The following is a 56130-nucleotide window of genomic DNA, read 5'->3' on the forward strand; positions in this document are numbered from 1 at the left end:
GAGTTCAAAGAGCGTCCCGGGCCCTCATGGCAGGTCGGTGGATCAAGGCTAAGTCAGATCTTGCGCAGCAGCATCCGACGGATCGAATGTTTGCTGTCCTTGGTGAGCACCAACTGGGCGCGGCCACGGGTGGGAAGGACATTCTCCCGGAGGTTTGGTTCGTTGATCCGGCGCCAGATCCCCAACGCGGTTTCGCGGGCTTCATCGTCGGACAGGCTGGAGTACCGGTGGAAGTACGAGGCAGGATCCGCGAAGGCGCCGCTGCGCAGTTTCATGAACCGCTTGACGTACCAGTTCTCGATCGCCTGGGTCTGGGCGTCAACGTAGACGGAGAAATCGAAAAAGTCGCTGAGCGCCAAACCGGCCGTCCCATCGCTTCTGACCTGGGCTGGGGCCAGCACGTTCAGTCCCTCCACGATGAGCACGTCGGGGCGGTGAACGACGACTTCCTTGCCGGGGACGATGTCGTACGTCAGATGTGAGTACCAGGGGGCACGAACCTCCTCGGCACCGGACTTCACCGCCGAAACGAAACGGAGCAAGGCCCGCCGGTCGTAGGCCTCAGGAAACCCCTTGCGATGCATCAGCCCGCGGCGTTCCAACACTTCGTTGGAGTGCAGGAACCCGTCGGTGGTCACCAACTCGACATTGGGGGTATCCGGCCACCGGCGCAACATCTCCTGGAGTACGCGGGCCGTTGTGGACTTCCCGACGGCCACGGAACCGGCAACGCCGATGACGAAGGGGGTGCGGCGGGTCGATTCGCCCAAAAAGGTGTTCGTGGCTTGATGTAACTGTCCGGCTGCCTGCACATAGAGGTTCAGCAGGCGGGAGAGGGGAAGGTAGACGTCCTTGATCTCCTTGAGATCAAGTTTTTCACCCAACCCACTGAGCCTGATCAGATCCCCCTCGTCGAGCGGTTGGGTGATCTCGTTGGACAGTCGTGCCCAGGTCTGCCGGTCCAGTTCCACAAAAGGGGAGACTCCGGCGTCGTGGTCTCGGGGGGCGCTCACCACTGAATTGTGCCAAGCAGGTCCTCGTATTCCCAAACCGGAGCGCAGCCACCAGCCGTGGCGGCCACTCGTTTCGGGGGCCGGAAATGATCAATATCGGTTCTTCGGCGCGGTATTCTTGTGCGCATGTGTGGAATTGTTGGCTATGTAGGCCGTCCAGAAAAAACGACCGGTAACCATGGGGCCCTTGACGTGGTTCTGGAGGGGCTGCGCCGGTTGGAATACCGTGGCTACGATTCCGCAGGGATCGCGGTGATCGGAGAAGCAGGGCTCGAATCGCGCAAGAAGGCCGGCAAGCTGGCCAATCTGATCGGCGAACTCGAAGCCCGTCCGCTGCCGCCGTCGCTGACCGGCATCGGCCACACCCGGTGGGCCACCCATGGTGGACCCTCCGACGTCAATGCTCACCCGCATCTGGCCGACGGCGGGAAGCTGGCCGTCATCCACAATGGCATCATCGAAAATTTTGCAGATTTGCGCGCCGAACTCCTCGCCGCTGGCCATGTCTTCGACTCGGAAACCGACACCGAGGTTGCCGCCGTGCTGCTGGGCGATATCTACGCTCACGCCGGGGGCGGGGATCTGGCCCGCTCCATGCAGCTGGCCTGCCAGCGACTCGAAGGCGCGTTCACTCTGTTGGCCATCCATGAAAGCCAGCCCGGCGTGGTCGTGGCCGCACGACGGAACTCGCCTCTGGTCCTCGGGCTCGGGGAGGGCGAGAACTTCCTGGGCTCCGACGTCTCCGGCTTCATTGACTTCGCCCGGCGTGCGGTGGAACTGGGGCAGGACCAGGTGGTCACCATCACCCCGGATCATCACGTCATCACCGACTTTGAAGGCAACCCTGCCGAAGGCACCGAATTCCATGTTGATTGGGACGCGGCAGCCGCGGAAAAGGGTGGATTCGATTCCTTTATGGAGAAGGAGATCTTCGACCAGCCGGCCGCCGTCGCCGATACCCTCCTGGGCCGGTACGACGTCGAGGGCCGGATGACCCTCGACGAATTGCGGATCGATTCCGCGGAGCTGGCCGATATTTCCAAGATCATCGTGCTGGCCTGTGGAACCTCCGCCTATGCCGGCTCCGTCGCCAAGTACGCGATCGAACATTGGTGCCGCATCCCCGTGGAGGTCGAACTCAGCCACGAGTTCAGGTATCGGGACCCGATCGTGAACGCCAACACCCTGATCGTCTCCATCTCCCAGTCGGGGGAGACCATGGATACGTTGATGGCCGTGCGCTATGCGCGCGAACAAGGGGCCAAGACGCTGTCGATCTGCAATACCAACGGTTCCACGATCCCGCGCGAGTCAGACGCCGTGCTGTACACGCACGCCGGCCCCGAGATCGCCGTGGCCTCGACCAAGGCCTTCCTGGCGCAGATCACCGCCACCTACGTGCTGGGACTCTATCTGGCCCAGTTGCGCGGCAACCTGTTCACCGGCCAAATCAAGGACATCCTGGCCGACCTGCAGGACATCCCCGCCAAGATCCAGGACATCCTCGACCGGGCGGAGGAGATCAAGACGCTGGCCCGGTCGATGTCCGAGGCCAGCTCGGTGCTGTTCCTGGGACGCCATGTCGGTTACCCGGTAGCCATGGAAGGGGCCTTGAAGCTCAAGGAGATCGCCTACATCCACGCCGAAGGTTTCGCCGCGGGCGAGCTGAAGCACGGGCCCATCGCGCTGATCGATGACGGCCAACCGGTATTCGTCGTCGTGCCCTCCCCGCGGGGACGGCATTCACTGCATTCGAAGGTCGTCTCTAATATCCAGGAGGTCAGGGCGCGAGGAGCCAAGACCTTGGTGATCGCCGAATCCGGGGACGAAGCAGTCAGGGACTACGCCGAATTTGTCTTCTACGTTCCGGAGACTCCGACGTTGTTGATGCCGCTGCTGGCCACCGTGCCGCTGCAGCTCTTTGCCTGTGAACTGGCCAGTTCCAAGGGCTTTGACGTCGACCAGCCCCGCAACCTGGCGAAGTCCGTCACGGTCGAGTAGGCAGATCCGCACCCGCTGAAGGAGCCCGACGTGTTCATGCACCGGGCTCCTTCGCTGATCACCTACCCCAACGCCCGTTCGGCGAGTCCGCGCACATAGGCTGCCTGACCGGCATGCTAGGTGGTGTCGTTGAGAACACTCACCCAACGGGAGGCGGCCGTCACCGGAGGCTCCCACCGCGTATCGACGATCCGTTCGAAGTCCCCGCTACCGAGGGACTCGAGGATCTGCAGGGTGCGGTCGTGGACCGCCTGATGGTAGGCGGAGAGAAGGCCCGAATCGCCGTTGTCGAAGGCCCGGACTTGTTCGGCGTCATGTCCGAACCCGGTGTCCGACTCCGCATAGGGCAGCGCCAGGCGATGCGCCCAGCCATGTTCGAGCCATAATTGCCCCGCTGGGATGTGCTGTGCCGCACCGGGGGAGGGAGCCTCGGCACCGCCGAGCACGGCAGCGAGGTCCGCCATATGGTCGTCCTGCACACGGGTCAGATGCCAGATCAGCCAAGCGGCATGATTCGACTGGGGGTCGGGCTGATACAGCAGAACGCTGGCATCGGTACCGCTGGTGACCGAACGGACGGTCTGCGCCACACGATCGAATCCGTCGCGTAGAAGTTCGCGGGCAATATTCGCGCTCATCGGTGGTCCTTTCGTGGGCTGCTCTTCCGGCACGATGGCGGCCGGCAGGTATGTCAGCGACGCTACGCCTGGAACCGGTTCAGCGATAGCGCGCGTCACCTGCGCATGACCACCATATGAGGACTCCGAAACCGATAGGCTGGGGGAATGATTGTGGGCATTGGAGTGGACGTCGTGCAGGTTTCCCGTTTCACGACGCAATTGGAACGAACCCCGGCGTTATGTGAGCGACTTTTTGTGCCGGCAGAGCGCGCGCTGAACATGCGGTCGTTGGCGGCACGCTTCGCCGCGAAGGAAGCGGTCGCGAAAGCTCTCGGTGCTCCGGCCGGCATGAACTGGCAGCATTGCCAGGTCGTCATGGACGCCGCAGGTGCCCCACAAGTGAAGATCGACGGCACGGTGGCCGAGGTCGCTGAAGCCAAGGGTGTCCGTCATTGGCACTTATCCCTCAGCCACGATGGAGACCTGGCCACGGCCATGGTCATTGCGGAGCGTTAGAACATGATTAATGCCTATACCGGAACCCAGATCCGTGCTGCCGAGGCCGGGCTCCTCCAAGGGCAGGACGGGGCATCCCTGATGCGTCGGGCGGCCCACGGGCTGGCCCACCACATCATGGCCCTGCTGCGTGCCCGCTACGGGGGCGTCTACGGTGCCCATGTCGCCGCCCTGATCGGCACCGGCAACAACGGTGGCGACGGCCTCTACGCGATGGCACGGCTGGCCGGGCGGGGAGTGGCCTGCACCGCCATCCTGTTGGGCGGGCACGCCCACCCTGAGGGCCTGGAGGCCTTCACACGTTCCGGGGGCCGGGTCGTATCCGGCGGGGGGACCCCCGATTCGAGCGCCCGAGCTCAGGCGCGCCGCTTCCGTGAAGCCAGTGAGGCGTTGGCCGACGTGGACCTGGTCATTGACGCTGTTCTGGGCACCGGAGCCCGGGGTGCCATCGCACTGCCGGAGATCCCCGCAGATGTACCTGTGGTCGCCTGCGACCTGCCCTCGGGGGTCGATGCCGATACCGGTGCCGCCTCCGACGGGGTCCTTGCCGCCGACCTGACGGTCACCTTCGGTGCCCTGAAAACCGGGCTCTGCGTCGGGGCAGGTCGACGATTGGCAGGAAACATCGAGGTCGTCGACATCGGTCTTGAAGACCTTCTGGGCCAACCCGACCTGCGGGTTCTCACCTCAACGGACGCCGAGGCCGCCACACCGCGGCCAACATCCCAAGACCATAAGTATTCGCGCGGAGTGCTGGGGCTGATCGCCGGGTCGCCACGCTACCCGGGGGCCGCCGTCCTGGCGGCCACCGCTGCGGTGAACACCTCGGTGGGGATGTTGCGCACGCTGGCCCCCGAACGTGCCGCCGAGCTCATCACCCAGGCGGTGCCCGAAGCCGTGCCGGCAGACGGAGCCGATGTCCGGGTCGATGCCTGGGCCATGGGACCAGGGATCGATGACGACCCAGCCCAGCTCGCCGCCGTCGAGCAGGTGCTCGGGGCGGGACTTCCTGCCATCGTCGACGCGAGCGCCCTCCGGACCTTGCAGCCGGGCCAGGGCCATGCCCGGCTCATCCTCACCCCACACGTCGGGGAACTGGAAGACCTGCTGGTTCGGGTCGGTGTCCGGGTCACCGCGGCAGATATCAGCGAGGATCCTGTCCGGTGGGCCCGCTGGGCGGCTGTCGGCTACTCCTCGGTGGTGTTGCTCAAGGGGCATACGACGATCTGTGTGGCCCCCGACGGCTACACCATCATCAACCTCAACGGGCCGGCGCCATTGGCCACCGCAGGCAGTGGTGACGTCCTCACCGGAATGCTGGGGGCCATGTTGGCCACCTCCCATGCCGGCGGGGGAACCCGGGCACTGGTCGAACTGGCCGCCACGGCCGCCTACCGTCACGGGGACGCGGCTCGGGTGGCCGGCCAGCACGGGGGATTCGGGGCCGGTCAGTTGGCGCGGGTCGCCGGGCAGGGCAGCTTCTAGAGTTGCCCTGCGGGGTCCGGGAACATCCTGCCCAAGGCGGCTACGGTCCAGCCGGCCTCCGTCCACTGCCCATGGTCTAGGACATTGCGTCCGTCGATCAGCCGCATGCCGCGGACCCTGGGGCGAAGATCAGCGGGCGTCAGCTCCTTGAATTCCTTCCATTCGGTGAGCAGAAGGACCAGGTCGGCATCCTGGGTTGCCTCGGCAACGGAGTCCGCGTATCCCAGCCGGGGGAACCGGCGTCGGGCATTTTCATTGCCCTGCGGGTCGTAGACGATGACCTCGGCGCCGTCGTTGAAGAGTCGGCCGGCCACATCCAGCGCGGGGGAGTCCCGGACATCGTCGCTATCGGGTTTGAAGGCCACACCCAAGACGGCAATCCGTCGCCCAACCACCTCATGATCGAGGATCTGATGTGCCAAGGAGACGACTCGATCGCGACGGCGCAGATTGATGTCGTCGACGTTATGCAGGAAATCCATGGTGTGGTTCAGCCCGAGTTCGCTGACCCGGGTCTGGAGGGCGCGGATGTCCTTGGGCAGGCAGCCCCCACCGAAACCGATCCCGGCGTTGAGGAACTTGCGGCCGATGCGCTCGTCGTAGCCCAAGGCGTCGGCCAAGGTGCGGATGTCTCCGCCCACGGTTTCGGTGACCTCGGAGAAGGCGTTGATGAAGGAGATCTTGGTGGCCAGGAACGCGTTGGCAGCGACCTTGACCAGCTCGGCGGTCTCGAAGTCGGTGACGATCAGTGGAGTGTCCTGGCCTAGCGCCTGGGCGTAGACCTCACACAGCTGGTCAGTGGCCTGTGCGGATTCGACGCCGAACACCAGCCGCCCCGGAGCCAACGTATCCTTCACCGCAAAACCCTCACGCAAGAATTCGGGGTTCCACGCCACCTCGAGCTCGACACCTTCGCGGGATTCCCTGGCGAGCAGTTCGGCCAGCCGGCGGGCGGTGCCGACAGGAACGGTGGACTTGCCCACCACGAGCGCGTCTCGGGTGATGTGCTGTGCCAACGACCGGGCGGCGGCATCGACGAAACTGATATCCGCCCCGCCATCGGCGATCCGCTCAGGAGTGCCGACACCGATGAAATGAACATCGGCCCATCCCCCGACCTCGGCATAGTCGGTCGTGAAACGTAAACGCCCCGATTGGACATGTTTGACCAGCAGCTCCGGCAGACCGGGCTCATGGAAGGGCAGATCGCCAACGGAGAGACGCTCGATCTTCTGCGGGTCCACATCCACGCCGATGACGTCGAAACCGAGCTCGGCCATGCACGCGGCATGGGTTGCGCCGAGGTATCCTGTACCGATCACTGAAATCTTGAGCGTCATTTGCGCCTAACTGTTGGGGCCGTACCTTGAGGGGCTTTGACCATGCTAACGACACCTGACGGAAAGCCGTTGAAACGACGTGTTGTGCGAAGGGTGCTGTCGACACGTGACCGTGGCCGACTGGGTGGGTCGAGGACTTAGCGGGGCTCGTCCACGGTGGGGTCCAGATAGCTGCGCAGGGCTGCGAAGTGGTCCCCGGGACTGAAACCGGTGGCCCGGATCCGCATCCAAGCTGGCGGGGACCTTTAGGGGGGATAGGAACTCGCTGTCGCAGCCCGCCGAGCCCAGTGTATCGCGGTGCCCAGCTGCAGAAGCTCGCTGACCTGGAAGGCGCTGCCATCTTCGGGTACCAGGTGGCCGATCCGACCGCCTACGGTGTCGTCGAATTCGATACCACGGGCCGGGCCGTCTCGCTGGAGGAGAAACCCGAGAAACCGCGCAGCAAATATGCGATCCCGGGACTGTATTTTTATGACCACCAGGTCGTGGAGATCGCTCGGGGCTGAAACCATCGCCTCGCGGGGAACTGGAGATCACCGACGTCAACCGACGCTACCTGGAGATGGGCCAGCTGCAGGTTTCCGTGCTGGCCCGCGGTACGGCGTGGCTAGATACCGGGACCTTCGAATCACTGAACGATGCGTCGAACTACATTCGCACGGTGGATGCCCGGCAGGGGCTGAAGATCAGCGCCCCGGAAGAGATCGCATGGCGGCAGGGGTTCATTTCCGATGCCGAGCTCGAAGCGCTGGCCCGCCCGCTTCTCAAGAGCGGATACGGGGCCTACCTGCTGGAATTGCTGCACTGAGACGCCTCGCTGAGCCCGCGGCCGCAGGCCAAGTGCGAGAATGGAACCGTGACTGCGAACCTTGACCCCCTCACCGGGCCCGGCGTTGCCGGAAGTCCCGGGACTGCCCCCGGCTTCGAACGCCGCGCCGAAATCGACCTCTCGGCCATCCGAGACAACGTCAAGCGGGTGATCGAATTGGCGGCGCCGGCCACCGTGATGGCGGTGGTGAAAGCCGATGCCTACGGCCACGGAACGATCCCCGTCGTCCAGGCTGCCCTGCAGGCAGGAGCCGGGTGGATCGGGGCCGCCCACATCAGTGAGGCGCTACCCATCCGCGCTGCCGGCGTGACGGCGCCGCTGTTGGCGTGGCTGCACACCGTCGACTCTCCGTTCGCCGAAGCCATCACCGCCAATATCGACCTGGGAGTTTCCAGCGGCTGGGAACTGGAATACATCGCTGCGGCAGCCCAACAGGCCGAGCTGCCCGCCCGGGTGCATCTGAAAATCGATACCGGTCTGGGCCGCAACGGTTGCCCGCCGGACCGCTGGGATGAACTACTCGGCGCCGCAAATGCCTACCAAGAAGAAGGCTTGCTGCGCGTTGTGGGGGTCTTCACCCACCTGGCCGTTGCCGATGAACCTGACCGCGAAGAGACCGATGAACAACTGGCGGCCTTCCGTGAAGCCGTCAGCCTGGCAGAAGACGCAGGTTTCGACCTCGAGGTCAGGCATGCGGCGAACACCCCGGCCATTCTGTCCCGTCCGGATGCGCACTTCGACCTGGTCCGCCTGGGCTTGGGCATGTACGGGCTGAGCCCCTTCGCTGACCAGAGTTCGGCTGAGTTGGGGTTGCGCCCTGCCATGCGCTTGGTCGCCCGGGTCACGAACGTGAAGAAGGTGCCGAAGGGCCAGGGGGTGTCCTACGGGCTGACCTACCGCACGGGGGAAGCCACGACGCTGGGGCTCATCCCGCTCGGTTACGGTGACGGGGTACCGCGTTCAGCGGTGGAGGCGCCGGTGCTGGTGGGCGGACGAGTCTTACCCAGCCGCGGCAGGATCGCCATGGACCAGTTCGTTGTTGACCTGGGTCCCCTCGAGGACCCTGAATCCCTGGTGGGAACCGAAGCCGTCTTGTTCGGCGGTGACGGGCCAGCAGCCGATGCCTGGGCCACCGCGGCGGGCACCATCAACTACGAGATCGTCACTCGGGTCTCCCAACGCGTCCCGCGGGTCTACGTTGAGGGCTCATGGGGGCCAGCCGATGGCTGAACCGGCAGTGGGGACCCTCCCGGTCTGGACCGTCGAGCTGACCGCCCAGTCGGCGACGGCGACCCAAGAACTGGCAGCCAACGTGGGAGAACAGCTGGAAGCCGGGGACCTGATCCTGCTCAACGGTGAACTCGGTGCCGGGAAAACGACGTTCACCCAAGGACTGGGTGCCGGTTTGGGGGTGCGGTCGGGGATCATTTCGCCGACCTTTGTGCTCTCACGGATCCACCCCTCCACCCGTGGCGGCGCCGATCTGGTCCACGTGGACGCCTACCGCCTCGGAACGGCCGCCGAACTCGACGACTTGGACCTGGACCAGAGCCTGGAATCGGCGGTCACCGTGATCGAATGGGGCGCCGGTAAAGCCGAGCAGCTCAGCGACTCACGCCTGGAGATCGCCCTGCTGCGTGCCACCGGCGAAACCATGGCCGAACCGGGCGGCGAACTCGTGCTGGACTACTCCGAAACAGAGGACGAGGATCCGCGGACCCTGACCATTGCCGCCTTCGGGCCCCGATGGGCGGACCACCGACTGTTCTGAAGCCACCGGATGGGGAGTTCTCCCCATCGCGGGTTCCGGGCCGCCGCCCTAGGGTGGATCGGATGGAAGCCGGACGGAAATGTTGAAGATCAGCGCGCAGCTGCCAGCGGGCTGGCAGCAGATCGAGACCGCGGGATGCCGCTTTCTGGCTTTTCATACCGGAGCCCCGCCGCCAGCGGAACACACCCAACTGTTCGTGGGCAGCGACGCTGTGCCGGTCACCGTCCACGGGCTGGACATCCTGGACTCGATCAGCAGGGAGCTTGATTCCCGACGCCCCGAATCCACGGCACTGCCCAGCACGATCATCGCCGTCGAATACCCCTCCCGGGACCTGCTGGAGGGGATCGAGGGGCTGCACATCATCGAGGAGGCCGCCTCCACCATGGCCGGCCAGCAGGCGTGGAGGATGGATCTCACCCACAGGCATCGTGGGGTGGCCCTGTTCACCCGGCGGTGGGTCATCGACGCCGGGGCGACCACACTGGAAATTGCGGCGACCTGCACGCTGGATCATTTCAGCCACTTCATCGCCGACTTCGATGCATTGGAAGAGCGGATGGTGTGGGCCGCCTGAGAGCCCGGCTGACAGGTGGGGCCGGACCGGCATACGATGGACCGGTGCTCATTCTGGCCATAGATACGTCCGCAGCTGCCTCCGCGGCAGTGCTCTCGCAACCTTCCACCGACCGTCCCTCCGAGGTGCTCGCCTCCTTCGAAACCACGGAAACGAACACCCACTCCGAGGTCCTGGCCCCCGGCATCGACTCCTTGCTGACCGAGGCGGGGATTGCCGGCACCGAACTGGATGGCATCGTCGTCGGTGTCGGCCCCGGGCCCTTCACGGGGTTGCGTGTGGGCATTGCCACCGCCCGCACCCTGGGTTTCGTCTGGGGAATACCCGTCCACGGGGTCATGAGTCTGGACGCGATCGCCTGGGACGTGATGTCCGAAAGGGAACGTGGTGGCCGGGCCGCAGCAGGTGACGGCGAATTCTGTGTCGCCATCGACGCCCGGCGCAAGGAACTGTATTGGGCCCGTTACACAGCAGCTGGGGAACTGGTTGATGGGCCACAGGTCGGAACCGCGGAGACCCTGCCGGCACTGCCGATGCACGGTGCCGGAGCCGGGCTGTATGCGGAACGGTTGGAAGCCGTCGGGGCGAGGGGGGATCCTGGCTTCGCCGAGCGCCGGCCCGCGGCAGCCTCGCTGGGCGCCTGGGCCATCCGGGTCCTGGGCCGGGGCCAGGAGCTGCTGTCCACCACCCCCTTGTACCTGCGCGAATCCGATGCCAAGGTGCCGCGGCAGATGAAGGGGACCCCTGCCTCATGAAGTTCCGCGAGATGACCGAAGCAGATATCCCGGCCGTGTGGGAGATGGAACGAGAGCTCTTCCCCGAGGACGCCTGGCCGTTGCGCATGTTCCACGAGGAGTTGAGGCAGACCGGAACCCGACGCTACTGGGTGGCGGAGGACGAAGGGCGGATTGTGGCCTACTGCGGCATGATGTGCGTGCTGCCCTTGGCCGATGTCCAGACCATTGCCGTCCTTCCCGCCTACGAGGGGCGCGGGATCGGATCCACGCTGCTGCGTGGACTCATCTCCGAGGCCACCGAACGTGGAGCGAAGGATGTCCTGTTGGAGGTGCGTGCCGATAATCCCCGCGCCCAGGGACTTTATGAACATCTAGGGTTCGAGCATATCCACACCCGGCGCGGATACTATCCCGGCGGTGTGGACGCCAGGATCATGAAACTGGGCCTGAGGGGCTGAGCCTGTCCGGCCGTTGATCAGCCGTGGCCTTTTTCGTCGGCGGACATGAGGCTCCGACGCAGCCGGTCGATGTCGGAGATCGTTTCGTTGCCCAACTGATCGAGCTCGTCCAACATGGCCACCACATCCCGCCACGCATCTGGGGTGCTTGCCGAGGAAATCCCCTCATGCAGGCGCGAAGCGAGAGCCCCCAAACTGCTGGCTCCCGCCATGGAGGCGGCGGTGCTCAGTGAAAGCGCCGCATCCAGTCCTGCTTCGGCGTCGTGCTGATTCACCGCCCGGTGCAGGCGGTGGCACCGCTGGGGCCACAGTCCGATGAACCGGTCCATGAAGGCCGCGGCTTCGCCCTCGCCCACCTGATCGGCCAAGGCCCAGAGCACTGACGGGCAGACCCGCCCGCTGGGCCCCGAGCGCTCCGGACGGTGGTTGTCGGTCATGCTCCCATGTTGGGCCTCGCTCCTACCGAAACCGCTCAAGCAATGCTCAAGATCTGCTCAAGATCAGGCACGACACGGCAGCGCTGATCTTGTGTAAAACTTTTGTCAACTCAGGGGCTGTTCTTGATGCACCCCGATGATGCTGGTTCCAACAGCCGGGGAAACAGGTCGCCGGTAGCGGTTATGAGGGAGACACCATGAACAAGATGACCAAGGGTGCACTGGCCACCGGACTCGGCGTTGCACTATTGATCGGTGGAGGTGGATCGCTGGCCGTGTGGAACACCAGCGCCCAGGCAAACGCCGGAACGATCGTCTCCGGGGACATGGGACTGAAGGCCGAAGCGGCCTCCTGGACGAACTCTGCCGGAACCAACGTCACCGCCAAGGTCAAGGACGGAACCTACAAGATCGTTCCGGGGGACTCGCTGAAGTTCACTCAGCCGGTCGAAGTCACTCTGACGGGGGACCTGCTGAAGGCACAGCTCAGCGTCACAGATACCGCGCTGACCGGGGACCGAACCTTCAACGCTGCGAACTACACCGTCGGTGCCGTGGACATCAAGGACTCTTCTAGCAAGAGCGTGATCGGCCAGGAGCTGACCCAGGACGGCCGCTACACCGCCTCGGTGACCTTCGACTTCAAGGCCAGCACCTCCGGCCTGAGCGACACGAACGCGAAGTACGACTTCAGCAAGGTCGGCTACAAGCTGGACCAGATCGCCTCCTCCAGCGACTAGGACCGCGTCGCGGCCCATCACACCGAAGCACGCCACACCACCGAAGGTCCGGGAGGATCACATGAGAACGACGTCGGCGCTGAAGACAGCAGCACTGCTCATTGTCTCCGTCGTTCTTGCCCTCGGCAGCGTGCAGGGAAGCCTTGCCGTGTGGAACACCGCTACCGGGTCGGGGGCTGGGACGGTCCAGGCTGCGGACTTCGCGGTCTTGCTCAAGACCGCCTCGGGGAACGAGCAACGCCTATCCGCCAACGGCGCGCCAGCGACGGTCACCCTTCCGGCAGTCACCAACCTGCAACCAGGGGAGAGCCGCACTCTGCCGGTTGCTGTCACGAATGCGACCAACGCCGGCAGTGGCGCGTTCAGGATTCGGCTCACGGCTTCGCCAGCCGTCGTTTCCGGGGCGAAGACCCCCGGATTGGCGGCAACGGCCGGGATTTCCACGACGGGCAACTGCTCCGGGCAGACCAGTGCCACCGTTGACTTGGCGCAAAATGGCCAAGCCACCCTGTGCGTGAAGGTGACCTTGCAGGACAAAGTCCCGGCAACGTCGGGCGGGCAGACGAACAGTGTCAGCGTCAAGCTCGCAGCCACCCAACTCTGAGCCCCACCCACTCGTTCCCCGTTGGACCCCACAGTGAAGGACACCATGGCACAGCACGCAGCTTCGAAAACCACGAACCACGGCTCCACGACCTCCCTGCTGGGCAGCGCATTGAGTCTCGTCGCGCTGGTTCTTGCTGTCTTCGCTGCGGCGGTACTGATTATCGTGCCGATGGCGACCAGCTCGCAGACCTACTCCGTACTGACCAACTCGATGCGGCCTCATCTTCCCCCAGGGACCTTGCTGATCTCCCGGCCGGCGGCGTTCGGAGACCTCTCGGTGGGGGATGTGATCACCTACCAGCTCGAATCCGGGCAAGCCGACGTGATCACCCACCGCATCGTTTCGACCAGTGCCGACCAGCAGGGAAATACCTTGTTGATCACCCAGGGGGACAACAACTCCCTGCCCGACGAGGAACCTGTTCGTGAGGTCCAGGTCCGCGGGAAACTCTTCTACGCCGTGCCCTACGCAGGGTTTCTGGCGAACTGGCTGGGCAACCAGGACCGCGGTCTGGGCGCACAGATCGCCGCCCTGGCCCTCATCGGCTACGGCGGGTGGAACGTGGTTGGCGGAATCCTGACCCGGCGGCGGAAGTCCAGCAAACCGGCAGAGGCGGCCGGCGAGCAGACCCTGACTGAGAACGAAGCCATGGCGAACCCGGATGTTGCTGCCGACCCCGCTGTTTCACTCGGCCACTCGTGGCCTGAACTCGAAACACCACCGGTGGTCCGTTCAACCCGCACCGTCCATTCAATAGATGGGCCGCGTCCGCGTGGACGCAGCCGCCACGAAAGGGTCTCCCGATGAGCTGCAAGCAGGCCTCCGCGACCGTCACGGAAACCACCCGCAAGTCCTCACGAGTACGTCTGGCAGCCATCGTGTATGCCGTTGTCGTCATCATGGGTATTACCGGGACCGGTGCACATGCCCTGTGGAGCCAAAACGGCACGGCAGTCACCAGCGTGACTACCGGCGTATGGGCACCGCAATTGATGGCAGGCGCATCAGTGAAGTGTTCTCCTGACTTTAATTGGCCGAAGAGCGAAGGCATCCTGAATGTCGCCTTCACCCCTCCCGTGGATGCAGATCTAGTAGAAGTGACCATCATTGATGTGGCGCAGACAGTTCATACCGAAAAGGTGAAAGTCAACAAAGGCGGACAAGCGACCGCCAAGCTCCCCGTGACTAGTGAGTGGTTGAAAACGACCAGCTTCTCCCTTTCCCTGACTCCCTCGTATCTGGGGATCGCCACCGAACCAGTCCAGAAGACAGTCACGGTAGATATGCGATTCTTGGGCAATATCAAGGCTTCTTGTGGTTAGGGACCAAAAATCATCTCGTGACGGCGTTCTAAGTTTGAATATCTAGGTCGGGGAACTGCACCTTGAACGTGCTGCCGATCCCCGGCTCGCTGCTGACGCTGATCGATCCACCGTGTTCCTCCACCAGGTCCTTGGTGATCGCCAGCCCCAGACCCGCCCCCGGGATGGCGGACCTCCGGACCGTATCGGTGCGGTAGAAACGGGTGAAGAGGCGTCCCAGCTCGTCTACGGTCATGCCCTGACCCGTATCCGTGACCTCCAGTATCGGATCGCCGGTCTCGGAGCGATACGTCGAGACGTTGACGGAGCCGCCTGCAGGGGTGTATTTGAGTGCGTTGGAGAGCAGGTTGTCCACGATCTGTCCGAGTCGCCGCTCGTCGCCGAGCAGATCAAGTCGGTTCGTCACCTTGGCGCTCAAACTGACAGCCAGCCGTTCAGCACGCGCGCTATGCGTGGGCAGGCAACCCTCGAGCACTTCCGTGAGATCCACCGGTTTCCTCGAGATCTCCACTTTGCCGGCGGCGGCATCGAGCAAATCCCCCACGAGGGCCAGTAAGCGTTCGGCATTGCGTTCGGCCACTCGCAGATACACCTTCACCGCTGGGTCAAGATCCGCGGACTCGGAGGCCATCTCCAAGTATCCGACGATGGAGGTCAGCGGGGTACGCAGTTCGTGGTTCACCGTGGCCAGGAATTGGTCTTTGGCAGCGAGGGCCTCCAGAAGGTCGGTGACGTCGTGGAAGGCGATCACCGCTCCCTGGTGTTGGCCATCGAGGAGCATCTGGCTGGCGGAGGCGTTGAACGCGCGCATTGCCTCTGGTCGGCCTCCCCAGACCAGTTGGCCCGAGTAGTCCTCTCCGAGGACTGCGCGGCGGACCGGGCGCTGGTCCGCCGGTAGCGGTGTGGTCCGGTCGGCACCGAAGATCAACAGCCCCGCCTCATTCGGATCACTATCGTCCTCGGGGATGAGGGAGTCGTGGATGGTTCGCTGGGTGTCGTTCATCATCAGATCGTGGCCGCCTTCGTCGACCACGACGACGCCGACGTTGGCTGTATTGAGGACCGTGTTGACTAGCACCGCGTGTCTTTCCGCCTTCTCCAGCGCGCGGCGAGCGCTCCTTTGGGCCCGGGCGACGGCCAGGGACATGACGGCAATGGTCATCGTGAAGGCAAAGAGAACGACGGGGACTAGCAGCGGTTTGATGAGGGCTTTTGTTGAAAGCTCCGAACCCGCGAGGATCGTCTGGCCCCAGACCACGCCGAGTGGCAGGAGGAAAGAGACCGCCAGAACGAGGCCGGTCCGATAACGGGACCACGCCAACCAGAACAACGGCAGGGCCATCAGAATCGAAATACCGGTCAAGGTCTTAAAGCCAGCGAGCGACATCACGAAGAAGGCCAGCATGTCCATCAGCGGTACGAGGAGCACGACTGGCTCGGGCCAGCGCGTCCACGGCAGCACGGATGCGGCGACGGTAGCAGCAGCTATGGCGACAAAGCCGATCCACACACCGGGGGCCGAGAGCGCCGCCTGAGTATCGGCCACCAAAAAGAGGACGATGACGATGAGTGCGGCAATCGCCGAGGGGAGCTGGTTCACCGAGGCGAGCCCCCGGGCTCCCATTGCGGGAAGAGGTTCACGGAGGAAGCCGATGCGCAGAACGCGTCGGAGGCGAGCGGCAGGGGAGAGGGGACGGGCTGGTGCATCAACGCGTTCGTTCACCCAATCAGCCTACGGGGTACCGGAGCCCGATCTGTGCCGCAGGGCACAGGCTCCGACGATAGACTGAAGGCTCGCATCGCCGTCGATACTGGGGAGTTCGTTGTGCAGGAACATCGCGTGGCCGTCGTTGTCGAGGATGACGAAGATATCCGGGGACTTTTGGAGGCCGTGCTGTCGCAATCCGGATTCGTTGTTCACGCCACGGCATTGGGAAACGACGGCGTGGAACTGGTGAAACGGCATGCACCCGATCTGGTCACGTTGGACCTGGGCCTGCCCGATATCGACGGTTTCGAAGTGGCTCGCAGGATCCGGTACAGTTCAGATGCCCATATCGTCATGCTGACCGCCCGAACGGATGAGATCGACACGATTTTGGGGCTAGAGACAGGAGCGGATGACTTCCTGACCAAGCCCTTCAGCCCCCGGGAACTGAGGGCCCGGGTCGAAGCCATCATGCGCCGTCGAGAACGTCACCGGGTATACGGTGAAACCTCGGCAACGACGGGCGCACCAGCCGCGCCAGCTGTCGCCGAACCACTATCGGGCCAGCAAGTGGCCGCAAGAGAACCGGAGGCGTCGACAACGTCTGTGGGCCTCAATGGATTGGTGCTGGATTCTGCCTCCTACTGCATTGAAGCGGAGGGCACGGAGATCGCAGTGACCCCTACCGAGTTCGCCTTGCTCCAAGCCATTCTGGTTGGCGGGCGCACGGTACGGACCAAGACTTCACTGGTTAGAAGACTGCGTGATGAGGATGCCGACGCCGGTACGTTCGTCTCCGAAGCAGACGAGCGCAGCGTGGAAGTCCACATCGGGAACCTTCGGCGCAAGCTCGCGGACAACGCGAAGGCGCCCCGCTGGATCGAAACGGTCCGTGGCATCGGCTACCGTGCCGCCCGGCCCCGCCAGTCCGCAGGAGGGGCATGATCCCAGTTCAAGACACTAAACTGGAGCCATGACTTCCGTGGCACCCCTGGTTCTGGGCATTGAATCCTCCTGCGACGAAACCGGTATCGGGATCGTCCGGGGCGCCGAACTACTGGCCAACACGGTCTCCTCCTCCATGGACGAACACGTCCGCTTTGGCGGTGTCATCCCCGAAATCGCCTCCCGGGCCCACCTGGAGGCCTTCGTGCCGACACTGGAGGAAGCCCTCTCCACTGCCGGCGTGCGCCTGGCCGACGTCGACGCGCTCGCCGTCACCTCGGGCCCCGGTCTCTCCGGGGCGCTCATGGTCGGAGTGGCCGCAGCAAAAGCCTTGGCCCTGGCCTCGGGGAAACCGCTGTATGCCATCAACCATTTGGTAGCCCATGTGGGGGTGGGGGTGCTCGACGGCGGGGCTCTACCCGACCGGCTGGGTGCCTTGCTGGTCTCCGGGGGACATACCGAGATCCTGCGGGTGAATTCGCTGGCCTCCGATGTGGAGCTGCTCGGGGCCACCATCGATGATGCTGCCGGAGAAGCGTACGACAAGGTGGCCCGACTCCTGGGGTTGGGCTATCCGGGCGGACCTGTTATCGACACGATCGCCCGTGAGGGCGACCCGAAAGCCATCCGCTTCCCCCGCGGGCTTTCGCTGCCGAAATTCACCGGTACCGCCGAATCCCCGGGAAAACACCGCTACGATTTTTCGTTCTCGGGACTCAAGACCGCGGTGGCCCGTTGCGTGGAGCAGTACCGGGCCCGCGGCGTAGAACTCCCGGTGGCGGACATCGCCGCCTCCTTCCAGGAAGCGGTGGTCGACGTGGTGACCAAAAAAGCCATCATGGCCTGCACCGAACACGGGCTGGACAACCTTCTGCTCGGTGGTGGCGTCGCGGCGAACTCGCGCCTGCGTGCACTACTTGCCGCCCGGTGCACCTCTGCCGGCATCACATTGAGGGTTCCGCGGATCGGGTTATGCACCGACAACGGGGCGATGGTGGCGGCGCTGGCCTCACAACTGGTGATGGAGGGGGTCGAGCCCACCGGCCTAGAATTCTCCGCCGATTCCGGCCAACCGGTGTCGGCCATCAGCCTGTAGCCCGCTGCTCAGGCGATGTGCATTCTGGCGATGTTGTCTTTCACCACGGCGCGCAGGTCCCCTGAGTTGGTGGCAGCGATCTTGCGTTGCCACTGGTAGCCGGCTCCACCCCGGATGATGCGTTCGACGTCGGCGAGTTCATCACTGCACCCCAGTTTGCGGGCCACCGGCTCCAACCGGTTCAGCTCTCGCATCAGGTGGTCGGTGACCAGCATTTCATCACCGGCGGCATTGAGGATGATGATCGCGTCCATGCCATAGCGGGCGGCCCGCCACTTATTTTCCGTGCGATGCCAGGGAGGCATCACGTCGATGCTGCCGCCGTGATCCAAAGTAGTGGACATGTCATCCACCAGGCACTGGGTGAGGGCGGCAATGGCCCCGATGTCCTGCAGCGAGGACAAGCCATCGCAGATCCGCATCTCCACGGTTCCGAACCGGGGGACCGGGCGGACATCCCAGCGGATTTCGGAGATGTCGTCGATGACGCCGGTGTGCAGCATGTCAGCGACGTAGCCTTCGAATTGCGACCAGGTCTCGAAATGGTAGGGCAGTCCCGCGGTGGGCAACTGCTGGAACATCAGGGCCCGGTGGGAAGCGTAGCCGGTGTCTTCCCCGCCCCAGAACGGGCTGGAGGCCGAAAGGGCTTGGAAGTGGGGCTGGTAGTTGATCAGGCCATCGACCACGGGTAGAGCCTTCTCCCGACGATCCAGCCCGACGTGGACGTGCACCCCGTAGATCACCATCTGCTGGCCCCACCACTGGGTGCGGTCGATGAGCTTGGCGTAGCGCTCCTGGTCGGTGACCGGTTGCAGCTTGGGGGAGGCGAACGGGTGGGAGCCGGCGCTATAGAGGTCGATCCCCATGGGGTCGGTGACCTCGCGGATGACCCCGAGGTTCTCGTGGAGCTGGGTCTTGGCCTGGCGGACCGTGTCGCAGACGTCGGTGACGATCTCGACCGTGTTCAACAGCAGCTCCTGCTTCACATGCGGGTGTTCCTCATCGGGAGCCAGCCCGCCGTGGGCAGCATGAACGCCTTCCAAGACCTGCTGGGCCACCGATCGCAGATCCCCGCTGTGGTGGTCCACGAGCGCAACTTCCCACTCGACGCCGAGCGTTGACTGCCGGGAGTCGGCGAAATCGATCTGCATCCGCGTTCCTGACGTCGGTGGGCTATGAGTACCGGCCCAGTCTAGCGGCGGGCGCCGCGCACCGGGCACGGCAACCTCAGAGAGGCTTGACCTCGATGGCCACGCGGCGATCGCCGATCCTCGTGAGGACCAGGGTCGCCCGGCGCCTGGCCTTCTTGCCCACCCCGGCCAACAGCATCTTGCGTAGTTCCTCCGGCGCAACATCGAGCCCGCGCTTCTTGATGTCCAGCACGCCGATCCCTTCGGATTTGGCCCACATGCGCAACGCCTTGACGTTATAAGGATGGACCCGCAGCACTTCGTAGGCCCGGGCAAAGGGGGTCTGTACGTGTTCAGGGGCGCAGAAGTACGCAATATGCGGGTCCACCAGGTGGCCGCCGACCTGCTCAAGCGCCTCGGCCACCAGTCCGGCCCGGATCACCGCTCCATCGGGTTCGTAGAGGTAGCCTTCGATGTCGCCGACGGGAACCTCACCGCGCAATGAAGCCCCGGCGTCGTGGTCCGTGGACGAAGTCAGTTCGTGGGAACCCCCGGGGCCCAGCACCAGGGAGGCCCGGCGGATTCCGGCCCGGGCCAGGGGGCCGAACCAGAGTGTGACCTCGGTGACATCGCCGTTGACCGAGACCCACTGGGCTTCGCAGGTGGCCGGCAGGGATTCGTGGGGGATCCCAGGGCCGAGCTTCACCCCGACGGGCAGCCCGCGGTCGGCCAACGCTTCGACGTGGGACAACGGTGGGCTGAACGCCTCGGGATCAAACAGTCGGGAGGTTCCTGACGTCGAGGTGGTGCGTCGTGCCGGGTCCAGCCAGACGGCGTCGAAGCCCTCCAGATCGAAGCCGGTGGCATCCGTGTTGACCACGCGGGCATTGGGCCAGGGCATGAGGTTCACCGTGGCCGCTGCCGCGGTGGTCTCATCGAGTTCGACGGCGGTGACGTCCAGTTCCAGCGAGGCCATGGCCATCGAGTCGACGCCCAGCCCGCAACCAAGGTCGGCCACCTTCGAGAATCCGGCACCCACGAACCGCTGGGCATGCAGGGCGGCGATATTGAGCCGGGTGGCCTGTTCGAGCCCGGCGCGGGTGAAGATCATATGTTCGGCGAACGGTCCCAGCTTGGCGGTCCCCTGGGCGCGGAGACGGGCCTGGTGCACGACGGCGGTGACCAGTTCGGCCTCGTGCCCCTCCTTGCGCAGGCGCAGGTTCAGTTCCAACGCCTCTTGGTCGGTGGTCGCGGCGTCGGCGGGCAGGGAATTGAGCAGACCGAAACCCTCGGGGGAGAGGATGGTGGCAAGGTTTTCCGAGGCAGGAGCGGGGGAAGGCATGGAAACCAGCCTAGTCGCCGGTTGCCTCGTCCGATCGCGTTCAAGAAGGGTAGTGGGGTCGACGAGTCAACTGTGCTCGGTGCGCGCCATGGGGAGTTCTCCCCATGGCGTGGCCGCAGGAGGTGCGGATATCTTGGTGGCTGAGTAAGTTCGGGGACCGGCTGAGAACTCGGATGGTTGCCGGTATCAGGAGTAGAGGGGCAGATTCAGATGAGCGGTGTGCACGGGTACGAGATTGTCCCGGCGACGGTGCGCGGCGCGTTGCGACAAGTCAGAAGTGAACGGGAGGACCTGGATACTCAGCGCGAGGCACTTTTGGGACGGATGGAAGACCTGATGGAAGCGGCGAAGATGCGGGCCGTTACTACCGCTTTGTCCTCGGTCTGGAACGATATGATCGCGATGCAGGCGGAAGCGGCAGGGACACGCATCGACAATGCGGTCACCGGCATGGAGGAATCGGTACAGGCCTTCGAACAAGGCGATGCCACGATGATGGACAGCGCACAAGGATCAATGCAGCAGAGTGTTGTTTTGGACATCGACGACGCACTGACCGTGGAGGAATAGGTATGGTCATTGACGCGACCGGGCTTGAGGGCTGGCCGGAGCCCGCAACTATCGACTCTGCTGCTTCGGCTGTCGCCAAGAAGGGCAAGGACCTCTGCGAAAAGGTGGAGGATTGCGAGACCGCGTGGAAAGGCTTGTACCCGGGGTTCACCACGAAACCCGAGACGGCGCAGGAAAAGGTCAGAGAGTTATTTGACCTGATCACGACCCACGGTGCGGCAGTCAAGGGTGCCACGTCCCTCGTCAAGGATGCCACGGAGGACTTCGCGTCGAAGATCCGCGAGTTGGAAACCCGCAAGACGGAGGCCCGTCTGCGCATCTCCGAACACGATAAACTCGTGGCCGCGGGAACGGAGGTCACCGCAGGCATCTACACGACGGACATGGTTCAGGAATACGTCAATATCCTCGTGGGAGACTTGGTGAAGGCGGCAGAGAACTGTTCCTCCACGCTGGAAGGCATCGACGGACAGGCCATTGAAAGCGCCGGGTTGTTGAAACCGGAATTGGGCGCGGGTGACTACGTCACCATGGCCGCCTGGACGACCTTCGACTCGGTCATTTACAACTACACGGTCCCCACCGCAGTCAGGATTCCCTTGTGGGACTACAGCACCACGGCCCCGAGCGCCGATTGGGTGGGCGACGTCGACGGCAATATCACTCGGGCACCATTCATCACCGGACCAGAACAGGTGGGGTCACGGGTAGAAATCCAGGACGTTGAGCATACCGGGACCAAGAAGGCTTGGACCGGCATGCGGACTCCCATCAACCAGTGGGCCTATGAGCGCTTTGATTGGTACAAGAACCGGGTCGATACCCATTCCACCCTCTATACCCAGGGTGGGCCTCGTTTCTGGGACGTGAAGGGACGGATCCTCGACTTCGAAGATGCGATGCGCAATGGTGGCAAGCTCACCAAGGCCCTGCGTGTGGCCGGACCGATTGCCACCGTTGCCACGATAGGACTCACCTATAAGGGCGAGTATGACCAGGCCGCGGCCGAGCTGGCCGCAGACCACCCTGATTGGACCGAGGACGAAATTTCAGCCCGAGCCCGCGAAATGGCTGGTGTCCAGGGAACGGTCCAGGTTGGTCTGGACATTGGTGCCGGGATGGCGGGCGCTGCGATCGGCACCGCGATCGGTGGCCCCGTGGGCACCGTGATCGGTTTCGGCGTCGGCATCGGCCTCAGTTGGGTCTTGAACGAATCCGGAATCGGGGATGGAATCAAGAACGTCGTCCAAGACATCTGGGATGGTGGCAAGGATCTCGTCGAGGGCGCAGGAGATAAGATCAGCGACGCGTGGAACTCGGTGTTCGGATAGCCTGTAGCCCGTCCGAGGAGGCGGGTAGCCCGGATCCAGAGCGTGGTCCGGCCACGTTGCCGACCGGCGGAACGAACGACAAGGAGACCACAAATGACCGCAGAACAATGGGCCCCCTGGGTGTCCTTCGTGTTCGGGCTGCTCAATTTCATCGCCGGGATCCTGGCTTACCGTGGCCGATACCAGGCCTGGCTGATGCTCAAGGGTTCCTTGATGCCCGGCTGGCCCGGACTGGCTTCCTTGTATCTCGGGGTGGCCTTCATGCTGATCGGCGTGGGGCCCCTGGTCCTGGGGTACGCGCCGCCCTTGCTCCAGCTGGCACATTTCTTCCTGTTATTTCCCAGTCTGGTCGTGGGCATCATCGCGGTATTCTGGCTGCCCTCCTTCATGCTTCCTGCCTGGATCAAGGAAACCCGCAGAAGAATACGAGCAGGCGAGGACCGGCTCTCCCAGGCACTCGCTCCTGGTGGTGCACTTCATGGCCGCCTCGGCGTCGACGCCCGGCACCACAACGGGGGACACGGTGGGCCCCGGGCTGCGAAACCCGATGCCGACGGAAGGAACCGATGAATACCGACACCACGAAGGGGAGGTGGCGCCGGGAAAATCATCAGACCGTCAACCTGCCCTGCCCGATCGAATGGGTCAGGCTCGCCGGGAAGACCGACGCCATGGTGTTGGCCCATCCCGAGGTCTCCCTAGATACGTTCCGGCCGAACATCGTGGTGCGCAGCCATCCGACATCCGGTTCTCTTCCGGCACTGGGCGCACAGTCGCTCGCCGGCATGCTGGGTGGGGTGCCCGGCTCCCATTGCATCGCACACGACCGCGGGGAGGTGGCTGATCGGCCTGCGCGTGGACAATTATTCACGTTCTCCACCGACGAACACACGGTACTGGTTGACCGCTGGTTGTTTTTCGCCGGGGCAAACGCCGTGGAAATCGCAGCCCACTACACCATGGAACAACAGGAGGACATTGCTCCGCTGTTCGCCGAGATCCTTGCCGGGGCGATCATCGATGACGCAGTAGCCGATGGGTCGATGCCCGAACCCCTGCGTGAACCGCCGCTGGACTCGTACCTCCAAGAAACCTCAGGAATCCGTGCCGAAGCCGTGGACCGGGTCTGCCGGATCCAGCCGTATCGACCGGCAGGCCCCGTGTTGACTGATGCGGCCTTCCGTCTGGTCATGGACCATGCCGGGCAGCGTCGGCTGGGGAAGATGCAGGTGATGGCCGCTGCCGGGGAATGTGCCGAACTAGTGGCCGTAGGACTCATGGAGCCTGACGGCACCTTCACCCGTGCCTTCGAGCTGTTGTCGGTTCCCCTAAATTCGGCCCGACGACGGTTTGTCATCGAAGGCCAGTACGGTACCCAAACCACCCAGCTTGATGCTTGGGCAGGGGGAGGAGGGGTGCTGGTGGCCTCGCGGCCCTCACACGCACAACTGGTGCTCGGTGAGACGGAAAGCGCCGTCCCGTCGGGGGCCGTACGCCTGGACGTGATTCGTGAGGGCAGCCTGCCCGGTGCCATCGCTGCCTGGGCCGGCCTGGGGCCCGCGTGGAGCGTGCTGGGAACCGTGGACCAGGTTCCCATGGGGGCCTTTGAAAACCGGGTTGAGGGTTCCGGGGCCCCGCCTGCGGGAGCGGATCGCGCTTTGGAGAGAGCATGGGCCGAACCTTGGTTCGTGTGGCGCTTTCGGATGCCGGATCTGGACATGGAACGGGCGTGGCTTAATGCCGGGGGTGCCGGACACTTTGCGATTGGCCGCTCCCCGGAAGGGACCATGAAGGTCCAGGCAACGCCTTCGGCACATGTCTGGAAAACCATGAGCCAGGAGATCGGGTTGGCTCTTCAACTTCACTAGCTTCCTCAAGGTCCGGGGGCGGCGAACTCCGGATTGTGCTGCGGTACGCTGCGTCCGGAGAAACAGAGAACGACGAGGAAGTGGACGATGTCAGCTGAAGAATGGTCGCCGTGGGTGGCAGCAGCGTTCGGGCTGGTCAACCTGATCGCCGGAATCCAGGCCTATCGTGGCCGATACCAGGCGTGGCTGCTACTCAAAGGCGGTCTGTTCCCGGGCTGGCCGGGACTGGCATCCCTATATCTCGGGGTGGCGTTCACCCTGGTGAGCGTCTCGCCGCTGGTGCTGGACAATGGGTCACCGCTACTCATATTAGCCATCTTTTTCACGCTGTTCCCCTCCTTGGGGATAGGCATCATCGCGATGTTCTGGTTGCCCTCGTTCATGCTTCCCGCCTGGATCAAGGAAACCCGCAGGAAAATACGGGCAGGGGAGGACCAGTACTCACGGGACATGCGTCCTGGCGGTGCCCTGTATCGTCGCCTCGGCGTCGATCCCCGATACCAGCCCGGGGGAAGCGAGGGGCCGCCCCTGGAGAATACCGATGGCGAACGCCCGACCGTGATCCGCCGCGAAGACTAGACCGGCACCGTCCCACCCGATGGAAGGCCTGCCGCCGTCGCACGATTTGGCACTCGCCTTGACCGAGTGCCAGCGACCTCATAGAGTCTGTATTAGCACTCGAAGTCATCGGGTGCTAAAGCCTGAGGTACTTGCCAGCTGGCACCGCGACGACGGTTGGTACACCCCAACGGCCCCGTAACCATTGGTAACTCACGCAAAGGAGAGATCCGCATGTCGGTCTCCATCAAGCCTCTCGAGGATCGCATCGTTGTTCAGCCGCTCGAGGCGGAACAGACCACGGCTTCCGGCCTGGTCATCCCTGACACCGCCAAGGAAAAGCCCCAGGAGGGCAAGGTCGTGGCAGTGGGCCCGGGACGCGTTGACGACAACGGCAACCGCGTTCCCGTCGATGTCGCCGAGGGCGACGTCGTCATCTACTCGAAGTACGGCGGCACCGAGGTCAAGGTCGGCGGCGCCGAGTACCTGGTCCTCTCCGCCCGCGACGTTCTGGCCATCGTCGTCAAGTAGTTCCCGAGCGTGAAGCCCCGGCCCCAGCGGCCGGGGCTTCGCGCGGTGAGCAAGGAGTAGCAAACATGGCAAAGCAGCTTTCATTCAACGACGACGCCCGCAAGGCGCTCGAGGCCGGCATCAACAAGCTGGCCGATACCGTCAAGGTCACGATCGGCCCGCGCGGTCGCAACGTGGTCCTGGACAAGAAGTGGGGAGCCCCCACGATCACCAACGACGGGGTGACCATCGCCCGCGAGATCGAGCTCGACGATTCCTATGAGGATCTCGGGGCCCAGCTCGCCAAGGAGGTCGCCACCAAGACCAACGACGTCGCCGGCGACGGAACCACCACCGCCACCGTGCTCGCCCAGGCCCTGGTCAAGGAAGGCCTGCGCAACGTCGCTGCCGGCGCGGCGCCGGGCGAGATCAAGCGTGGCATCGAGGCCGCGGTCCAGGCCGTGACCGCCCGTCTGGCAGAGAACGCCCGTCCCGTCGAAGGCGAGGACGTGGCCAACGTGGCCGCGATCTCCGCCCAGGACGACGAGATCGGCGAACTGCTGGCCAAGGCGTTCGGCACGGTCGGCGCCGAGGGTGTCATCACGATCGAGGAATCGAACACGACCTCGACCGAGATGAGCATCACCGAGGGCATGCAGTTCGACAAGGGCTACCTGTCCCCGCACTTCGTGACCGACCCGGAGCGTCAGGAGGCCGTCCTCGAGGACGCCATGATCCTGATCCACTCCGGCAAGATCTCTGCCGTGCAGGACTTCCTGCCGCTGCTGGAGAAGGTTCTGCAGGCCAATAAGCCGCTGTTCATCATTGCCGAGGACGTCGAGGGCGAAGCCCTGTCCACGCTGGTGGTCAACAAGCTGCGTGGCACGCTGGGCGTCGTGGCCATCAAGGCTCCGGGCTTCGGCGATCGCCGCAAGGCCATGATGCAGGACATCGCGATCCTCACCGGTGCCCAGGTCGTCTCCCAGGACCTCGGCCTGAAGCTGGACCAGGTCGGCACCGAGGTTCTCGGTTCCGCCCGCCGCATCACGGTCACCAAGGACAACACCACGATCGTCGATGGCTACGGAGACACCGCGGATGTCGATGATCGGGTGGCGCAGCTCAAGGCTGAAATCGGACGCACCGATTCCGAGTGGGACAAGGAAAAGCTCCAGGAACGCCTGGCCAAGCTCTCCGGCGGCATCGGCGTGATCCGTGTCGGCGCTGCTACCGAGGTCGAGCTCAAGGAACGCAAGCACCGCATCGAAGACGCCGTCTCCGCCACGCGTGCCGCGATCCAGGAGGGCATTGTCGCCGGTGGCGGTACCGCCCTGGTCGATGCGCTCTCCGTGCTCGACACCGACCAGAACGTGGCCGCCCTCGAAGGTGATGCCGCCGCCGCGGTGGGCATCGTCCGCCGTGCGCTGGTCCAGCCGTTGCGCTGGATCGCCCAGAACGCCGGCTTCGATGGCTACGTCGTGGCGAACCATGTCTCCGAGTCCGCAGTGAACTCCGGCTTCAACGCCAAGACGGGTCAGTACGAGGACCTGCTGGCCGCCGGTGTCATCGACCCGGTGAAGGTCACACGCTCGGCACTGCAGAACGCCGCTTCGATCGCCGCCCTGGTGCTCACGACCGAGACCCTGGTCGCCGAGAAGCAGGAAGACGAAGACAGCGACGCCCATCAGCACTAGGTTGTCGTAGGACGAATGACCCTCTCCCCGCGCCGTGGTGCGGTGGGAGGGTCATTCACGTTAAGCGCCCGGGCCGCTCCGTGCCGGGGATGCGGGGTTTTGACCGGGTCCGCATGAGTAGTAACGGTTCGGTAACGACGGGCTGCTAAAATGGCTGACGTTGGGCCGGGAAGGGCCCCGTTGGATGCCAGCTACCAGCCACAGGAAGGGGACCAGCCATGTCCGAGCCTCCCCGTGGCCCGGGCGGCACCGCCACCCCGTCGGCGGCGCGGACCCCGGAGGCAGCCCCGGCCGGACCGATCCCGGTCAAACCGCATTACCGCCCCGAGGTCCAGGGGCTGCGCGCCTTCGCGGTGCTCATGGTGGTCACCTATCACGTCTGGTTGGGCCGGGTCTCCGGCGGCGTGGACGTCTTCCTGCTGATCTCCGCGTTCCTGCTGACCTCCTCCTTCGCCTATAAGCTCTCCTCGGGGAAGCCCATCGGCTTGCTGCGGTATTGGCTACACCGGTTCAAATCGCTGCTGCCGGCCGCCGTCGTCGTCCTCCTGGCCGTCCTGGCAGGAACCGCGGCGCTGTTGCCGCGGACCCGGTGGGGAGAGGTCTTCGAACAGACCTGGTCGACCCTCTTCTACACGCAGAACTGGACCCTGGCGCGGGAATCGGTGGACTACTATGCCGAGAACCACGGCGCCGCCAGCCCCTTGCAGCACTTCTGGTCGTTGTCGATCCAGGGACAGGTCTTCATCCTCTGGCCGCTGCTCATCGGCGTTTCGGCCCTCCTCTGGAAACTGATCCGCAGGAGGCGCCCGCAGCTGGGGTTCGGCCCCGTCCTGGCGGTGGCCTTCGGCCTCGTCTTCGTCGGATCGTTGGCCTACTCGATCCACGTGACCTCCACCAGCCAGTCCTGGGCCTATTTCGACACCGGCGCCCGGTTGTGGGAGTTCGCCCTCGGGTCCCTGCTGGCCGTGCTCCTGCCCCATGCGGGGCAACTGCCGATGGTGGTGCGAGTCGTCTTGGGGTGGGCCGGACTGTTGGCCATGCTCTCCTGCGGCATCCTGTTGCAGGTCCAACAGCAGTTCCCCGGATACATCGCCCTCTGGCCGACCCTGTCCGCCGCGGCCATCATCATCGCCGGACGGACCGGGCATCCGTTCGGTGTCGATCGCCTGCTCGCGGCCCGCCCGTTGACCCGGCTGGGGGACCTCTCCTACGCGCTGTATCTGTGGCACTGGCCCCTCCTGGTGATCTACCTGTCGGTGAACCAGTTGAACGAGCCGGACTTCCTGGGAGGCCTCGGGGTGATCGGGCTGTCCCTGGGCCTGGCCTGGGCCACGACCCGGGTCGTCGAAACCCCGTTCCACGGCTGGGTCTGGCCCACGCTGCATCGCCGTCGGCTCGGCCTGGTGGTCGGACTGCTCGTGGCCATCGTCGCGATGCCGCTCAGCGGCTGGCAGGCACGGGTCGCCGCCGACGAAACCAGCGCCCGGGCCCAACCGAAGCAAGACAACCCCGGTGCCGCATCCTTGACGCCGGGCTTCGAAGCCACCGGGGACCCCGAGGCCATGGTGCGTCCACTGGCGACCCGGCTCTCGGGGGAGTGGGCCAACTACGGCGGCGAGTGCGGCCAGGGGTATGAACTGACCGATCCGGTCATGGAATTCTGCCAAATGGGCGGGGACCCGCAGACCGCCGAGAAGACGATCATCGTCCTGGGGGATTCGCACGCCCAGCACTGGACCAGCGCCCTGGACAAGGCGGCCCAAAGGAACAACTGGGCGTGGGTTCTCATCAACCGCAATGCCTGCCGTTTCGGTGCCGAGGATCCCAGCCGTGATGCCGAATGCAACGAATTCAACCAGGTGGCCACCGACTACGTGCTGGACCACGACGCCGATGCGGTGCTGACGCTGGGCACCCTGACCCAGGCCTATGCCTCCACCGACGAGCGCACCCCGGCCGACGAGGAGACCATCGTCCCCGGCTACGAAGAAGGAATCCGGCCCTTCCTCGCCCAGGGAAAACAGGTCATTGCGATGCGTGACACCCCCCGCTTCGGATTCGGGGTGCCCGAATGCGTGGACCTCAATGGGCCCGACTCGGAAAAATGCCAGGTCCCCCGGGATGAACTGATCGCCGTGGACTCCCCATTGGATGACCTTCGGGCCGAGGTCGACCGCGGCGACCTGCCGGGCGAACTGGATTTCCTGGACATGACCAGCGTGCTCTGCCCGGAGGGCACCTGCAGCCCCGTCATCGGCAACGTGCTCGTCTATCTCGACAAATCCCATCTGACCAAAACCTATGTGCGCTCCACCTCCGAGGTGTTCGAACGCCGGCTGAAATCGGGGCTGCACTGGTGAACGAAGCCCTCCGACGGGTTGCGTTGCACACACCGGCGGAGCCAAGGCGTGTCAGTCGGGCGCCGAAGGTCCTAGGATGTAAGCAATCCTCTGACGGCTTCGAAAGGTTCCCCGTGTCCGAGTTCAATCCCTTTGCCCTTGAAGGCCTCACCTACGACGACGTCCTGCTGCTGCCCGGGCCCACGGATGTCATCCCCTCGGAAGCGGATACGGCCACGCGGCTGACCAAGCGCATCACCATCAACATCCCGTTGCTCTCCGCGGCCATGGATACCGTCACCGAGGCCCCGATGGCGATCTCGCTGGCCCGTCAGGGCGGCATCGGCATCATCCACCGCAACCTCTCCATCGACGACCAGGCCCGCCAGGTCGACCAGGTCAAGCGCAGCGAATCCGGGATGATCACCGACCCGGTGACCATCAGTCCGGATGCCACGTTGCAGGAACTCGATGACCTCTGCGGGCACTACCGGGTCTCCGGACTGCCGGTCGTGGACGCTCAGAAGAAGCTGCTGGGCATCATCACCAACCGGGATACCCGGTTCATCCCCCTCGAGCAGTTCCTGACCACCAAGGTCTACGAGGCGATGACCGCGATGCCGTTGATCACCGCGCGCGTCGGGGTGCCCCGTGACGAGGTCATCGCGTTGTTGAGCAAGCACCGCATTGAGAAGCTCCCGCTGGTCGACGACGACGGCGTCCTGCAGGGCCTGATCACCGTCAAGGACTTCGACAAGGCCGAGCAGTACCCGCTGGCCACCAAGGACGACGAGGGGCGCCTGCGCGTCGGTGCCGCCGTCGGATTCTTCGGCGAAGGCTATGACCGTGCCATGGCACTGGTCGAGGCCGGGGTCGATGCCCTGGTCGTGGACACGGCCAACGGCCACAGCCAGGGCGTGCTGGACATGATCACCCGGTTGAAGAAGGACCCGGCAGCAGCCCACGTGGACGTCATCGGTGGCCAGGCGGCCACCCGTGAGGGGGCCCAGGCACTGATCGATGCCGGCGCCGATGCGATCAAGGTCGGGGTCGGTCCCGGTTCCATCTGCACCACCCGCATCGTCGCCGGGGTCGGCGTCCCGCAGATCACCGCCATCCATGAATCCGCCAAGGCCTCCATCCCCGCCGGCGTGCCGCTGATCGCCGATGGCGGTCTGCAGCATTCGGGTGATATCGGCAAGGCCCTGGTCGCCGGCGCCGATTCGGTGATGCTCGGTTCCCTGTTGGCCGGCACGGCCGAATCCCCGGGGGAACTGGTCTTCATGAACGGCAAGCAGTTCAAGGCCTACCGTGGCATGGGCTCCCTGGGGGCCATGCAGACCCGGGGGAAGAACACGTCCTTCTCGAAGGACCGCTACTTCCAGGCCGACGTCCCCTCGGATGAGAAGCTGATCCCCGAAGGCATCGAAGGCCAGGTCCCCTACCGCGGTCCGGTCGCCGCCGTCGCACACCAGCTGGTCGGCGGACTGCACCAGACCATGTTCTACGTCGGCGGCCGCACCATCGCCGACCTCAAGGAGCGCGGGAAGTTCGTGCGCATCACCGCGGCGGGGCTCAAGGAATCCCACCCCCACGACATCACCATGACCGTCGAAGCCCCGAACTACCGAACGCGCTGAGCCCGTGGCGCAGCCGAAGCAGCTCAAGAAGCTCACCCGCGACCGCATGGAACGCACGGGGGAGTCCTACACCACAGCCCGCAAGGCCATTCTCGATGGCCGCCCCGAACGCCCCTCGGCCCGCCCGGCTCCGGCCGGCACCCCGGGGCGCGCGGGAGGTCCGGCTGCCGGGCCGGGCCGGCCGGCGGCGGATCCGGATGAGTTGCCGGAGTATCCGGCACCGGCTGAGGTCACCCAGTACGACGCCGGTCTCTGGCACCGGGTGCTGACCCAGGCGGGGGTGGTCCACCCGTTGACCGGCCAGCCGCTCAGCGAGGCCCTGCTGGCCGGTCTGGCCGGGGGCATCGGCTTCATGGTCTTCGTCTTCGACGAGGAATCGAGTACGGCCGCCACGGTCGTCACCCGGGCCCATCCCGAGCCCTATACGGCGAACCTGCTGACCCGTAGCGGGGCGACCGTGCGTGAACAGAGGACCGGCAGCGCCCGGTTGGCCGCCCAGTACCTCGACGCGGGGCTGGACACCGGCCGAGCCGTCGTCGTCCGGGTCAGTCGGGTTTTGCTGCCGTGGGTGGACGCCGGCATCGCCGATGGGGACGAACCAGTGGATGTGGCGGTGCTCGGCGAACACGACGAGGGCGAGCTGATCATCGATGACGGCTCCGGGGAACTGCAACTCATCGACCCCGAATCCCTGGCCGCGGCCCGCAGTCGACCCAAGGCCCTGAAGAACTGGCAGGCTTGGATCCCGTCCACCGGCGGGCCCGACGCCGATGCCCTCAAGAAGAACATCCTCGAGGCCATTACCGAGACCACAGGACGGCTGCTGGGGACCCGTGAACTGCACGACATGCCCGAACACTTCGCCGCGAACGTGGGGATCGCCGGCCTGCGGACCTGGGCCGGGCAACTACGAGACACCACTTCCTCCCAAGGCTGGACCCGGCTGCTGGCCGGGCAGGGCCGGCTGACCTACGCCTTGGGCACGGTCGTCGGGTTCCTCACCGACGGACGCTACGGCGGCCCGGGCGGGCTGCGGGGGCTCTACGCCGACTTCCTGGACGAGGCCGCGGAACTGCCCGGTCTTGAACGTCTGGGCGCAGCCAGCCCCGGCTACCGGGAGTTGGCCGGGCAGTGGGACGAGCTGGCCGAAATGATCGATCCGGAGATCGAAGCGGAGGCGCGCAGCGCGCATTTCGCCGCACTCGCCGACCGGGTGGAGCCGCTGGCCGAGGCCGAGGAAAAAGCAGCCCGTCGACTCGTCGAGGTGCTGGCCACCCTCGGCGCGTAGGGCGCGTCCGGGAGGGAGCGGTACCGGCAGCGGGGGAGGCCGCAAAACCCGACGTCACTTCGGGGATCATTTTTGTCCGCCCGTGCGTTGTACCCAGTAGGATCAGTGAAAAGAACTTATAGAGGAGAACACCATGGCCCGTGGGGGCAACCCGATGTTCCAATCCAAGGCGTTCCGCGAGCAGATGCGGCCCGAGGGGAACACGACCACCAGTGACCAGCGCACTGCCGAGCCGATGAGCTCGCAGTCGCTGCAGGATCTCTACAACTCACCGTCCGCCTCCCCGGTCCAGACCGGGCGGCTGACCTATAACGACGTGGTCTCCAAGACCGTGCTGATGTGGGGCACCCTGGTGATCACCGCCGTCGTCGGCTGGCAGATGCCCGCGTTGATGCTCCCGGCCATGCTCATCGGCTTCGTGCTTGCCCTGGTCAACATCTTCAAGCGCGAACCCTCACCGGTGTTGATCATGCTCTACGCCGCCGCAGAAGGGGTGTTCCTCGGCGCGATCTCCGGGGTGTTGGATGCCATGTATGACGGCATCGCCGTCCAGGCGGTGCTCGCCACCTTCTCCGTCTTCGCCGTGACCTTGTTGCTCTACCGCTCGGGCAAGTACCGGGCGACCCCGAAGATGACCAAGATGTTCACCATCGCGATGGGCGCCTACCTGCTCTTCAGCCTGGTGAACCTGGGCCTGATGCTCTTCGGCGTCTCCGATTCCATGTTCGGCGTGCGCAGTGAGTACCCGCTGCTCGGCGTGGGCATCGGCATCCTGGCCGTCCTGTTGGCCACCTACTCGCTGGTGCTGGACTTCACCCAGATCCAGCGCGGAATCGAGCAGGGTGCCCCGGCGAAGTTCGCCTGGACCGCGGCCTTCGGCCTGACCGTGACCATGGTCTGGCTGTACATCGAGATCCTGCGCATCATCGCCATCCTGCGCAACTAGCTCGACCACGACCCAGGACGACGGCGGTGCCCCTTCAGGGTGCCGCCGTCGTCATGTATGCAGCACCCGGTTCGCCGCGGCGATATCGTAGGGGAACATCCAGCCAGGAAGGGAACAGCGATGAGTGGGACCACGGCCGCGCCCACGGGCCGGCAGTTCACGATCCGCGGCGGCGGGTCCGAAGCCGTCATCACCGAGCTGGCTGCCGCCCTGCGCCTCTACCGCCGCAACGGCATCGATCTGGCCCAGCCCTTCGGGGAGGACGAATTGCCGCCCTCGGGGTCCGGGATCCTGCTGGCGCCCTGGGGCAACCGGATCCGCGACGGGCGCTGGGAACTCGACGGGCGGACCCAGCAGCTGGATGTGACCGAGGTGGCCACCGGCAATGCCATTCACGGGCTGCTGCGCAATACCGGCTACCGGGTGGATGCCTCCAGCGAATCGTTGATCTGCCTGTCGGCCGAGATCTTCCCGCAGCATGGTTTCCCCTTCCGGATGACCCATACCGTGACCTACGCCCTCGACGCCGAAGGGGGGCTCTCGGTCACCCAGGATCTGCTGAACCACAGCGCACGCAGTGCGCCCGCGGCGCTGGGGGCCCACCCCTACCTGCGCCTGGGCGAGGTGCCCACCGAAGACCTGGTGCTCGGTGTCCAGGCCGACACCGCACTGGTGACCGACGAGCGACTCATCCCCACCGGCAGCACCCCGGTAGCCGGGGATACCGATCTACGCGCCGGCCGCCGGGTGGGGGATCTGCGCATCGACATCGGTCTGACCGGGCTGACCCTGCACGACGACGGGGTCCACCACCACCGGCTGACCGCACCGGATGGCCGGGCCGTCGGGGTCTGGGCCGATGCCGGCTTCGATTACGTCCAGGTGTTCGTCACCGAGGGCTATGCCGGCCAACCGTTGGCGGTGGCCATCGAACCGATGACAGCCCCGGCCAACGCCTTCAACTCGGGGGAGGGGCTGACCTGGTTGACGCAGCATGAGCATCTGATCGGTCGTTGGGGCATCGAATCATGGCTCTGAGCCCCGGGCCCGGACACCGCAACGTCACCGGGGACCTTCCCTATGGCGTGCGGATCGCCGCGGCCTGGAGCTGGCGGGTGGCCATCATCGTGGCGACGACCGGTCTGGTGCTGTGGTTGTTGAGCCACGTATCGTTGCTGGTGATCCCCTTGATGATCGCCGCCCTGCTGGCCGGGCTGCTGATGCCCGTGGTGAGGTTGCTCCGGCGCTGGAAGCTGCCCAACGGCCTGGCCACCGGGGTGACGATGCTGGTGTTCCTGGCCGTGATCACCACCTTGCTCTCGCTGGTGGGACGGACCATGGCCCGGGGCATGATGAGCCTGTGGCAACAGGCACTGGCCGGGGCCGCCCAGGTCCAGCACTGGCTCTCCTCCGGCCCGCTGCAGTTGAGCAACCAGGACCTGGACCGTTATCTCGACGGGGCGCTGACCCAACTGCAATCCAATAGCGACACGATCCTCAGCGGGGCCGTGTCCTGGGGCAGCGCCCTCGGACACGGGGCCGCCGGACTGCTGCTGGCCTTGTTCTCGCTGGTCTTCTTCCTGCTCGAAGGCGAACGCATCTGGGCCTTCGTGGTCGGGCTGATGCCGCGGCGGGCCCGGGCCGCCATCGACGGTGCCGGTCGCCGGGGCTGGATCAGCCTGGTCATCTACACCAGGGTGCAGCTCTTCGTCGCCTTCGTCGACGCCGTTGGCATCGGGGTCGGGGCCGCGATCCTCGGGGTCCCGCTGGCCTTCCCGCTGGGCGGACTCGTCTTCCTGGGCTCGTTCATCCCCATCATCGGCGCCTTGGCCACCGGCGCCCTGGCCGTCCTGCTGGCCCTGGTCGCCAACGGGTGGATCAACGCGCTGGTCATGCTGGCCGTCGTCCTGCTGGTCCAGCAGGCGGAATCCCATATCCTGCAGCCGCTGGTCATGGGCAGGGCGGTGAGCCTCCACCCCTTGGCCGTCGTCCTGGCCGTCACCGGCGGCACGCTCATTGCCGGTATCACCGGCGCCTTGTTCGCCGTGCCGGTCATGGCCGTGCTGAACACCATGATCCGCTATATTTCGGCGCGTGGCTGGGAAACCCCCGGCGCGTGGGCCGTGGATGGCGATCCACCCCCGGGCCCCGATGCGCCGTTCACGGCGCCGGCGGACCTGGACGGCGAAACCGATGCCGTCGTCTCGCCCGGGCCCCACACCGGAGAACCACCCCGGTGACCGACTCCCTTGATGAAAGCGTCCCCATGCAGCAGCCACCCGATACCACCACCCACCAGACTCTGCCCGTCACCCTGGCCGATATCGAAGCCGCCGCCGAACTCCTGGAGGGCGTCATCGCGCACACCCCGGTGGAGCATTCCCGGGCCCTGGGCACGTTGACCGGCAGCGATGTCTACCTCAAATGCGAGAACCTGCAGCGGGCCGGATCCTTCAAGGTCCGTGGCGCCTACGTGCGCATGGCCCGGCTGAGCGAGGCGGAGAAGGCCCGCGGCGTCGTGGCCGCCTCCGCGGGCAACCATGCCCAGGGTGTCGCCGTGGCGGCCGCCCGGCTGGGCATCGAGGCCCGGATCTACATGCCGTTGGGTGTCGCCCTGCCCAAGCTCACCGCGACCAAGGACCACGGCGCCGAAGTCATCCTGCACGGACACAACGTGGACGAGGCCCTGGCGGAGGCCCAACGCTATGCCGACTCCTCCGGGGCCGTGTTCGTTCACCCCTTCGACAACGCGGACATCATCGCCGGGCAGGGAACCATCGGGCTGGAACTGCTCGAACAACTGCCCGACGTCGACACCGTGCTCATGGGCGTCGGTGGCGGCGGACTGCTGGCCGGGGTGGCGACCGCGGTGAAGGCCAAGGCCCGCGAACAGGGCCGGGAGATCCGGGTCATCGGCGTCCAGGCCGAGAATGCGGCCTCCTACCCTCCGTCGCTGGCCGCCGACGCACTGGTGCCGTTGGAGAAGGTCTCCACGATCGCCGACGGCATCGCCGTGGGCCGTCCGGGCCAACTGCCGTTCTCGATCATCCGCGAACTGGTCGACGACGTCGTCACGGTCAGCGAGGATGCCCTGGCCAGGGCCCTGGTGTTCCTGCTCGAGCGTTCCAAGCTCGTGGTGGAACCCGCGGGGGCCGTCGGGGTCGCGGCCCTGTTGGAGGGCAAGTTGGCCGAACTGGGCATCGATTCCAAGCGCACCGCCGTCGTCCTCTCGGGGGGCAACATCGATCCGTTGCTGCTGCTCAAGGTGATCCAGCGCGGTCTGGCGGTCGCCGGACGCTACCTGACGGTGCGGATGATGCTTGATGACCGGGCGGGGGAGCTGGCCACGATTTCCCGGGTGATCGCCGAATCCGATGCGAACGTCACCGGGGTGGACCACACCCGGATCGGCGGTTCGTTGTCGATGGGCGATGTCGCGATCACCATCGACATGGAGACCAAGGGCCACCTGCATTCCGAACAAGTGCTGGACAACTTGCGGGCCGAGGGGTTCCAGCCGCTGATCATCACCACCTGAGCCCGTCCCCGGGGCTTAAGAGAAACAGCGGCCTGCATCTCCCGGAGGAGGTGCAGGCCGCTGGGCCCCCACCCGGCCGTCGGCCGATGGCCGCGGTCGGACTGGATGGTGGTGGCTAGCCGACGTAGGGCTTCGCGGAAATGATCTCGACCTCGATCGACTTGCCGTTCGGGGCGGTGTAGCTGAGCTTGTCGCCCACCTTCTTGCCGTGCACCGCGGCACCGATGGGTGCCTTTTCGCTGTAGACCTCCAGGCCCGAATCGCCGGCCACCTCGCGGCTGCCGAACAGGAACGTGGTCTTGTCGCCGGCGATGTTCGCCTCCACGAGCATGCCGGGCTCCACCACGCCGTCATCGGCCGGGGCGTCGCCGACTTCTGCTTTCTGCAGGAAGTCCGAGAGGTACTGGATGCGGGCCTCGGCTTTGCCCTGCTCCTCCTTGGCGGCGTGGTAGCCCCCATTTTCCTTCAGGTCGCCTTCAGAGCGGGCCTGCTCGATCTTGTCGACGATCTCAGCGCGGCCGGGACCCTGCAGGTGCTCGAGTTCAGCGGACAAGCGGTCGTGAGCCTCCTGGGTGAGCCAGAGAGCCGGTTCATTGTTGGTGGTCAACGTACTTCTCCTTGTAGTAAATGGGCCGGTCGGATGACCGGCCACCAAACTGCAGTGTTTGCCCCGCCCGAGGCGATGCAAGCAAAGACCCCGCCGTGCGTGATGAAGAACCGCGGTCCGTCACCAGGTCAAGGCGGGGTGGATCGTATGTGAACGATTTTAGCCATTATCGGGCGAAACCCCAAGTGGCGCATCCCCCGATGGTCATACTCGGGTCAGTCGACGACCCAACAGGTGGTCACCCCACCGGTCACCCCGAGTGATTCGGTGCGCAGGTCGAAGTCCTTGATGATCGTTTGTCGTCCGCTGCCCTCGGAGGCGTCAAACGTGACCGTCTCCCACCCGACCACAGCGTAGGACTCATTCATCACCCGCAGGTTGCAGGCCACCGTGTCCGAGGGTTTCTTCTCCAACTGGATGGTGACGTTGGCGCTGGTGTCGGAGGTGATGTCGAAGGCCACGTCCTTGCTGGAGTAGGGCTTGATGTTCCACCAGGCCACCACGCCGGCCGCGATGATCGCCAGGACCAGTCCCGCGACGATCATGACGATTTTGCGCCGCCGGCTCAGGCCGCGCTTGGGTGCGCCATAACGATTCGCTACGCTGGAAGGTGGCGCGTCGCCCGTTGAGGGAGGAGGCGCCGGCTGCTGGGTGTTCATCCCCACCAGTCTAGGTCTTTTCGCAGGACGGCAAATCGGCCGTCCTGATGGCATTGAGGAGCAAGCTCATCGTGGAAGAAGCCCGGGTCGTTCCCGTCCCGCCGTCAGAGGGTTTCCGGCTCCTAGCCGTCCATGCCCACCCGGATGACGAATCGAGCAAGGGCGCAGCCATGATGGCGGCCTACGCCTCCGCCGGCGCCCGGGTCATGGTGGCCTCCTGCACCGGTGGCGAACGCGGGGACATCCTCAACGCCTCCGCCGGGGAACTCGCCCACGCCCACCGGGACCTGGCCGGACTGCGCCGCAAGGAGATGGCCGAAGCCGCCGCCGCATTGGGCGTCGAGCACCGCTGGATCGGCTTCGTGGATTCGGGCCTACCCCAGGGGGATCCGCTGCCCCCACTGCCTTCCGGGTCCTTCGCCACGCAGAGCCTCGAACGCGCCGCCGCCCCGCTGGTGAAGCTGATCCGTGAGTTCCGTCCGCACGTGATGACCACCTACGACGAAAACGGCGGATACCCGCACCCGGACCACATCATGACCCACCGGGTGTCGGTCGAGGCCTTCGAGGCGGCGGCCGATCCCACGCGCTATCCCGAACTGGGCGAGCCGTGGGAGGTCTCCAAGCTCTACTACGACCGGGCCTTCAGCCCGGACCGCATCCGCACGCTGCACTATGCGATGGTCGAGAACGGCGTCGAATCCCCGTATGAAGAGCGGGTCAAGGCCTTCGAAGCACACCCCGACGAAGAGATGTTCCGCTGGGTCAGCCCCCATGAGACGACGACGCAGATCGCCTGCTCCGACTGCTTCGAGGCCCGCGACCGCGCCCTGCTGGCGCATCGGACGCAGATCGACCCGGAGGGCTTCTTCTTCGCCGTGCCCACCTGGATCTACGAAAAGTACTGGCCCTGGGAGGACTACACGCTGGTCACCTCCCGGGTCGAGGCCCCGACCCCGGAAACCGATCTTTTCGCCGGTCTACGCTAGGTCCGGCCTCGTCGGCCTCCCGGGTAGACTAGGCGGGCCGGTCAGCGCCGGTCCCCACCAAGAAAGAGCATCAAGTGAACCTGTTCTCCTCAGTGCTGGTCGCCGCCAGCTCCGCTCCGGCCGTCCCCACCGGAGACGCCGCCCGTGAGATCGGCCCGGGCTTCGCGGGGTTCGTGGCCACCGCAGCGATGGTCATCGTCGTGATCTTCCTGATCCGGGACATGACCCGGCGCATCCGCCGGGTCCGCTATGCCGGTACCGCCGAGGAACGCCAGAACGAACTGGTTGAACGCGGACGCGAACGCCAGGCGGCCAGCGACGAGTTCCCGCCCCGCAGCAACCCCGGACCCGATGGGAGCATCCGTTTCGGCGATGGGACCGAGGACCAGGGCGACGGCCCCGATCCGACCCGGGGACCGTCCCGCTAGACCGGGCCGGTCGACGCCCACCCGGGATTGGGTGATCCGTCCCACGGCGTCTAGCATGGCCGAGGCGTGGCCTGCGCCATAAGTGCGTCGTCGATTCCGGCGCGCGGCCCATCGGTTCCCCGGAGGATCATCATCAAGCTGCTCAAATCATTCCCGCTGCTCGGCTGGGTCGTCATCGCCATCGTGCTGGGCATCCTCACCGGGCCCGTGATGCCCGCCTGGCTCGGCGGGATCTTCATGACCTACAACTCGATCTTCTCGGGTTTCCTGGGGTTCATCGTCCCGTTGATCATTCTGGGGCTCGTCATGCCGGCGATCGCCGAACTCGGCCAGGGGGCCGGCAAATGGCTCGGGGTCACGGCCCTGATCGCCTACGGGTCCACGGTAGCGGCGGGACTGCTGGCCTACTTCGTCAGCCGCTGGCTGTTCACCCCGTCGCTGGCCGGAGGCGGTCTGGAAACCATCGGGGACGACTCCGGATCGGGCTTCAGCCCCTACCTCACGGTGGTGGCCAGCGCCGGGGACTCCGCCACGGAGATCGTCCTGGAACCGGTCATCGGGGTCATGAGCGCGCTCGTGCTCGCCTTCATCATCGGCATCGGCCTGACGGCGTTCCGCAGCAAGGTGCTCTTCCGCGGGGCCGTCGAGTTCCGCACGATCATCGAGATCGTGATCCGCCGCATCATCGTGCCGGCGCTGCCGTTGTTCATCTTCGGGATCTTCATGGACCTTTCGGCCAGCGGCACCGCGGTCACGGTCCTGACGAAGTTCCTGCTCGTGGCCCTGGTTTCCTTCGGCCTGACCTTCGTCGTGCTGCTGGCGCAGTATTCGGTTGCGGGAGGGATGACCGGGACCAACCCGTTGAAGGCCTTGTGGAATATGCGCGATGCCTACTTCACCGCGCTGGGCACCTCCTCCTCCGCCGCGACGATTCCGGTGACGCTGGCCTCGGCGAAGAAGAACAAGGTCTCGGACTCGATTGCCGGATTCGTCGTTCCGCTGTGTGCCACCATCCACCTCTCCGGGTCGATGGTGAAGATCACCTGCTTCTCGTTCGCGGTGCTGCTGCTCACGGGCGGTGAAACCAGCCTCGGGGCCTACCTGCCGTTCATCCTCATGCTGGGCGTCATGATGATCGCCGCCCCCGGGGTGCCCGGCGGAGCGATCGCCGCGGCGGCGGGGCTGCTCACGCAGATGCTGGGCTTCGGCGAGGCCGAGGTCGGACTCATGTTCGCCGCCTACATCGCCCTGGACAGCTTCGGCACGGCCACGAACGTGACCGGCGATGGGGCCATCGCGATGATCATGAACAAGCTCACCAGCGGCAACCTGGGCGCCCAGGGATTGGAGTCCTCCGCGGAGGACGCGGACATCGAACCGGACCGCGGGCTCGCGCCGCACCCCCTGGACCGCTAGCGCCTTCCGACGGCCGGTTGCCGCCCCGGGCGGCGTGAAAATGATTCCAGGCACTGCCGATACGCATCGGCAGTGCCTGGAATTTCTGGTCCGGCGGTGTTTCCGGGACGGGCCCGGCCGGGGGCTCAGCGGCGGATCATCGAGAGCTGGTAGGTCTCCGGGCCCTCTTCGATGTATTCCACCGCGAACTGGCCGGCGGCGCGTTGCTCCAACTGGGCCAACAGCGGCAGCGGGTTGTGGTTGGCGATCAGCAGGATGCCCCGCCCCGGGGCCAGTCCCTCCAGTGCGCCGAAGATCGTCGCATGGCGGATGGCATGCGGGATGACCCGGGTGTCCAACTCCGCCAGGCCCTCCTCGTCGTGGCCGCCGCAGGCGCATCCGCCGCCGGCCGGTGCCGCGCCCGCGGCTTCCTCGGCCCGCCCCTGGTCCGCGGAGTCGGGGGAGGGGGTGGACAGCTCGGCCAGCAGCTGGTCCAGGTCCACCTTCGGGGAGGAGGCCAGTACGGGGAGGGCTTCGGTGGACGCCATCTCCAGGGCCGTGACCGCTGCCTGGGCGGCAGCGCCGGCCCGGCCCTCCGACGGCTGCTCGGCGAGCCGGGTGGAGGCCGTGGTGGCCGCCGTCGTGGCGTGGTCCAACAACCGGGCCACCAGGGCCGTGTCGTTCGTGTTCCCCGCGGCGGCCAGGCCCCGGGTGAGGGTGCCCAGGCCGGGATCGATATCCGAACCCAGTGTCTGCTGCAGGGCCGCGGGATCCCCGGACTGGGAGGCCACCTTCGACGACCATTCGGCCAGTAGCTGTCGGATTGATTCGAGCGCTGCGGCCGAGGTGCGCGATGAGGCCAAAGTGAGGTTCTCCACGGTGTTCTCCTGGGTTGAGGGGAGGCGAATGGTGCCCTGACACGAACTTTACTACAATATATTCCGTGGTAAATAAAAATCCTGAAAACCCCGGCGCACGGCCCGTGAAGGGCCCCCGCCCGGCTGCCGTCGGGGAACCACAGGTCATGTCCCGGGCCCGTCGGGAGCTGCTCACCCGGTTGGCCGACCACGACGGGGCCTGCCCCGTCGATGAGCTGGCACGCTCCTGCGGCCAGCATCCCAACACCGTTCGCGAGCATCTCGAGGCCCTCGTCGCCTCCGGGCATGTGCTCCGGGTGCCCGCCCCGCAGCCGACCGGCCGGGGGCGCCCGGCCCGGCTCTACCGGGTCGCGGAGCAGGCCGCGGCTCCGGCGGCTGCCGCCACCTTGGCCTCGGTGCTCGCCGCCCAGTTGGCGACCCGTCCCGAGGCCCGGGCCGAAGGCGTCGCGGCAGGACGCGCCTGGGCGGCCTCGCTTCGGACCGGATCCCCCGATGCCGGCCGGGACGATCCGCCCAACGCGCAGACCGTCAGCGACGACATCGCCGGGGCGCTGACCGGCACCGGTTTCACCGCCGAGCGCTCCGCCGAGGACCCCGCGGTGCTGCGGCTGACCCGCTGCCCGCTGCTGGAGGCGGCCCGCGAGCACCCGGACGTCGTCTGCTCCGTCCACCTCGGATTGGTGCAGGGGCTGCTGGACGACGCCGGTGCCCCGGAAACACGGGCCCAGCTGCTGCCCTTCGCCGCCAGCGACGCCTGCCTGCTGCGCCTGGACCCCCCGGAGGCCTCGTGAGCCGGAGTACCGCCGTCCCGGTTCCGGCGACCCTGTTCCGCCGACCGGGAGTCCGGCTGCTCTTCCTGGCGCCCGGCGGAGCGGCGATGCTCCTGGGGCTGAATGCTGCGCTGCTCCTGCTGGGACTGCCGCATCTACCGTTCGGCCGGCACCTGGCCGCCAGCCACGGCATGCTGCTGGTGCTGGGATTCATCGGTACCGTCATCGCCCTGGAACGCTCCGTCGCCCTGGCCAGGCCCCTGGGCTACCTGGCACCGGCCCTGCTGGGGCTGGGGGGCCTGTCGCTGGTTTCGCCCCTGCCGCTGGAAGTGGGCAAGACCCTGCTGCTGGCCGGAAGCATCGGAATGCTCTGGGTCTACATCCCGTTATGGAGGCGCCAACGCGAGGCGGCGGTGCTCATCCAGATCCTCGGAGCCGTCTCCGCCGTCGCCGCCACGGCGCTCTGGCTGCGGATCGCCGATACCGCCCCGTTGCTGCCGTTGCTCGTGGTCTTCGTGGTCCTGACCATCGGTGGGGAACGGCTGGAGTTGGCCCGCATCCATATCCGCTCTGCCCTGGCGGAGCCCCTCCTGATGGGAATCTCGACCCTTTTGCTGGCCGCAGGCCTCGGTGCCGTTTTGTGGGCCGGGGCCGGGATGGTGTTGTTCGCCCTGGCGCTGGGGGCCATGGTGGTGTGGTTGCTGGTCTACGACGTCGCCCGGCATACGGTCCTGGCCACGGGTCTGCCGCGTTACATCGCCTGGTGCCTGCTGGTCGGCTATGGCTGGCTGGCCGTGGCAGCGGTCATCTTCCTCGTCGCCGGGCTGGGAGGGGGGACCCTCGGCGGGGCCGGCTATGACGCGGCGACCCACGCGGTGTTCCTGGGCTTCACCTTGTCCATGATCATGGCCCACGCCCCGGTGATCCTGCCCGCCGTGCTGCGCCGGCCGTTGCCGTACCGGCCGGTCCTGATCCTGCCGGCGGTACTGCTGCATGTCTCCCTGGCCCTGCGGGTCTTCGTCGCCGACGTCCTGGACGACGGGGCCACACGGCAATTCGCGGGGGTGCTGAACATCGTCGCCGTCGTCCTCTTCGCCGCCCTGGCCGCGGGACTGGTCATCTCCAGCAGCCGGGGCGCCCCCCGCACACCAGTGGCCCGAAAGGAGCCCGGCACCGCATGAAGATCCCCACGGTCCCCGGAGCCTCCTCCCCGGGATCGAAGCCGCCCCCCGGACCGGATCCGGCACGGTTCTCACGCGCCCAGTGGCATCTGCGCGCCAACGCGCCGATGCTCTTCTGGCTGATCGCACTGGTGGTCGTCGTCGCGGCCCACAGGTTCCTGCCGGTGGCGACCTGGCTGATGGTGCATCTGCTCCTGCTGGGGGCGATCGGCAACGCCATCATGGTCTGGAGTTCGCATTTCGCCCAGGCGCTGCTGAGGGGCCCGGATCATGGCCGCGTCTATCTGGCCTGGCGGCTGGCCGGGCTGAATGCTGGGGTCGTCGCCACCGTCGTGGGCATGGTCACCAACATCTGGGTGCTGGTGCTGATCGGCAGCATCCTGGTCGGTGCCGCCTTCGCCCTGCATGGGGTCTCCTTCGCCGTGCGGGCCGGCCGGGCCCTACCCTCGCGCTTCGGTGCCACGGTGAACTACTACATCGCCGCCAGCTGGTTGTTGCCCGTCGGCGCAGCGCTCGGTGCCGTGCTGGCCGCCGGATACGGAGGCGAGGTCCGCCAGCGTCTGCTGGTCGCCCACGCCGTGGTCAACGTCCTGGGGTTCGTGGGACTCACGGTGTTGGGCACCCTGGCCACCCTGCTGCCGACCATGCTGCGCACCCGGGTGGCCGAGGGGGCCGAATCCGCGGTGCGCCACGGCTGGATCCCGCTGGTGGGTGGCGTGGTGGTGGCCGGGGCCGGCGCCGGACTCGGGTGGATGTGGCTGGTTGCCGCGGGGCTGGTGGTCTACGTCGGAGGGATCATCCATGCGGCACTTCCGGTGACCCGGGCGATCCTGAGCAAACCACCGACGGATTTCGCCCCGCTGTCCGCGGCCGCATCACTGCTGTGGCTGACCGGTGCGGTCGCCGTCCTGGCCGTGATGGCCGGGAGGGGGCCCTCGTGGGAGACGCTCTACCAGCAGGTCCAGTCCGTGGTCCCGGCGCTCGCCGTCGGTTTCGCCTCCCAGGTGCTGCTCGGTGCCCTGAGCTATTTGCTGCCGGTGGTCCTCGGTGGCGGCCCCGCCGTCTTCAAGGCCCGCGCCGCGGTGTTCAATTCCGCCGCGGGGGCCCGGCTGGCGCTGTTGAACCTCGGCCTGGCGGTGGCGCTGCTGCCCGTTCCGAGCTGGGTCAAGGTCACCACCTCCACCCTGGTGTTGGTGGCCCTGGTGTGGTTCCTGGTCCTGGTGTTCAGGGGACTGCGGGCAGGACGTGCCCCGGCCGGGGCCCCACCGGCGCCCGCGACCGGTGAACGTCCCGGGAAACGATTGATGATGAGCGCGGTGGCCGGGGTGGCCGGCGTCGTCCTGGCGGTCGCGCTGGGCATCGTCGCCGACCCGGCAGCAGCCGGGATCGGGGCCGCTGGCTCCTCGGAGGCGGCCCCGGGGGCGGGGTCGGCCGAACCGGAGTCGACTGCCACCGGGCAGACCACCCGCGTGAAGATGTCGATGAAGGACATGCGCTTCACCCCGCACACCGTCCATGTTCCGGCCGGGGACCGGCTGGTCATCGACGTTCTCAACGAGGACGACAGGGTCCACGACCTGGTGACGGCCAACGGCGCCGAATCGGGCAGGGTCGCCCCCGGGGCCACCCGGGAGGTCGACGTCGGCGTGGTCACCGCCGATACCGACGGCTGGTGTTCACTGGCCGGGCACCGGCAAATGGGCATGGTGTTCACCATCATCGCCGATGGAGCCTAGGCCCCGGCCGTGGCGGATCCGGAGGTCATGGAGGGGATGGGCCCGAAGGGCCACGACGGCCACCATGGGTCGGACGCCGCCGAACCGGACGCCGCCGGGAGCGGGAAGGCTGCGGCCTTCGACCCGATGCGTGCCCCCGGGAAGGAATTCGTCGCCAGCGACGCCCGGTTGCCCGCCGCGCCGGAGACCCGCGTCCACGAGTACACGCTGACCGCCGAGGACACCGAACGTGAGATCGGCGCCGGCTATTCGCAGACCCTCTGGACGTATAACGGCACGGCGCCGGGGCCTACCTTGCGCGGCAAGGTCGGGGATGAATTCAAGATCACCCTGCGCAATAAGGGGACCACCGGACACTCGATCGACTTCCATGCCGGGGCGTTGGCGCCGGACCGCCCCATGCGCACGATCGATCCCGGGGAGGAACTGACCTACACCTTCACGGCCACCCGCGCCGGAGCCTGGCTCTACCACTGCTCCACGATGCCTATGTCGTTGCACATCGCCAACGGGATGTTCGGTGCGGTCATCATCGACCCCCCTGATCTGGCACCGGTGGACCACGAATTCATCATGGTCCAGAACGAGCTGTATCTGGGGGAGCAGGGTGGCACGGCGAGCCAGGCGAAGATCGATGCTGAAGCCCCCGACGCGGTGGTCTTCAACGGCTACGCGTCCCAATACGCCTTTGATCCCCTGCAGATGAAGGTGGGGGCGCGGGCGAGGTTCTGGGTCGTGGCGGCCGGCCCGAACCGCGGCTCGGCGTTCCACGTGATCGGCGGCCAGTTCGACACGACCTACCTGGAGGGAAGGTACCTCCTGGATGGGTCGGATCCCCATGCGGGGTCCCAGACCCTGGACATCGGTGTGGCGCAGGGGGGATTCGCCGAACTCGAATTCTCCGAAGCGGGGAACTACCCGTTCGTGTCCCATTCCATGGTCGATGCCGAACGAGGGGCCCGGGGCATCATCGAGGTGACCCGGTAGCCACGGCCCGGCGACGAGCTACGCGTCGACGTCTTCGTGTTCGAGACCGGGGGAGGCGGGGACCCCGCGCGGTCTGCGGGGGATCAACGCGGCGAACAGTGCCGCCAACACGGCAGCACCGATCGAGAAGCCGAAGGTGACGCGGAAGCCTTCGAGGGTGGGGACTTCTGCCGTGCCCAGGGGCATGGTCATGCTGGCCAGCACCACCCCCATGACCGCTGCCGCGGCCGAGGAACCCACCGAACGCATCAGGGCGTTCATGCCGTTGGCTGCGCCGGTTTCGGTCAACGGGACCGCGCCCATGATCAGGGCCGGCATGGCGGCGTAGGCCAATCCGATGCCGCCGCCGACGATGATGGATGCCACGAGGATCTGCCAGGTCTCGGAAATCAGGAAGAACGCCATGATGTACCCCAGGGCGATGACCAGGGAGCCCAGGATCAGCGTGGTCTTGGGCCCGTAGCGGGCCGATAGGCGGGCCGAGACGGGGGAGAGCAGCATCATCACGAATCCACCAGGGGTCAGGACCAGTCCTGCCATGACCATGGAATGGCCCAGCCCGTAGCCGGTACCGGCAGGGGCCATCAGCAACTGCGTGAAGGTCAGGCTCATGGCATACATGGCGAACCCGACGGTCATGGAAGAGAGGTTGGTGAACAGGACCTGGGGACGGGCGGTGACCCGCAGATCCACCAGGGGTGCCTTCGCCCGAAGCTGGTAGGCGCCCCAGAGGACCAGGATGATGGCCGAGGAGGCAAAGAGCCCCAGGGTCAGCGGGCTGGCCCAGCCCCAATCATTGCCCTTGGTGATCGGCAACAGCAGGGACACCAGGCCGGCGGCCAGCCCCACGGCTCCCACGCCGTCGAAGCGGGCCGGGGTCCGGACCCGGGATTCGGGCAGGACCATGGCCACCAGGGTCAAGCACAGCGCCCCGAGCCCGCCGGCGGTCCAGAACAAGGTGTGCCAATCGGCCACCTGGGCGATGAACGCGGAGAACGGCAGGCCGATGGCACCGCCGACGCCCATCGTGGCGCTCATCGTGGCAATCGCCGCCCCGATCCTCGCCGGGGGCAGTTCATCGCGCAGGATGCTGATGCCCAACGGGATGGCCCCCATGGCCAGGCCCTGCAGCACACGGCCGGCGAGCATGATTTCCAGGGTGTTGGTCAACGCGCACAGCACCGAGCCGGCCACCATCAGGGCCAAGGAAATGATCAGCATGCGCCGCTTGCCGAACATATCGCCCAAACGCCCGGCGATGGGCGTGACCACGGCGCCGGCCAACAGGGTGGCGGTGACGACCCAGGCGGCGTCGGAGGCCGAGGTGTCCAGCATGTCGGGTAGCTGGGGGATCAGGGGGACCACGAGTGTCTGCATCAAGGAGACCACGATGCCCACGAAGGCCAGGATGGTGACCGCGGCCCGGGGGGAGGGGCTCTGGTGCGTGGGCGGGGAGGAAGTGGCAGTCATGAGGCTCGCTAACTGGAGGGGATGGGTGCGCCGAACAATGCTTGTGCACCATACACGAGAATTGCATTATGCACACCTATTGCACAATACATATTGTTGTATAGTGGATTGCTGCCGAAGACAACCAGAGGGAGAAGGATGACGGAAGACGCTGATGCACTGCGGGAGATGCAATATGAACTCATGCTGTTCTTCCGGCACCAGTTGCGCCCGCATCACCAGGGTGGCCCTGCCCTCGAGCGTTCCGCCTACGTCCTGCTCAACCGGCTGGAGCACTGTGATCCCATGACGCTCAAGGAGCTCTCGCGGGCCCTGCGCCTGGATGCCTCCACGATCCACCGCCAGGTAGGTGCGTTGATCCGCCACGACCACGTGGCCTACGTCCCCGGGGTCGCGGGGGAGGTGGCCCGGCGCATCGCCCCGACCGGGGCGGGGATCGAGGCGCTGTTGGAAACGCGCAGGTCCTATGAACAGGGGTTGCGCGAAGTCGTGGCCGACTGGCCGCTGGAGAAGCAGCGTGCCTTCTCGGGGATGCTGCGCGATTTCAACCAGAACGTCGAACGCATCGAGGAGTCCCCCTGGCCCCGGCGGTGAGCAGCGGGCCGGCGCGCAGGGCTCCGGTCAGCGGACCGTCAGCATCGCGATCATGATGGCGATGTAGTGGCAGGTGAACCCGCCGACCGTGAAGGCGTGGAAGAGCTCGTGGAAACCGAACCATTCGATGTGGATGTTCGGGCGTTTGAGGGCGTAGAAGACGGCGCCGGCGATATAGAGCGCGCCACCGACGCACAGCAGGACCGCTGCCGGGATGCTGGCGGCAAAGAAGTCGCCGATGTAGATCATGCAGGCCAGCCCCAGGGCGATGTAGACCGGGGTGTATAGCCACCGGGGGGCGTCGGTCCAGAACAGGCGGAAGGCCACGCCGAGGATCGCTCCGATCCAGACGAGCCACAGCAGGAAGGTGGCTTTGGCCTCCGGCAGCAGGGCCCAGGCCATGGGGGTGTAGGAGCCGGCGATGACCAGCATGATGTTGGTGTGGTCCAGCCGCTTGAGGACCCGCTTGACCTGGGGGGACCAGTTTCCGCGGTGGTAGACGGCGGAGACGCTGAACAGCAGTAGTCCCGTCACGGCATAGACCGCGGCGGAGGCCTTGCCCCAGGGGCCGGGGGCCAGCACGACCAGGACGATGCCGGCCGCCAGCGCCAACGGTGCGGTGACCGCATGGATCCACCCCCGCAAATATGGTTTGATCTCTTCCGGCGGGGACGTGCTCGGGCTTGACGGCGACATGTTCCGATACTACCGGAGAGTAACAAGGATGGTCCCCGAGGAAGCCGGTATCTGCAGGCGTGCCGGACAACACGGGGGCGGCCCAGCCGGTAGCCTAGAGGCGCGGCAACCATGCAGCGTTGATCCGTGCTGGCCGAACGACTGGAAGGGAACGACGTGCGGTTGCCCGAAGTCCTTTACCGTCTCTACGGCAAAGTGCTCAAGAAGGACATCCCTGCCGAGAAGCTGCCCGGACATATCGGGATGGTCGTGGACGGGAATCGGCGCTGGGCCAAGCTTGCCGGGGCACCGACCGTGCATGGCCACCAGGCCGGCGCCGACAACATCGTTGAGTTCCTGGGCTGGTGCCGGGAACTGAACATCCCCACCGTCACCCTCTACATGCTCTCCACCGACAACATGAGCCGATCCAATGCCGAGCTGGATGACCTGATGGGCATCATCGCCAACATGCTGGACCGGCTCGCCGAGCAACGGGACCTGTGTGTGCAACCCATGGGCGCCTACGACTCACTTCCCGACTACCTCTCGGACAAGCTCCATGCCCTGGGCGAATCCTCACGGAATGCCTCGGGCCTGCACGTGAACATCGCCATCGGCTACGGGGGTCGTGCCGAGATCGTGGACGCGGTCAAGGAATTGTTGTCCGACGCCGATGCCGCCGGCACCTCGTTGGCCGAGGTGGCCCGGGGGCTGGAGGTCGAGCACATCTCCCGCTACCTGTACACCCGGGGCCAGCCCGACCCGGATCTGGTCATCCGCACCTCCGGGGAACAACGCCTCTCGGGTTTCCTGACCTGGCAGAGCGCCTATAGCGAGTTCTATTTCTGCGAGGCGCTATGGCCCGATTTCCGCAAGGTCGACTTCCTGCGCGCGCTGCGCGACTTCACCGACCGCCAGCGTCGCTTCGGGAGCTGAGCCGTTCACCCCGGGGCCATGGGCCATTCGCCCGTCGGACGGCGTGTCTTGGGCCACAGGACACGTCGGCGGACTAGCTTGAAGGCATCGGCAGGCACGCCCGCCGGCCGAAACGGAAAGGCCACCGCACGTTGAGACTCACTGTCAACGACGGGAGGCCGGACCCGGCCTCGGGGCTGGACCGGACCACCCGCAGAACGGTTACCTAGGGGCGCAACGCCCCTGTTGGGAGTCATCGTGGCAGTCGAAATCCAGTCCAGCAACGTCGCAGCGGACGAGACCGGCAGGACGGGCCAGACTCCCGCCTCCGGCACCGCCCGCACCACCCCCGCGACCGACCCGGCGACGGGCGCCCGGCAAAGCGTGGGGGAGAAGTCCTATGTCCTGGACACCTCGGTCCTGATTGCCGACCCGCGGGCGATCCTGCGCTTTGCCGAACACGAGGTGATCGTCCCCATCGTGGTGATCAGCGAGCTGGAGAAGAAGCGCCACGACCCGGAGCTGGGCTTCTTCGCCCGCAAGGCCCTGCGGCTGCTGGACGAGCTCCGGATCGAACGCGGAGGCCTGAACCGGCCGATGCCCATCGGGGACGAGGGTGGATCCTTGCGGATCGAGCTGAACCACGTGTCCACCGAGGTCCTTCCGGTGGGCTTCCGGGCAGCGGACAATGATTCACGCATCCTGGCCGTGGCCAAGAACTTCTTCGATGAGGGCCGTGATGTCACGGTGGTGTCGAAGGATCTTCCGATGCGGGTCAAGGCCTCGGCCATGGGCCTGCAGGCCGATGAGTACCGCAATGGGCTCGTGGTCGATTCGGGCTGGACCGGGACCGCGGAACTGGATGTGGCCGATGCCGATGTCGAGGATCTGTACAACCACGAACCGGTCCTGATCGCCGAGACGGCCGAGATGCCGGCGAACACCGGTCTGGTGCTGCTCTCCAATCGCGGCTCGGCCCTGGGCCGGGTCGGCGAGGACGGTCTCGTCCGCCTCGTGAAGGGCGACCGCGATGTCTTCGGCCTGCATGGACGCTCGGCTGAACAACGACTGGCGATCGAGTTGCTGATGGACCGTGAGGTCGGCATCGTCTCCCTGGGGGGACGGGCCGGAACCGGCAAATCAGCCCTCGCCCTCTGTGCGGGGCTCGAAGCGGTCATGGAACGGGGCGACCATAAGAAGGTCGTGGTCTTCCGGCCCCTCTATGCGGTCGGAGGCCAGGAACTCGGCTACCTGCCCGGGGCGGAAGACGAGAAGATGAATCCCTGGGGCCAGGCGGTCTTCGACACCCTGGGGGCGTTGGTCTCCAGAAACGTCATGGAGGAGATCGTCGACCGCGGGCTTCTGGAGGTCCTGCCGCTGACCCATATCCGGGGCAGGTCCCTGCATGATTCGTTCGTCATCGTCGACGAGGCGCAGTCCTTGGAAAAGAACGTCCTGCTCACGGTGATGAGCCGGATCGGACAGAACTCAAAGATCGTCCTGACCCACGATGTGGCCCAGCGCGATAATCTCAGGGTCGGCCGGCACGACGGCGTGGCCGCGGTGGTCGAAACACTCAAGGGCCATCCGCTGTTCGGGCACATCACGCTGACCCGGTCCGAACGTTCGGCCATCGCGGCCCTGGTCACCGACATGCTCGAGTAACCGGGCCCGGGCCGGCGACCCGGGGTCCGCTCCAGGCGGGGGCCGATGGCTCAACCGGCCCGCCGTCCGCGGATGATCCAGGGGATGTGGTCCCGCACGTCGGTCAGATGCATCGAATGTTCCACGAACAGGTCATCGAGCATGTATTCGTTCACTGCGTGGATGTGGATGTCGTGCCCGTTGCCCTGCACCGGGCCGTCGAGGGCCTCCGAGTACACGCAGACCGCTGTCTGGAGGTCGATCCGCAGCCGGGTCCTCCCCGCCTCCAGCAGCGGGAACCCGGCTGTGTCCGGGGTGTAGGTGACATTGGGTGAGACCACGGCTTCCAGGGCCGGGCGTCCCGCATGCCGGGTTTCGGCCAGCTCGTGGATCTCCACGACGTTGGACAGCGGGAATTCCAGCGGAACCGGTGCGCTGCCCGCCAGCTCCACGGGATCAAGCATGGCGGCCCAGCGGGCATCCCCGAAGACCGGGTCACCGTAGTCCGCCTCCGGACGCCGGGCAATCAGCCCGTCGTCGTCGTAGATCGGTGTCACCAGCCGCGGTGGCAACAACCAGGAGTTGCGGTTGCCCTGGACGTAGAAGGCATCACGGGAAGCGTGGATCGAGGTGGTGCTGAACAGCAGTTCGGAGGATTCGTCCTCGACCCGCAGTGCATCCGGACGGCGCAACCAGGCCCGGATCCGGGGAATGGCCTCGGGGACCTTCTCCTGCTCACGTTCGACATCGGCCGGCGCCGACAGGGCGTCCAGGGGCGTGTGGTCCTCCTGCAGCTTCACCGGGGCGGCCGTAGTGGCGGTGGGGTCTGCGGTGAACCATTCAACGTCGAAGCGCAGGGTCTTCCACCGCCAGGGTGAAGACCTGCAGAGCCGGCGGAAGGCCGCGGCATCCTCACGGGAGACCGCCGAGGGGCCCGGCGGCGTCGGGGTGGTCGGAGGAATAGTCATATCCACAGTCTAGACAGGCGGGTCCCATCCCCGCCCGGGGCTGCGCTAGCGTGGGTCCATGATCGAAGCGATTCAGGAACTGCGTGAGACGGCTCCGGCGGCCTTCGTCCCCTTGGTCCTGGCGCTGCTGCTCTTCATCATCAACGGGGCACGGCTGGCCTGGATCGATGCCAGGACGCATCTGTTGCCCAATCGGATCATCCTGCCGTGGTACCTCTTCGCGCTGGTCCTGCTGGGAGCGGCGCTGGGGCTGGCCGGTGACTGGGCCGGGCTGCTGCGAACCGTCCTGGGCGGTGCCATCCTGTTCAGCTTCTATCTTCTGCTGCATCTGATCCAGCCGCGGGGCATGGGGTTGGGGGACGTGAAGCTCGCGGGGATCATGGGGTTGTATCTGGGCTATGTGAGCTGGACGCACCTGCTGCTGGGGACCGTGGCGGCCTTCCTGCTCGGGGCGCTGGCCTCGCTGGTGTTCATCATGGTGCGCCGGGCCCGCCTCAAGACCTCCTTGGCGTTCGGGCCCTACCTGGTGATCGGTACGGCGGCAGCCCTGTTCGTGGCAGGCTAGGGAACATGCCGACCCCCGAATTCATCCTGTCCCTGCGCGAGAAAATCGGCCATGACCCCCTCTGGCTCCCCGGGGTGAAAGCCGTGGTGCATCGTCACGACGGTGCACTGCTTCTGGTCAAACGAGCCGATAACGGCCGGTGGACCCTCCCCGCGGGGATCATGGAACCCGGGGAGGAACCGGCGGCCACCGCCGTGAGGGAGGTCCTGGAGGAGACCGGAGTCGAAGTCCGGGTCGAGCGGCTGGCCGGCATCGGCACCACCGACCCAGTGACTTATCCGAACGGCGACCAGGCCCAATACCTCGACGTGGTGTTCGCCTGCCACTATCTTTCCGGCCAAGCCCGGGTGAATGACGACGAGAACACCGAGGTCGCTTGGTTCCATGACGCAGACCGCCCGGTCCTGCCGCCCAAACACCAACGTGCCGTGGACTGGGCGCGGGACCAGGACCGGGCCGCCTGCTTCCTGGGGTGATTTCCCGCAGGAGGCCGACGGCAACGCGGCCGCTGCCTAGATCTTCAGCTTCCGGGCGAAGGCCCCCTGCCGGCGGCGACCATAGGCAACCATCAGTGGTGCCAGTCGCACGGCGAGACCGGGCCAGGCATCGAAGACGCGGACCTGGCCTCCACGCCACCGCGGCCAGGCCGTCACTGGCCGTGGTTTGTCGATGACCCGCAGGACCAGATCAGCGACTTCACCCGGGTCGAGCAGCTTGCCGGTGAAGGACAGCGCGGCACCGGGATCATCGAGCTTGTCATGGAGCATCGGGGTCCACATCCCGTCCGGACAGACGCAACTGATCTCCACGCCCTTGACCCCGGCGGCCCGCAGATCGGCCAGTGCCGACACGCTGAACCCCAGGACCGCGTGCTTCGAGGCGGCGTAGATCCCCTCACCGGGTACCCCGACCAGACCGGCCAGTGATGCCACGTTCACGACCTGGCCGGCATCGGCCGGACGCATGATCTTCAGGGCGGCCAAGGTGCCGTTGATGGTCCCGGCGGCGTTGACCTCCAGGACCAGACGTCGTTGCCGTTCGTCCTGCTCCCAGACGGGCCCGGTGAACAAGGCCCCCGCGTTATTGACCCAGAGGGCCAACGAACCCGACCGTGCCCGGGTGGCCTCGGCGGCCTCGGAACACGCGTCGGCGTCGCGGACGTCCAGGGAGGAAGCGAAGGCCAGCCGTTCCACCGGCCGCGGAAATTCCGCATTGATCTCCGCGGTCACGGCTTCGGCCCGCCGACGATCGACGTCGGTGATCTGGAGGGTGAAACCCGCCCGGGCCAGCCGCAGGGCGATCTGCCGGCCCAACCCGCCACCGGCGCCGGTGATGACTGCCCCACCCCGAGCGGCCGGGAGGATGCCGGGGGAGGGGCGGTGCCCTGTCAGCCGTCTCATGCGGCAGCCCCCAGGCGATGGCGGGCCTCCGGGGACGATTTGGCGGCTCGGGCGCCGCCTCGGCGGCGTTCTCGCTCGAGGTCCCAGAGGTAGCTGTCGAAATCGACTTCCATGGTGTGCCGGGCGGAGGAGTAGAAGCGACGGGCATTGCGTTGGTGGTCACGTTCCATCTGCGTGCGGATCACCTCTGCCTCCGGCGCCACGTAGCGTCCGGTGAGCATCTCCGAGACCCATACCGATTGGGCTTCGGCCAGGGGCATCACCGCCCCGATGGGTTGGAGTAGGCCGATGAAGAACAGCCCGGGGTGGTCGGGGTGAACGGTACGCTTCCACAACGGAAACTCGTTTCCCGCGGGGCTGACCAGGTCCTCCGCCAGGAAGGGAAACCGCACGCGGTAGCCGGTGGCCCAGATGATCAGATCCGCCGTCGCCGCGGAGCCATCGGTGAACACGACCCGGCCCCCGTCGAGCCGCTCGATGCCCGGCTTCGGCGTCACGGCCCCTGATTTCAGCACCCGGCGGATCTGCTCCGATTGGACGGGGTGGGATTGGCCCGGGGCGTGGGCCGGTTGCGGCAGCCCGAGCCGCGTGGTGCTGCCGGAGAGCATCGAGGCAAGCCGGAGCCTGGCCCGGGTGGCCCACCACGGCAGCCATTTGGGCAGCACCAACTGGTCCGAGGCCCGACCGAGGAAGTACTTGCGCAGCACCCACTGGCCACGGCGTTGGGACAGGATCGCGCTGCGGGCGACCCGCGCGGCCTCGGAGGCGATATCCAGGGCCGAGTTCCCGGCGCCTACAACCACCACGTTCTTGTCCCGAAGCTGTTTCGCCGAACGGTAGTCATGGGCGTGCAACTGCTCGCCATCGAAGCTTCCGGGGTAGGCGGGGTCGGGCCAGCGGGCGTCCCAGTGGTGCCCGTTGGCGACGAGGACGGCGTCGTAGTGGTGCTGCCGTGTGCCCTCGGGGCCGGTGGTCTCGACCCGCCATCCACCGTTTTCAGGCACGACTGCGTCGACGCGGGTGTTGAAGCGGATCTTGTCGCGAAAGCCGAAATGGTCGACATAGGCCTCGAAATAGGCGGCCACCTGATCGTGACGGGCATAGGCGGGATAGTCGGCGGGCATCGGGAAATCCGAGAAGGCCATGCGGGGACAGGAGGTGTTGATCTCCAGGGTCTCGTAGCAAGCGGACTGGCCGTTGGGGTTCTTGAAGACCCAATTCCCGCCGACGACACTGCCCTGTTCGAAGCAATCGACCGGCACTGCGGCCTGATGCATCGTCTTCACGGCGGCCAGGCCCGAGGACCCGGC

Annotated in this window: 55 protein-coding genes and 1 pseudogene (1 of these 56 only partly in view); 41 read left to right on the forward strand and 15 right to left on the reverse strand. The window is 66.1% G+C overall.

What is annotated here, in order from left to right; translation table 11 throughout:
* Nucleotides 1-53: 53 nt before the first annotated feature.
* Nucleotides 54-1013, reverse strand: coding sequence for a type I pantothenate kinase (coaA, locus tag ACT3UE_RS01650; RefSeq protein ID WP_443348885.1), 960 nt, complete (start codon nucleotides 1011-1013; stop codon nucleotides 54-56).
* 126 nt (nucleotides 1014-1139) lie between these two features.
* Here coaA and glmS point away from each other — a divergent pair, with 126 nt between their 5' ends.
* The gene (gene glmS / locus ACT3UE_RS01655; protein ID WP_444566117.1) at nucleotides 1140-3014 is read left to right on the forward strand and encodes a glutamine--fructose-6-phosphate transaminase (isomerizing); all 1875 of its coding nucleotides are present in this window, start codon (nucleotides 1140-1142) and stop codon (nucleotides 3012-3014) included.
* Between the two features lie 116 nt (nucleotides 3015-3130).
* Here the strand turns inward: glmS and ACT3UE_RS01660 are convergent, their stop codons facing one another.
* Nucleotides 3131-3652 (reverse strand): DinB family protein, encoded by a 522-nt coding sequence (locus ACT3UE_RS01660; RefSeq protein WP_444566118.1) that lies wholly within the window; start codon nucleotides 3650-3652, stop codon nucleotides 3131-3133.
* A 147-nt stretch (nucleotides 3653-3799) separates the two neighbouring features.
* On the opposite strand from ACT3UE_RS01660, the gene ACT3UE_RS01665 reads away from it, so the two are divergent.
* Nucleotides 3800-4150 (forward strand): holo-ACP synthase, encoded by a 351-nt coding sequence (locus ACT3UE_RS01665; protein WP_087000362.1) that lies wholly within the window; start codon nucleotides 3800-3802, stop codon nucleotides 4148-4150.
* Between the two features lie 3 nt (nucleotides 4151-4153).
* Entirely contained in the window at nucleotides 4154-5635 is a 1482-nt protein-coding gene (locus tag ACT3UE_RS01670) for an NAD(P)H-hydrate dehydratase (protein WP_443427931.1), read from the forward strand.
* On the opposite strand, the gene ACT3UE_RS01675 is transcribed toward ACT3UE_RS01670, so the two are convergent.
* Nucleotides 5632-6975, reverse strand: a complete 1344-nt coding sequence (locus ACT3UE_RS01675; protein WP_444566119.1) for a UDP-glucose dehydrogenase family protein — start codon at nucleotides 6973-6975, stop codon at nucleotides 5632-5634. The genes ACT3UE_RS01670 and ACT3UE_RS01675 overlap by 4 nt on opposite strands.
* A 296-nt stretch (nucleotides 6976-7271) precedes the next feature.
* On the opposite strand from ACT3UE_RS01675, the pseudogene ACT3UE_RS01680 reads away from it, so the two are divergent.
* From ACT3UE_RS01680 to rimI, 6 genes and pseudogenes are all read left to right on the forward strand, one after another.
* A pseudogene (locus tag ACT3UE_RS01680) lies at nucleotides 7272-7783 on the forward strand (sugar nucleotidyltransferase); the annotation flags it as partial.
* A 48-nt stretch (nucleotides 7784-7831) separates the two neighbouring features.
* On the forward strand, nucleotides 7832-9034 hold the full coding sequence (gene alr / locus ACT3UE_RS01685; RefSeq protein ID WP_443427932.1) for an alanine racemase: 1203 nt from the start codon (nucleotides 7832-7834) through the stop codon (nucleotides 9032-9034).
* On the forward strand, nucleotides 9027-9575 hold the full coding sequence (gene tsaE / locus ACT3UE_RS01690) for a tRNA (adenosine(37)-N6)-threonylcarbamoyltransferase complex ATPase subunit type 1 TsaE (RefSeq protein WP_443427933.1): 549 nt from the start codon (nucleotides 9027-9029) through the stop codon (nucleotides 9573-9575). The genes alr and tsaE overlap by 8 nt, the downstream gene beginning before the upstream one ends.
* Before the next feature lie 79 nt (nucleotides 9576-9654).
* A complete protein-coding gene (locus ACT3UE_RS01695) occupies nucleotides 9655-10152 on the forward strand; it encodes a hypothetical protein (RefSeq protein ID WP_443427934.1) in 498 nt (165 codons plus the stop codon).
* A gap of 44 nt (nucleotides 10153-10196) precedes the next feature.
* Complete coding sequence (gene tsaB, locus ACT3UE_RS01700) at nucleotides 10197-10907, forward strand: tRNA (adenosine(37)-N6)-threonylcarbamoyltransferase complex dimerization subunit type 1 TsaB (protein WP_444566120.1); 711 nt, start codon at nucleotides 10197-10199, stop codon at nucleotides 10905-10907.
* The gene (gene rimI, locus ACT3UE_RS01705; RefSeq protein WP_301497615.1) at nucleotides 10904-11347 is read left to right on the forward strand and encodes a ribosomal protein S18-alanine N-acetyltransferase; all 444 of its coding nucleotides are present in this window, start codon (nucleotides 10904-10906) and stop codon (nucleotides 11345-11347) included. Before tsaB ends, rimI begins: the two co-directional genes overlap by 4 nt.
* A gap of 17 nt (nucleotides 11348-11364) precedes the next feature.
* Here rimI and ACT3UE_RS01710 read toward each other — a convergent pair whose 3' ends face one another.
* Nucleotides 11365-11784, reverse strand: coding sequence for a hypothetical protein (locus ACT3UE_RS01710; protein ID WP_301497614.1), 420 nt, complete (start codon nucleotides 11782-11784; stop codon nucleotides 11365-11367).
* A gap of 197 nt (nucleotides 11785-11981) precedes the next feature.
* On the opposite strand from ACT3UE_RS01710, the gene ACT3UE_RS01715 reads away from it, so the two are divergent.
* The 4 genes from ACT3UE_RS01715 to ACT3UE_RS01730 all read left to right on the forward strand — a co-directional run bounded on the left by ACT3UE_RS01715 (nucleotide 11982) and on the right by ACT3UE_RS01730 (nucleotide 14453).
* On the forward strand, nucleotides 11982-12524 hold the full coding sequence (locus ACT3UE_RS01715; protein WP_443427935.1) for an alternate-type signal peptide domain-containing protein: 543 nt from the start codon (nucleotides 11982-11984) through the stop codon (nucleotides 12522-12524).
* 61 nt (nucleotides 12525-12585) lie between these two features.
* Nucleotides 12586-13128 (forward strand): hypothetical protein, encoded by a 543-nt coding sequence (locus ACT3UE_RS01720; RefSeq protein ID WP_444566121.1) that lies wholly within the window; start codon nucleotides 12586-12588, stop codon nucleotides 13126-13128.
* Nucleotides 13129-13173: 45 nt separating this feature from the next.
* The gene (locus tag ACT3UE_RS01725; protein ID WP_444566122.1) at nucleotides 13174-13938 is read left to right on the forward strand and encodes a signal peptidase I; all 765 of its coding nucleotides are present in this window, start codon (nucleotides 13174-13176) and stop codon (nucleotides 13936-13938) included.
* The gene (locus ACT3UE_RS01730; protein WP_443427938.1) at nucleotides 13935-14453 is read left to right on the forward strand and encodes a hypothetical protein; all 519 of its coding nucleotides are present in this window, start codon (nucleotides 13935-13937) and stop codon (nucleotides 14451-14453) included. The genes ACT3UE_RS01725 and ACT3UE_RS01730 overlap by 4 nt, the downstream gene beginning before the upstream one ends.
* A gap of 28 nt (nucleotides 14454-14481) precedes the next feature.
* Here ACT3UE_RS01730 and ACT3UE_RS01735 read toward each other — a convergent pair whose 3' ends face one another.
* The gene (locus tag ACT3UE_RS01735) at nucleotides 14482-16176 is read right to left on the reverse strand and encodes a sensor histidine kinase (RefSeq protein WP_444566123.1); all 1695 of its coding nucleotides are present in this window, start codon (nucleotides 16174-16176) and stop codon (nucleotides 14482-14484) included.
* 102 nt (nucleotides 16177-16278) lie between these two features.
* Here ACT3UE_RS01735 and ACT3UE_RS01740 point away from each other — a divergent pair, with 102 nt between their 5' ends.
* Nucleotides 16279-17106: a response regulator transcription factor gene (locus ACT3UE_RS01740; protein WP_444566235.1), complete on the forward strand. Its 828-nt coding sequence runs from the start codon at nucleotides 16279-16281 to the stop codon at nucleotides 17104-17106.
* Between the two features lie 28 nt (nucleotides 17107-17134).
* Nucleotides 17135-18202, forward strand: coding sequence for a tRNA (adenosine(37)-N6)-threonylcarbamoyltransferase complex transferase subunit TsaD (gene tsaD, locus ACT3UE_RS01745; RefSeq protein WP_444566124.1), 1068 nt, complete (start codon nucleotides 17135-17137; stop codon nucleotides 18200-18202).
* Between the two features lie 8 nt (nucleotides 18203-18210).
* Here tsaD and ACT3UE_RS01750 read toward each other — a convergent pair whose 3' ends face one another.
* Both ACT3UE_RS01750 and ACT3UE_RS01755 read right to left on the reverse strand, forming a co-directional pair.
* Entirely contained in the window at nucleotides 18211-19353 is a 1143-nt protein-coding gene (locus tag ACT3UE_RS01750) for a glutamate--cysteine ligase (RefSeq protein ID WP_444566125.1), read from the reverse strand.
* A gap of 76 nt (nucleotides 19354-19429) precedes the next feature.
* Nucleotides 19430-20674, reverse strand: coding sequence for a class I SAM-dependent methyltransferase (locus ACT3UE_RS01755; protein WP_444566126.1), 1245 nt, complete (start codon nucleotides 20672-20674; stop codon nucleotides 19430-19432).
* A 210-nt stretch (nucleotides 20675-20884) separates the two neighbouring features.
* Between ACT3UE_RS01755 and ACT3UE_RS01760 the strand changes: the two genes are divergently transcribed.
* The 14 genes from ACT3UE_RS01760 (at nucleotide 20885) to ilvA (ending at nucleotide 36956) form a co-directional block, all read left to right on the forward strand.
* Nucleotides 20885-21244, forward strand: a complete 360-nt coding sequence (locus ACT3UE_RS01760) for a DUF6507 family protein (RefSeq protein WP_444566127.1) — start codon at nucleotides 20885-20887, stop codon at nucleotides 21242-21244.
* 2 nt (nucleotides 21245-21246) lie between these two features.
* Nucleotides 21247-22575, forward strand: coding sequence for a hypothetical protein (locus ACT3UE_RS01765; protein WP_444566128.1), 1329 nt, complete (start codon nucleotides 21247-21249; stop codon nucleotides 22573-22575).
* Nucleotides 22576-22668: 93 nt separating this feature from the next.
* Nucleotides 22669-23145, forward strand: coding sequence for a hypothetical protein (locus tag ACT3UE_RS01770; protein ID WP_444566129.1), 477 nt, complete (start codon nucleotides 22669-22671; stop codon nucleotides 23143-23145).
* Entirely contained in the window at nucleotides 23142-24443 is a 1302-nt protein-coding gene (locus tag ACT3UE_RS01775) for a hypothetical protein (RefSeq protein WP_444566130.1), read from the forward strand. Before ACT3UE_RS01770 ends, ACT3UE_RS01775 begins: the two co-directional genes overlap by 4 nt.
* 87 nt (nucleotides 24444-24530) lie before the next feature.
* On the forward strand, nucleotides 24531-25022 hold the full coding sequence (locus ACT3UE_RS01780) for a hypothetical protein (RefSeq protein WP_444566131.1): 492 nt from the start codon (nucleotides 24531-24533) through the stop codon (nucleotides 25020-25022).
* Between the two features lie 213 nt (nucleotides 25023-25235).
* On the forward strand, nucleotides 25236-25532 hold the full coding sequence (gene groES, locus ACT3UE_RS01785; RefSeq protein WP_087000407.1) for a co-chaperone GroES: 297 nt from the start codon (nucleotides 25236-25238) through the stop codon (nucleotides 25530-25532).
* Nucleotides 25533-25597: 65 nt separating this feature from the next.
* Entirely contained in the window at nucleotides 25598-27205 is a 1608-nt protein-coding gene (gene groL, locus ACT3UE_RS01790; RefSeq protein ID WP_444566132.1) for a chaperonin GroEL, read from the forward strand.
* A 218-nt stretch (nucleotides 27206-27423) separates the two neighbouring features.
* A complete protein-coding gene (locus tag ACT3UE_RS01795; protein WP_444566133.1) occupies nucleotides 27424-29565 on the forward strand; it encodes an acyltransferase family protein in 2142 nt (713 codons plus the stop codon).
* 113 nt (nucleotides 29566-29678) lie between these two features.
* Nucleotides 29679-31184 carry an IMP dehydrogenase gene (gene guaB, locus ACT3UE_RS01800; protein ID WP_444566134.1) on the forward strand — a complete coding sequence of 502 codons (1506 nt, stop codon included), beginning with the start codon at nucleotides 29679-29681 and terminating at the stop codon, nucleotides 31182-31184.
* Nucleotides 31185-31188: 4 nt separating this feature from the next.
* Entirely contained in the window at nucleotides 31189-32472 is a 1284-nt protein-coding gene (locus ACT3UE_RS01805) for a DUF4872 domain-containing protein (RefSeq protein WP_444566135.1), read from the forward strand.
* Nucleotides 32473-32605: 133 nt separating this feature from the next.
* Entirely contained in the window at nucleotides 32606-33418 is an 813-nt protein-coding gene (locus ACT3UE_RS01810; RefSeq protein WP_444566136.1) for a Bax inhibitor-1/YccA family protein, read from the forward strand.
* A 120-nt stretch (nucleotides 33419-33538) separates the two neighbouring features.
* Nucleotides 33539-34456 (forward strand): aldose 1-epimerase family protein, encoded by a 918-nt coding sequence (locus tag ACT3UE_RS01815; RefSeq protein WP_444566137.1) that lies wholly within the window; start codon nucleotides 33539-33541, stop codon nucleotides 34454-34456.
* Entirely contained in the window at nucleotides 34447-35658 is a 1212-nt protein-coding gene (locus ACT3UE_RS01820) for an AI-2E family transporter (protein WP_444566138.1), read from the forward strand. Before ACT3UE_RS01815 ends, ACT3UE_RS01820 begins: the two co-directional genes overlap by 10 nt.
* A 26-nt stretch (nucleotides 35659-35684) precedes the next feature.
* Entirely contained in the window at nucleotides 35685-36956 is a 1272-nt protein-coding gene (gene ilvA, locus ACT3UE_RS01825) for a threonine ammonia-lyase (protein ID WP_444566139.1), read from the forward strand.
* 115 nt (nucleotides 36957-37071) lie between these two features.
* Here ilvA and greA read toward each other — a convergent pair whose 3' ends face one another.
* Together greA and ACT3UE_RS01835 are read right to left on the reverse strand one after the other, a co-directional pair.
* Nucleotides 37072-37563: a transcription elongation factor GreA gene (gene greA, locus ACT3UE_RS01830; protein ID WP_444566140.1), complete on the reverse strand. Its 492-nt coding sequence runs from the start codon at nucleotides 37561-37563 to the stop codon at nucleotides 37072-37074.
* A gap of 215 nt (nucleotides 37564-37778) precedes the next feature.
* Entirely contained in the window at nucleotides 37779-38222 is a 444-nt protein-coding gene (locus ACT3UE_RS01835) for a DUF4307 domain-containing protein (RefSeq protein WP_444566141.1), read from the reverse strand.
* Between the two features lie 47 nt (nucleotides 38223-38269).
* Between ACT3UE_RS01835 and mca the strand changes: the two genes are divergently transcribed.
* The 3 genes from mca (at nucleotide 38270) to ACT3UE_RS01850 (ending at nucleotide 41055) form a co-directional block, all read left to right on the forward strand.
* On the forward strand, nucleotides 38270-39211 hold the full coding sequence (mca, locus tag ACT3UE_RS01840) for a mycothiol conjugate amidase Mca (RefSeq protein WP_444566142.1): 942 nt from the start codon (nucleotides 38270-38272) through the stop codon (nucleotides 39209-39211).
* Between the two features lie 74 nt (nucleotides 39212-39285).
* Nucleotides 39286-39639 (forward strand): hypothetical protein, encoded by a 354-nt coding sequence (locus ACT3UE_RS01845; RefSeq protein WP_444566143.1) that lies wholly within the window; start codon nucleotides 39286-39288, stop codon nucleotides 39637-39639.
* A 132-nt stretch (nucleotides 39640-39771) separates the two neighbouring features.
* On the forward strand, nucleotides 39772-41055 hold the full coding sequence (locus ACT3UE_RS01850; RefSeq protein ID WP_444566236.1) for a dicarboxylate/amino acid:cation symporter: 1284 nt from the start codon (nucleotides 39772-39774) through the stop codon (nucleotides 41053-41055).
* Nucleotides 41056-41180: 125 nt separating this feature from the next.
* On the opposite strand, the gene ACT3UE_RS01855 is transcribed toward ACT3UE_RS01850, so the two are convergent.
* A complete protein-coding gene (locus ACT3UE_RS01855) occupies nucleotides 41181-41912 on the reverse strand; it encodes a DUF2249 domain-containing protein (RefSeq protein WP_444566144.1) in 732 nt (243 codons plus the stop codon).
* Nucleotides 41913-41977: 65 nt separating this feature from the next.
* On the opposite strand from ACT3UE_RS01855, the gene ACT3UE_RS01860 reads away from it, so the two are divergent.
* The 4 genes from ACT3UE_RS01860 to ACT3UE_RS01875 are packed head-to-tail and all read left to right on the forward strand — an operon-like array spanning nucleotide 41978 to nucleotide 46586.
* On the forward strand, nucleotides 41978-42703 hold the full coding sequence (locus tag ACT3UE_RS01860; protein WP_444566145.1) for a helix-turn-helix transcriptional regulator: 726 nt from the start codon (nucleotides 41978-41980) through the stop codon (nucleotides 42701-42703).
* A complete protein-coding gene (locus ACT3UE_RS01865) occupies nucleotides 42700-43863 on the forward strand; it encodes a hypothetical protein (RefSeq protein WP_444566146.1) in 1164 nt (387 codons plus the stop codon). The genes ACT3UE_RS01860 and ACT3UE_RS01865 overlap by 4 nt, the downstream gene beginning before the upstream one ends.
* The gene (locus tag ACT3UE_RS01870; protein ID WP_444566147.1) at nucleotides 43860-45599 is read left to right on the forward strand and encodes a cupredoxin domain-containing protein; all 1740 of its coding nucleotides are present in this window, start codon (nucleotides 43860-43862) and stop codon (nucleotides 45597-45599) included. Before ACT3UE_RS01865 ends, ACT3UE_RS01870 begins: the two co-directional genes overlap by 4 nt.
* A gap of 9 nt (nucleotides 45600-45608) precedes the next feature.
* Nucleotides 45609-46586: a multicopper oxidase domain-containing protein gene (locus ACT3UE_RS01875; protein ID WP_444566148.1), complete on the forward strand. Its 978-nt coding sequence runs from the start codon at nucleotides 45609-45611 to the stop codon at nucleotides 46584-46586.
* Nucleotides 46587-46604: 18 nt separating this feature from the next.
* Here ACT3UE_RS01875 and ACT3UE_RS01880 read toward each other — a convergent pair whose 3' ends face one another.
* The gene (locus ACT3UE_RS01880) at nucleotides 46605-48056 is read right to left on the reverse strand and encodes an MFS transporter (protein ID WP_444566149.1); all 1452 of its coding nucleotides are present in this window, start codon (nucleotides 48054-48056) and stop codon (nucleotides 46605-46607) included.
* Nucleotides 48057-48194: 138 nt separating this feature from the next.
* Between ACT3UE_RS01880 and ACT3UE_RS01885 the strand changes: the two genes are divergently transcribed.
* Nucleotides 48195-48650: a MarR family winged helix-turn-helix transcriptional regulator gene (locus tag ACT3UE_RS01885; protein ID WP_444566150.1), complete on the forward strand. Its 456-nt coding sequence runs from the start codon at nucleotides 48195-48197 to the stop codon at nucleotides 48648-48650.
* 27 nt (nucleotides 48651-48677) lie between these two features.
* Here the strand turns inward: ACT3UE_RS01885 and trhA are convergent, their stop codons facing one another.
* Complete coding sequence (gene trhA / locus ACT3UE_RS01890) at nucleotides 48678-49346, reverse strand: PAQR family membrane homeostasis protein TrhA (RefSeq protein WP_444566151.1); 669 nt, start codon at nucleotides 49344-49346, stop codon at nucleotides 48678-48680.
* Between the two features lie 156 nt (nucleotides 49347-49502).
* On the opposite strand from trhA, the gene ACT3UE_RS01895 reads away from it, so the two are divergent.
* Both ACT3UE_RS01895 and ACT3UE_RS01900 read left to right on the forward strand, forming a co-directional pair.
* On the forward strand, nucleotides 49503-50264 hold the full coding sequence (locus ACT3UE_RS01895) for an isoprenyl transferase (RefSeq protein WP_444566237.1): 762 nt from the start codon (nucleotides 49503-49505) through the stop codon (nucleotides 50262-50264).
* A 363-nt stretch (nucleotides 50265-50627) separates the two neighbouring features.
* Entirely contained in the window at nucleotides 50628-51908 is a 1281-nt protein-coding gene (locus ACT3UE_RS01900) for a PhoH family protein (RefSeq protein ID WP_444566238.1), read from the forward strand.
* A 50-nt stretch (nucleotides 51909-51958) separates the two neighbouring features.
* Here the strand turns inward: ACT3UE_RS01900 and ACT3UE_RS01905 are convergent, their stop codons facing one another.
* The gene (locus ACT3UE_RS01905) at nucleotides 51959-52855 is read right to left on the reverse strand and encodes a hypothetical protein (protein WP_444566152.1); all 897 of its coding nucleotides are present in this window, start codon (nucleotides 52853-52855) and stop codon (nucleotides 51959-51961) included.
* Between the two features lie 58 nt (nucleotides 52856-52913).
* On the opposite strand from ACT3UE_RS01905, the gene ACT3UE_RS01910 reads away from it, so the two are divergent.
* Both ACT3UE_RS01910 and ACT3UE_RS01915 read left to right on the forward strand, forming a co-directional pair.
* Nucleotides 52914-53420, forward strand: a complete 507-nt coding sequence (locus ACT3UE_RS01910; protein WP_444566153.1) for a prepilin peptidase — start codon at nucleotides 52914-52916, stop codon at nucleotides 53418-53420.
* Between the two features lie 5 nt (nucleotides 53421-53425).
* Nucleotides 53426-53896, forward strand: a complete 471-nt coding sequence (locus ACT3UE_RS01915) for an NUDIX hydrolase (RefSeq protein ID WP_444566154.1) — start codon at nucleotides 53426-53428, stop codon at nucleotides 53894-53896.
* A gap of 36 nt (nucleotides 53897-53932) precedes the next feature.
* On the opposite strand, the gene ACT3UE_RS01920 is transcribed toward ACT3UE_RS01915, so the two are convergent.
* Together ACT3UE_RS01920 and ACT3UE_RS01925 are read right to left on the reverse strand one after the other, a co-directional pair.
* Nucleotides 53933-54820 carry an SDR family NAD(P)-dependent oxidoreductase gene (locus ACT3UE_RS01920; RefSeq protein ID WP_444566155.1) on the reverse strand — a complete coding sequence of 296 codons (888 nt, stop codon included), beginning with the start codon at nucleotides 54818-54820 and terminating at the stop codon, nucleotides 53933-53935.
* On the reverse strand, nucleotides 54817-56130 hold the 3' portion of the coding sequence (locus tag ACT3UE_RS01925; protein ID WP_444566156.1) for a flavin-containing monooxygenase. Its footprint extends 93 nt past the window's final position; 1314 of the gene's 1407 nt are visible here — the last part of the coding sequence; its start codon lies beyond the right edge, outside the window; its stop codon occupies nucleotides 54817-54819. Before ACT3UE_RS01925 ends, ACT3UE_RS01920 begins: the two co-directional genes overlap by 4 nt.

It is taken from the genome of Arthrobacter sp. 179, from assembly GCF_052379645.1.
GTDB lineage: Bacteria > Actinomycetota > Actinomycetes > Actinomycetales > Micrococcaceae > Arthrobacter_H.

What these genes read in the sequence shown, in the direction of transcription:
- glmS (WP_444566117.1), top strand. Translation starts at nt 1,140, where the DNA reads ATGTGTGGAATTGTTGGCTATGTAGGCCGTCCAGAAAAAACGACCGGT.
- ACT3UE_RS01660 (WP_444566118.1), bottom strand. Translation starts at nt 3,652, where the DNA reads ATGAGCGCGAATATTGCCCGCGAACTTCTACGCGACGGATTCGATCGT.
- ACT3UE_RS01665 (WP_087000362.1), top strand. Translation starts at nt 3,800, where the DNA reads ATGATTGTGGGCATTGGAGTGGACGTCGTGCAGGTTTCCCGTTTCACG.
- ACT3UE_RS01670 (WP_443427931.1), top strand. Translation starts at nt 4,154, where the DNA reads ATGATTAATGCCTATACCGGAACCCAGATCCGTGCTGCCGAGGCCGGG.
- ACT3UE_RS01675 (WP_444566119.1), bottom strand. Translation starts at nt 6,975, where the DNA reads ATGACGCTCAAGATTTCAGTGATCGGTACAGGATACCTCGGCGCAACC.
- tsaE (WP_443427933.1), top strand. Translation starts at nt 9,027, where the DNA reads ATGGCTGAACCGGCAGTGGGGACCCTCCCGGTCTGGACCGTCGAGCTG.
- ACT3UE_RS01695 (WP_443427934.1), top strand. Translation starts at nt 9,655, where the DNA reads ATGTTGAAGATCAGCGCGCAGCTGCCAGCGGGCTGGCAGCAGATCGAG.
- rimI (WP_301497615.1), top strand. Translation starts at nt 10,904, where the DNA reads ATGAAGTTCCGCGAGATGACCGAAGCAGATATCCCGGCCGTGTGGGAG.
- ACT3UE_RS01710 (WP_301497614.1), bottom strand. Translation starts at nt 11,784, where the DNA reads ATGACCGACAACCACCGTCCGGAGCGCTCGGGGCCCAGCGGGCGGGTC.
- ACT3UE_RS01715 (WP_443427935.1), top strand. Translation starts at nt 11,982, where the DNA reads ATGAACAAGATGACCAAGGGTGCACTGGCCACCGGACTCGGCGTTGCA.
- ACT3UE_RS01720 (WP_444566121.1), top strand. Translation starts at nt 12,586, where the DNA reads ATGAGAACGACGTCGGCGCTGAAGACAGCAGCACTGCTCATTGTCTCC.
- ACT3UE_RS01725 (WP_444566122.1), top strand. Translation starts at nt 13,174, where the DNA reads ATGGCACAGCACGCAGCTTCGAAAACCACGAACCACGGCTCCACGACC.
- ACT3UE_RS01730 (WP_443427938.1), top strand. Translation starts at nt 13,935, where the DNA reads ATGAGCTGCAAGCAGGCCTCCGCGACCGTCACGGAAACCACCCGCAAG.
- tsaD (WP_444566124.1), top strand. Translation starts at nt 17,135, where the DNA reads ATGACTTCCGTGGCACCCCTGGTTCTGGGCATTGAATCCTCCTGCGAC.
- ACT3UE_RS01750 (WP_444566125.1), bottom strand. Translation starts at nt 19,353, where the DNA reads ATGCAGATCGATTTCGCCGACTCCCGGCAGTCAACGCTCGGCGTCGAG.
- ACT3UE_RS01755 (WP_444566126.1), bottom strand. Translation starts at nt 20,674, where the DNA reads ATGCCTTCCCCCGCTCCTGCCTCGGAAAACCTTGCCACCATCCTCTCC.
- ACT3UE_RS01760 (WP_444566127.1), top strand. Translation starts at nt 20,885, where the DNA reads ATGAGCGGTGTGCACGGGTACGAGATTGTCCCGGCGACGGTGCGCGGC.
- ACT3UE_RS01765 (WP_444566128.1), top strand. Translation starts at nt 21,247, where the DNA reads ATGGTCATTGACGCGACCGGGCTTGAGGGCTGGCCGGAGCCCGCAACT.
- ACT3UE_RS01770 (WP_444566129.1), top strand. Translation starts at nt 22,669, where the DNA reads ATGACCGCAGAACAATGGGCCCCCTGGGTGTCCTTCGTGTTCGGGCTG.
- ACT3UE_RS01775 (WP_444566130.1), top strand. Translation starts at nt 23,142, where the DNA reads ATGAATACCGACACCACGAAGGGGAGGTGGCGCCGGGAAAATCATCAG.
- ACT3UE_RS01780 (WP_444566131.1), top strand. Translation starts at nt 24,531, where the DNA reads ATGTCAGCTGAAGAATGGTCGCCGTGGGTGGCAGCAGCGTTCGGGCTG.
- groES (WP_087000407.1), top strand. Translation starts at nt 25,236, where the DNA reads ATGTCGGTCTCCATCAAGCCTCTCGAGGATCGCATCGTTGTTCAGCCG.
- groL (WP_444566132.1), top strand. Translation starts at nt 25,598, where the DNA reads ATGGCAAAGCAGCTTTCATTCAACGACGACGCCCGCAAGGCGCTCGAG.
- ACT3UE_RS01795 (WP_444566133.1), top strand. Translation starts at nt 27,424, where the DNA reads ATGTCCGAGCCTCCCCGTGGCCCGGGCGGCACCGCCACCCCGTCGGCG.
- ACT3UE_RS01810 (WP_444566136.1), top strand. Translation starts at nt 32,606, where the DNA reads ATGGCCCGTGGGGGCAACCCGATGTTCCAATCCAAGGCGTTCCGCGAG.
- ACT3UE_RS01815 (WP_444566137.1), top strand. Translation starts at nt 33,539, where the DNA reads ATGAGTGGGACCACGGCCGCGCCCACGGGCCGGCAGTTCACGATCCGC.
- ACT3UE_RS01820 (WP_444566138.1), top strand. Translation starts at nt 34,447, where the DNA reads ATGGCTCTGAGCCCCGGGCCCGGACACCGCAACGTCACCGGGGACCTT.
- ilvA (WP_444566139.1), top strand. Translation starts at nt 35,685, where the DNA reads ATGCAGCAGCCACCCGATACCACCACCCACCAGACTCTGCCCGTCACC.
- ACT3UE_RS01835 (WP_444566141.1), bottom strand. Translation starts at nt 38,222, where the DNA reads ATGAACACCCAGCAGCCGGCGCCTCCTCCCTCAACGGGCGACGCGCCA.
- mca (WP_444566142.1), top strand. Translation starts at nt 38,270, where the DNA reads ATGGCATTGAGGAGCAAGCTCATCGTGGAAGAAGCCCGGGTCGTTCCC.
- ACT3UE_RS01870 (WP_444566147.1), top strand. Translation starts at nt 43,860, where the DNA reads ATGAAGATCCCCACGGTCCCCGGAGCCTCCTCCCCGGGATCGAAGCCG.
- ACT3UE_RS01880 (WP_444566149.1), bottom strand. Translation starts at nt 48,056, where the DNA reads ATGACTGCCACTTCCTCCCCGCCCACGCACCAGAGCCCCTCCCCCCGG.
- ACT3UE_RS01885 (WP_444566150.1), top strand. Translation starts at nt 48,195, where the DNA reads ATGACGGAAGACGCTGATGCACTGCGGGAGATGCAATATGAACTCATG.
- trhA (WP_444566151.1), bottom strand. Translation starts at nt 49,346, where the DNA reads ATGTCGCCGTCAAGCCCGAGCACGTCCCCGCCGGAAGAGATCAAACCA.
- ACT3UE_RS01905 (WP_444566152.1), bottom strand. Translation starts at nt 52,855, where the DNA reads ATGACTATTCCTCCGACCACCCCGACGCCGCCGGGCCCCTCGGCGGTC.
- ACT3UE_RS01910 (WP_444566153.1), top strand. Translation starts at nt 52,914, where the DNA reads ATGATCGAAGCGATTCAGGAACTGCGTGAGACGGCTCCGGCGGCCTTC.
- ACT3UE_RS01915 (WP_444566154.1), top strand. Translation starts at nt 53,426, where the DNA reads ATGCCGACCCCCGAATTCATCCTGTCCCTGCGCGAGAAAATCGGCCAT.
- ACT3UE_RS01920 (WP_444566155.1), bottom strand. Translation starts at nt 54,820, where the DNA reads ATGAGACGGCTGACAGGGCACCGCCCCTCCCCCGGCATCCTCCCGGCC.